Source organism: Acinetobacter haemolyticus, assembly GCF_003323815.1.
GTDB lineage: Bacteria > Pseudomonadota > Gammaproteobacteria > Pseudomonadales > Moraxellaceae > Acinetobacter > Acinetobacter haemolyticus.
Genome location: NZ_CP030880.1, coordinates 2,306,855 through 2,364,525, shown reverse-complemented (window position 1 = coordinate 2,364,525; position 57,671 = coordinate 2,306,855). Strand labels below are relative to the sequence as shown.

Sequence of the window (57,671 nt, the reverse complement as noted above, 5' to 3'; positions counted from 1 at the left end):
TAAAGTGAGTGTTGTTGCTGTAGATCGTGCTGGCAATGTTTCACAAGGTACCTCTGTGACTGGTACGAAAGATACGATTGCACCTGATGCACCAATCGCACAGCTGAATGCAGATGGTACGATCGTAACCGGTAAAACTGAAGCAAATGCCAAAGTATCTATTTTTGATTCTGATGGCAAACTCTTAGGGACAGTTAAAGCAAATAAAGAAGGCTTGTACTCGATACAAGTTACTCCACCACTGACTGATGAAAAAGGCGGGACTGTGATCGCCGAAGATGCTGCTGGTAATAAGTCTGAAGCATCAAAAGTGATTGCCGGTAAAGATACAACGCCTCCAGAACAGCCCTTAGTGGAAGTAAATAAAGAAGGTTCAGTTATCCAAGGTAAGGCTGAGGCCAATGCAAAAGTAGTGATTAAAGACGCCGATGGAAAAGTCATAGGCAGTGGTACGGTTGATGCGCAAGGTAAATTTGAAGTAAATATTTCCCCAGCTTTAACTGATGGAAAAAAAGGTACGATTACTATTGAAGATGCAGCGGGTAATCAGTCTAAACTCGTCGAAATTAATGCAGGTAAAGATACAATTGCACCTGATCAGGCAACTGTACAAATTAATGCGGCTGGAGACACCATAACAGGTACGGCTGAAGCCAATGCAAAAATTGAAATTAGAAGTGCTGACGGAAAAGTGATCGGTACTGGTACAGTCGGCGCTGATGGCAAATTTACGGTTACTGTTTCACCAGCTTTAACAGATAAAAACAGCGGAAAGGTTTATGTAATTGATGCGGCTGGTAACCGTTCAGTTGAAGAAAATGTTATTGGGAATAAAGATACTATAGCGCCAACAAAACCTGTATTAGAAAAAGTTATGGATGATGTTGGGGCGGTGAAAGGTCCAATTAGTACAGGGGGAAGTACGGATGATGCAAGACCAACATTATCTGGAAGAGGGGAAGCCAAAGCTGTATTAACCATTTATGACAATGGGCAGCCGATTGGGACCGTTACTGTTGGTAATGATGGAAAGTGGAGTTTTGAAATTACTCAAGATTTAGCCTTGGGATCTCATAAAATCACCCTAACCCAAACAGATGCGGCGGGAAATACCAGTGAAGTGAGTGATGCATTTAATTTTACAGTAGTTGCTCCTGTAACAACTAACACCTTGGCTCAAACAGAATCATTTGAAACACAGCACGCTGAAATCTCACTTGCGGATTCAGTTGATTTGGAAAAATTACTTGCTAATACTGAGGCGAGTGCACTTTCTTTCAATCAACTTGAAACGATTGCGCTAGATGAGGTCATGATTTCATCGGATCAACATTCTAATCAATTGGATGATGTGCTGGATCAACTCGTTCCAGAGCAAACTCTAGTTCCATCAGATACAACTGTATCGGATACTGGACTGAGTACCGTGTATACAGATTTTTCACAGACGATTAAATCTGATCCTTTTGCATTATTCGATACGGTTCAGCACCCAGTGATTTAAATCATTCGGTGGATTCGACAAAAAGGTATTTATGTTGATGTTTTTGCATGGGTATTTGACGTTTGATAATAATACCCGATGCCCATAAGTAATGCACCGATGGTTGCCAAAAACATATCTTTATGTGCATCCCACATATCGCCTTGTTGCCCATTATAATTTTCTGCATCTTCGGGGGATAGTCCGATGGATAGCCCCCATTCAAGTAGCTCGTAAATCATACTGGATGCCATAACAAATTGGAGAACCAATAAAAATAGGGTGAAGGGTTTTGCTGATGGAATCCAAACTTGAAAACAACGATAAAAAAATGGGTAAAGCAATACACCATAAGCAAAATGAACTAATCGATCATACATGTTACGTGACCATCCCATACTTTGATTTAAATCAAAAGCAAAGAGATCTAGAAGCCACTGATTATATGGAACATAAGAATATAAATAATGTGCTCCAATGATGTGAATAAATAGGAAAGTTAAATATAAAAAAAAGCTAAAAAAGCTGATGCCGATTTTTCTCATTGTAACGATGAGAGCAATCAGCATGATGACCGTGCCTGCTTGGTGTAATAGATAAGACTCAAATTCTAATGGATTGATACTAGCGATGATGATAAAAAGCAGCACCATTGCAAGGGCAATATAATGTTTTAAACTAAATTTTTTTTCGATCATGCCATATCTCAAATGAGGTCTAACACCGAGTTTGGATCTTATTCAGCATCATCTATGCGGATGGTTTGTTTCGCTGAAGAGATACCGCCAAGTGCCTGACACGCTTGTTTATATAATTGATATTTTTGTTGTACAACTTCATCTAAGGGGATGTCAAAGAGATCTTCACCATTTTTATACTGTTCAATATAAGAACTGGCTTTTTCTTTATTTACCGCAAGAGATTGTTGGTGGAAACTAGAAATAGATGATGATGCCAGTTGATTGGTTTCAATATTACTGCATTCAAAATGTTGAAAGATTTTTTCTGCGCGTTGTACTTCATTTGATTTCCCAAACAGACAGCCAGTTAAAGTTAGCATAGCAACAAGTAAGAAAAAAAGTTTCATGTTATTTAAGGTGAAATTCTAAAGACGGTATTATGGTATATAACATTCATTTTATAAAATAATAATTTATGTCTAACATAGTAAAATTTATTTTAGGCGTTATGCTATCTCTATCCTTGATCCCAAATATTTTGAATTAATGATGCAAGTTTTTATCTGTGGGCTACTGTTGCTTCTATCCAGTTATACCTATGCAGAGGATTATAATTTTTTTGCAGAAATCAAAGATGATTCAGAGGAGCTATTTGATTCTGCTTATCCTCAACAAAGCAAAACTGATTATTCTATTTTGCATAATATGTTTTTTCAGGATGAACGTTGGCGTATCTACAATTATACCGCTTATCAAACCAATCAATTCAACCATAAGATGTTGACAGGAGAGACACAGAGCCTCTCCTTAGATGATTTTTCCATTTCATTGGGATATGGGATTGTGTATCAGTTTAACTCGAGCAATCGAATCGGCTATGAGTATCTGTCCAGTTTCCCATTTGATCGAGGGCAATTAATTCGTTTTTTCTGGTTACGCCTATTTTAAATTTTCTTTTGGTATAACGCCGCTCGAACTTGTCCAGCTTTGGTTTCTTTTATTTTTTGCCATGATGCAGGTAACTGGATTTGGGATAATTCGCGGTCTGCCTCAACATAGATATAAGCGTTATCTTTAATCAATCGATCAGCCAACGTTGATAACTCTTGCCATAAATCGAGGCTATAAGGTGGATCGAGAAATACAACATCAAATTGTTCAGTTAATTTGTTTAATGCTTGTTGAGCTGTGCTGATAATGAGGCGACAGTTTTGAGCTTTGAGTAGCTGAAGGTTGTCTTTTAAATAACGTGCTTGTGTGGTATTCGGTTCGATCATGACCACTTGTGCTGCACCACGTGATAGTGCTTCAAAGCCAAGAGCACCTGAACCACTGCACAGATCTAAAACCTGTGCATTTTGGATATCCCACATTAACCAATTAAATAAGGTTTCCCGCACGCGATCTGGGGTAGGGCGTAAACCCTCGATACTGGCAAATGGTAAAACACGTCGTTTCCATTCTCCACCAATAATACGTAGCTGATTCTTCATTATTCTGAAATTCCATCGGCAGATTGAGCTGGTTGATCCGTTGGTGGTGCAGGCGTAGTTGTTGATACATTTCCACTCGGTAACTCACCTGGTTTGATACCTGCGGTCATTAGACCACCGCTGATTTGGTGATTGGCTGGTCTTAGTGGTTCTGTCTTACGTTTAACTAGCCAATAGTCAAAAATTGGGCGTGCAATTTGTGTTGCAGCACCACCACTTCGACCATTTTCCCAAACGACTGCAATGGCAATTTCTGGATTTTCAGCAGGGGCAAAACCTACAAATAGACCATGATCGCGCTGACGTTCAGAGAGTGCAGCTTCGTTATAACGCTTGCCCTGTGCAATACTTTTCACTTGAGCGGTACCTGTTTTACCAGCAATCGAATATTGCAAACCGCTTTTGATTCCTCGGCCAGTCCCTGATTGAATGACATCAACCATTGCTTCACGCATTTTTACCCAGTCATCGAGTGTGCCATTAAATTGAATTTGTCCATCAGGTGCGTTGTGAACATCATGTTTCTTTGTACCTTTGGTCTCACGTAATACATGAGGGGTTACATGTGCACCTTGATTGGCTGTAATTGCTGTTGCCATTGCCAATTGAAGTGGTGTCGCTGTAAAAGCACCTTGTCCAATACTCACAGAAATGGTTTCACCCTTTAACCATTTGGCATTACGGGTTCTCATTTTCCATTCAGGACTTGGATATAGGCCAGTACTTTCACTAGGTAAATCAATTCCTGTTTTCTCACCAAAACCGAATTGGCGCATCCACTCATTCATTTTTTCAATGCCCATACGATAAGACAAGACATAGAAATAGGTATCACAAGAAACGATTTGAGCTTTGTGCATATTGACTAGTCCATGACCGCTTTTCTTATGGTCACGGAAGCGGTGGCTATCTCCAGGTAGTGAGAAATAACCAGGGTCGGAAATCGCTGTGTTCCAATCCACTAAACCATAATGAATGCCGCCAAGGCCAAACATTGGCTTAATCGTTGAACCCGGAGGGTATACACCTTGTACTGCACGGTTAAATAATGGTTGATCAGGGTTGTCACGTAATGACCCATAATCGTTGTAACTAATGCCTGTGACGAACAGATTAGGGTTAAAGCTTGGGCTAGAAACGAGAGCTAAAATTTCACCTGTACGTGGATCCATCGCGACAATTGCGCCACGTCGTCCAGCCAATTGTTCCGATGCAATAGTTTGTAAACCATAATCCAAGGATAAATATAAATCATTGCCACGCGTTGGATCTTTGCGTCCTAGCTTACGAAGCACATTACCGTGTGCATCGGCTTCAACAGATTCATAACCTGGATGTCCATGTAGTAATTCTTCGTAGCTTTTTTCTACACCGATTTTCCCGATTAGGTTTGTTCCTGCATATAAGTCTTTATCAATCGCCCTTAATTCTCGGTCATTAATACGTCCAACATAGCCTATGACGTGTGCAAATAATTCGCCAAATGGATAATAGCGTGTCATTTGCGTTTCAATTTTTACGCCGGGAAATGCATATTTGACCTCACTAAATTTAGCAATATCGGCTTCATTTAAATTGAGTTTGATCGCAATACGTTCAGTTTTTCGGGCAGTTTTGACACGACTTTTAAAACGATCCACGTCTTCTTGTGTCAGGCTTAATACGGGAATGAGACGTTCCAATGTATCATCAATATCACTGACATCAGTGCGGCTAAGCGTGGCAGTAAATACAGGATAGTTATCTGCCAATAAAATGCCATTACGGTCATAAATATAACCACGCGCAGGTGGCAGTGGTTGCAAACGAATCCTGTTCTTATCTGATGCTGTTGTAAAATCATCGTAATGAACAATCTGTAAATATGCATAACGACAGATCAGCAACAGTAAAAAAGTTGCGACAACAAACATTGCAAAGAAAATTCGACCCTTATAAATGCGCTTTTCTTGTTGCATGTTTTTTAAAGGAAAGTGCTGTTTCATAGGGTATCGACTTAATTACAAGATTGAGAGAATACAAAGACTGAATATTTTAACGTAAGTTGCATGATCTTACTGTAGAATTTTCAACGAATCATGCAAATGTTTGATTGACCGTTTTTGACTTTGCAGACATTAAAATTGTACGGTCTTGTATATTAGAAGCAAAATAATTCTGTTAAAGTCACAAACGGCTTGAGATAGGACATACCAATACACACTCTTAGGGAAAATGGAGAAAATAATGAGAAAAATTTATCTTTTACTCGCGGTTACGGCAGTTAGTGGTTTGGCGCATGCTGAAGGAAACTCATTTCTTCCTGAAGCGAAATTGACAGATGCAAAGGTTTCAACATGGAATGTTGGGGCAGGTTTCACTAAAAAACTATTACACGCCAATTTGGAGTGGGTAAACCCTTATGGAATCGCCTATGCTAAAGCAGGTGCATTCATGAATGATGACAATCCTGCGGGTGGGCAACTTGGATTTCGCTATCCGTACCACCTAACAGGTACAGATAAAAATGGTTATTACATCGGAGCGTATGTTGGCCATATTGAAAGTAAGCAAATAGATAATGAAGAAAAAGCGCGCTTAGGCGCGGGTGTCGATCTTGCGTTCGTGTGGTTGAATTCGGAACGTATCAGTACCTTTAGTGTGGGAATTGGAGCAGGTGAGCGTATGAAAAATGCGAATGGTGATCTCATAGAGAAAACAGAACCTACAATTCAATTCTCTTATACCTTAAGTTTTGGCTTATAAGTGTGAACAAGTTGTTTAACGCCGATGAGTCATAATGTATCAATAATTCTGAGAGTCATGCATGTTTGATTACGTCAATGAATTGTGGCAGATTTTTTTAGCTCGTCCAGATTTTTGGGCAGTCCTCAGCATTATCCCCGTCACTGCTTTTGTGACATGGGCGCACGTGTGGATGGCTTTAAAAATGGTGTTCTACCCAATTAAATTTTGGGGATTTCACTTAGGGCCATTGCCCGTAGGATGGCAGGGCATCGTGCCACGCAAAGCAGGGCGTATTTCAGGCATTATTACTGACAATACACTATCAAAATTGGGTTCATTGCGTGAATTTTTGGAGGCGATGGATCCTGAAGACATGGCAATGATCATTGGTGAGCAAGTTGGATTTGAACTTGAGCACTTGATTGATGAGGTGATGATTGATCGAAATGCGGTGCTATGGGAAAACCTACCGTATTCGATTAAACGTCGTATCTATGCCCAAGCACATAAACAGTTACCAAATACACTGAAAGAATTGGTGACTGAACTGACCATGAACGTTGAGTCATTGGTCGATATGCGTGAAATGGTCGTGAGCCAAATGGAAGGTGATCGCCGTTTAATGGTGCGTATGTTCCTTAAAGTTGGCCAAAAAGAAATTAACTTTATTTGGCATATCAGTGCATTGATCGGGATGTTCTTTGGTATTTTCCAAATGATTGTTTGGTTCATTGTACCTTGGCATTGGACAGTTCCATTTTGGGCGGCGATTTGGGGCTTCTTGACCAACTGGATCGCGATCTGGATGGTATTCAATCCGATTGAACCACATCCGATTCGTTATCCTCAGATTTTCCGTTTAACCAAAGACCGTAAATTCCCTTGGATTGTGCCTGTACTTAAGATTGGTACTTACAATGTGCAGGGTGCATTTATGAAACGTCAAGAAGAGGTTTCGGATGTATTTGCCAGTGTCGTAACAGAAGATCTGATTACATTGAAGTCGATTATGACTGAAATGATGTATGGTAGTAAAAAAGATAAAACGCGCCGTATCGTTAAACGTCATATCAATGAAATTATGGAAACACCTTTGGTGCGAACATCATTGCAATTATCTTTAGGGCCAAGAGAGTATGCTAGACTAAAGACCGACTTGATTGATCGTTCGATTGAAATTACCATGGGTCCAGTATGTGATCCAGCCTTGAATGCAAGCCGTGCACAGAAAATCTTTCAAATGTTTAGAGATCGAATTCGTGAACTGACGCCGAAAGAATTCCAGAACTTATTACGCCCTGCATTCCAAGAGGATGAATGGATTTTAATTGTACTGGGTGGTGTAACTGGTTTCTTCGCTGGTTTAATTCACTTATTTGTTGCTTTCTTATAATTAATTTGATGTTGGTTGAGCGATAAATCTGTATGATATTGCTCAATTTAAGATTTATTGTTTTTAGATGAGGATGTTCTTTATGCGCATTATTTTACTCGGACCACCTGGGGCAGGCAAAGGTACCCAAGCTCAGTTGATCTGTAAGCGCTACAATATCCCACAAATTTCAACCGGTGATATGCTCCGTGCTGCAATTCGTGAAGGTACTGAACTTGGCTTAAAAGCGAAAAGCGTTATGGAGTCAGGTGGTTTGGTTTCTGACGAGCTAATTATTGGCTTAGTTAAAGAACGTATTGCTCAGCCTGACTGTGAAAACGGTTGTATTTTTGACGGTTTCCCACGTACCATTCCACAAGCTGAAGCATTAGAAGTGGCTGGTATTAGCATTGATCATGTGATTGAGATTGATGTACCAGACGAAGAGATTGTTCAACGTCTTTCTGGTCGTCGTCAACATCCAGCTTCTGGTCGTGTATATCATATTGTTTACAATCCACCAAAAGTGGAAGGTAAAGATGATGAGACTGGCGAAGACTTGGTACAGCGTCCAGATGATCAAGAGGAAACCATTCGTAAGCGTCTAGGTTCATACCACAGCGAAACTGAGCAATTGGTTGGTTTCTACCAAGGACGTGCTGCTTCAGGCGAAAATGCACCAACTTACAATAAGTTGGATGGTTTACGTGCAATTGAAGACGTTCAAAAAGATTTGTTCGCAATTTTAGACAAGTAATCTAAATTGTTGATGATAAAAGAGCTCTGAATATAGAGCTCTTTTTATTTGGGAGAAAATAATGCTGAAGTTTATCTTGATTATTGCCGTGGTTTTGAGTTTTGCATTATTGCTTTTTTTATTGTATCAAAGCCAAAAAATGCTGCGCCATGTACAACAGCAACAAGCTTTGGAAAATAAAAAAAATGGTAAAGCGCGCCAGCTTCACCCTAAATTACAACAGCAAAAAAAATCTCAAGATTAATTGAGATTTTTAACTGTAATTACTTTGTTTGCCCCAAACTCAAAACGGTCAGGCCAGTGACATACATCTGAAACAATACATTCGCCACATTTGGGTTTACGTGCGATACAACAATAGCGCCCATGCAAGATTAACCAATGGTGTGCATCGATGATAAACTCTTTCGGAATGACTTTAATCAGTCGATCTTCAACTTCTAACACGTTTTTTCCAATCGCTAAGCCTGTACGGTTACCTACTCGGAAAATGTGTGTATCCACCGCCATCGTAGGTTGACCAAATGCGGTATTCAAAACGACGTTTGCAGTCTTGCGTCCTACACCGGGTAGGGCTTCAAGTTCTTTGCGTGTTTCAGGGACTTGTCCTTGATATTGGTTGACCAGAATCTGACAGGTCTTGATCACATTTTCTGCTTTGGCATTATAGAGACCGATCGTCTTAATATATTCTTTTAAGCCATCAACACCGAGATTTAAAATGGCTTGTGCCGTATTTGCAATTGGATAAAGCTTATCGGTCGCTTTATTGACGCTGACATCTGTGGCTTGTGCAGAAAGCATAACTGCGATTAGTAGTTCAAATGGTGAACTATAGTTGAGCTCAGTTTGAGGATTTGGACGTTGCTCTCGTAGACGTTCAAAGAAAATCTGAATTTGCTTTTTGGTCATATTTTTGACAGGCATTTTAGATTCCTTGCAATTCATTTAAACGTTGTTGGAGAGCAATGAGTTGTGTTTGTTTTTGTTCATCCGCACGTACACTGAGTTGCTTTTCTAATTTCTTGATTTGAGTCCGGATCTTGGCAAGTTCAATCGTGGTTTTTGCATCTAGCGATGGCTTTTCTTTTGGTTGTTCAGCGAGTGTAATGACAGGGACATTGTTCACTGTCTGAGAAAATTGAGCAAAAAACTCGACATCAATTTCTGCACGTACAATTGGACCTTTGCGATGAATACGCCGTCTTTCTTCACGTTGGATATGTGCATAGTAACGATGTCTTAAATCGTCTTGTTCTGTTGTGCGTTGTACTTCGGTTGGCAATGGTTTGGTATCTGGGATCAAATCAATACAGTCAACCGGACAAGGAGGAATGCATAATTCACAACCTGTACACAAGTCGGTCAAAATACTATGCATTAATTTACCACTTCCGATAATGGCATCAACAGGGCAAGCACTAATGCATTTGGTGCAGCCAATACATTCATCCTCACGAATGATTGCTTTCATACGTTGTGGACGGCCATCGGCCTGAACCTCCCAGACACTTGGTTCAGCAACCAACCGAGGACGTTGCAGGAGTGTTGCCAAAGCATCTGCAACTGGTTGTCCGCCTGGTACACATTTATTGGCATCTTCACCTTCTGCAATGGCTTTAGCATAAGGTAAACATCCGTCACGATGCCCACACAAACCGCATTGTGTTTGGGGTAAGTGTTGGTCTATTTGAACAATAAGCGAATGTTGTGAGGATGGGGACATGAACATAGGAGCAGCAAAAACAGGATCGATAGTATAGCAATAATCACTGTCTACGACGAGTCATCTCGGTAGAGGAGTTGACTTTTGCGCCAGATCTATAACATTAAATACATAGACGAACTTGTATGTTTCTTATAGAATGCTCTAGATTTTAGGCGATATTTTATAACAAATGTTAAACAACATATTCAAAGCGCTTGACCAATTAGGTCTTACCGCACAAAAACGTGCGATACACATACAATTTGCCAATCCGAGCTTAAATCAACAAGTCTTTCTCCAAAAAATTCAAGGTCAGCATGCCATTAATCAGGGCATGACTGCAGAACTGATCTGCCTATCCACTAACGCCCACATCCCGTTAAAACAATTCATCGGCTGTCAGGCAGCAATCGACCAAGTCACCGATACGGGCACACTATTCAGAACCACAGGGATTATCACAGAAGCCGTACAAGGACAATCTGACGGTAGCCTCACGCTGTATAAACTCAAACTCCAAGATGCAACCGCGCTGTGGCATAAACGCCGAAACAGCCGCGTATTTATGAATAAAAATGTACTCGACATCGTACAAACCCTATTCAAAGAATGGCAACAACGCAGCCCACTATTTGCATCGAGTCTTACACTCGACCTTGGTGGGATCAAACAAGACTACGACATCCGTCCCTTTGTGATGCAAGCCAATGAAAGCGACTACGACTTTATTACCCGCTTACTCAGAAGTGAAGGCATTAACTGGCTGATCGATGAGGCTCAACTGAACGTTGCCAACAGCAACAGTCCAATCCAAGCCCAAAAACTCCGCTTGATCGATGACAACAGCCAATACCAAGCCCTAGAACGAAGAACAATACGCTACCACCGCAGCAGTGCTACCGAACAATACGACAGCATGACCAGCCTCATTGCAGAACGTTCGTTACAACCCACAGCAGTCCATATCCAACGCTGGCAAGCCGATGCCTTAGAACAAGAAGATGGGGCAGGTAGCGTCCAAAGCAAACACCAACATAGCCAACAACACGACAATGCCAGCTTAGGACTCGAAGATGCATGGCACTTCACTCCCGCATGGATGCAAGACCTCAACGGTGAAGATGGTGCAACCGCATCAGGCAACAGCCAAATCGAAAAACTGAACCAACACCTCAGTCACTACCACGATGCCCAAGCCAAACAATTTATTGCCAGTACTACCGTACGAGACACCCAAGTGGGCTACTGGTTTAAACTCAACGAGCACCCAGAGATCGACCAACACAGTGGTGCAGACCAAGAATTTCTAATCACCGCCAAAAGCTACTACAACCAAAACAACCTCCCAAAAGACTTACAACAACAAGTCCAAAGCTTGATCGATCAAAGCCAATGGCAAGATCACCAAAACACAAACCCAGAAGAACGCCAAGGCAACCAACTGACGCTACAACGCCGTAACATCAAAACCGTACCCGAATACCATCCACTGCAACACCGTCCAACTGCTCACCCACAACGTGCAAGAGTGGTGGGGCCCGAAGGCGAAGAAATCCATGTGGATGAATGGGGACGAATCAAAGTTCGCTTCCTGTTTACCCGCAATGACGACCATAGCCACGATGGTGGCGCAGGCAGCAACAACAACGATACTGACTCAGCTTGGGTGGATGTACTGACCCCATGGGCAGGCGAAGGTTATGGCGCACGCTTCCTACCCCGCATTGGTGAAATCGTCGTCATCGACTTCTTTGATGGCAACATCGACCGTCCATTTGTCACCGGACGACTGCACGAAGCACAACGCAGTCCAACAAAATTCGATGACCAAGGCAAATTACCTGATACTAAAAAACTAGCAGGGATCAAATCCAAAGAATATCAAGGTTCAGGCTACAACCAACTGCGCTTTGATGACACTACAGGACAGATCAGTGCCCAACTACAAAGTAGCCATGCAGCCAGCCAACTCAATCTCGGCAAACTGAGCCATCCCAAAGCCCAAGCAGAAAGTGAAGACCGAGGCGAAGGCTTTGAACTCCGCACAGACCAATGGGGTGCGATTCGAGCAGGGGAAGGTTTACTGATCACCACCCATGCACAAGAACAGGCACAAGGCGAACACCTTGAAGCACAAACAGCCAAACAACAGCTGGAAGGCAACCAAAACAATGCCAAAGCCTTGAGTGAAGTGGCAAAGAACCAACAAACGGATGAATTAGAATCGGTAGAGCAACTCAAAAGCTTTGCAGAAGAAATTCAGCAAGATATAGCCAAATTCAACAAAGCCTTACTATTACTCAGTTCACCGAATGGGATTGGACTCAGCACCTCAGAAGACATCCATCTATCCGCAGATGGACAACTGAACCAATTTGCAGGGGATAGCATTAACCTGACCACACAAAAGAACCTGATTGCCCAAGCCAGTCAAAAGATCAGTCTATTTGCAGCACAAAATGGAATTAAACAAGTTGCAGGCAAAGGCAAGGTTGAGATACAGGCACAAGGGGATGGCGCTGATTTTATTGCTCGGAATGCTTTGCAAGTGACTTCAACAGAGGGACGCATTGAAATTACGGCGAAAAAGAAAATTGTGATCTTGGCTGGAGGTTCTCAGCTAGAAATTAATGGTGGTGGAATTTTCCCAACGACAAGTGGAAAGTTTGAGGCAAAGGCTGGCCAGCATAAGTTTGCTGGAGGGCAACAAGTTGTGGCCAAACTTCCTGCCTTACCTATCGTAAACCAACCTTATATCCTTCAATATTTAGTGAAAACGAAAGACAATATTCCATTGGCAAATAAGCCTTATTTTATTATTGATCAAGCAGGTAATTTGCAGAAAGGCGTAACCAATGCCGAAGGTTTAATGAAACTAAAAACAACACCATCCGCTCAAGATCTTGTGACTCATGTGATGGCAAGTGAAATCGAAGAAGCACAAGAAGTCGGTGGAGGAGAAGAATAACATGGCAACGTACTATTCACGATTACAGTTTAAAGTAAATCCACCTTTGCAATATAAAGACTTTTCCTTCCAGTTTTTAGTTGTTAACAGAGAACTAGGCAAGACAATTTTCAAAGACGAAGGAAACTTCGATGAAAAAGGATTTGGTAAATGGTTTCATATCTATCAACCGAATCGAGTGTTGATGTATAAAATCAAATATCGGGGCGAGGTCATTAAAACTCTTACAGCCAAAGCCTATCCTGAACCCAATAAATGGAGTTTTTTTGAGTTTAAAGCGACAGTCAGAAAAACAGAAAACGTTAAAGAAAATATACAAGAAATACGCATCAATGACGGAGAGGTTGCTTGGTATTTAGTTAAAAAGTCTGAACCTGTGATGACTTGGGCACAACGTGTATTTAAAAAGCCGTTGACGGAAAAAGATTGGGGAATTTTAAAAGCGAACAATCCACATTTGACTAATTTGGTCTCAATGGGTGTATTGCAGCCTGGGCAGGTGGTGATTATCTCAAATTCAACCACGGCGAAGGAATTACCCGAATATAAAAAGCAAGCACAGCAGGCACATCAAAATTTAGAGCAAATGAAAAAGGATAAAGATTTTGATGCGGTATTCTTCGCACAAAACTATGAATTTTTCTACGATGCACTACTGCAAGAAAATGCCAAGATTGTTAATAAAAATATCTTTGAAGAAAATGACCATCCCTTAACGATTAAATTTAATAAAGAAGAAGAGGATGGTTTTTTTGAGCAAAAGATGGCGGTTGATGCCTCTTTATCATTGGTTCAAGGACAAGCGCATCGAGTTTATAGATTACATGGTGAACTCGCTCTAAAGTATGCCGAAGAACAAGCCAAAGGCTCAGGACTAGCAAACCCTAAAAACTTCACCCAGTTCAAACAGAAGTATGCAAATTTGTATAGTGAGTTGGATCAAGAAGGAACTAAGAAATTCTTGCGATGGGATCAGTCGATCAAAACCACCAATATGCGCCGTATGTTGAAGCAATCTGCACTTGTTAGGGATAACAATTTCAAAGGCGGACTCAAAGAATACGCCAAAGAAATGGGTAAAATCGGTAAGTTTGCGACACAATTAAAAATAGCTGGTTATGTGTCTATTGGTGCGGATGTTGTGAGTTCAAGCGTAAAAGTGTATGAAGCAGCACCCGAGGATAAAGCAAGAACAACCGTGGTTGAGACAGCTAAAGTTGGTGCTGGAATAGGTTTTGGTGCAATTTCAACAGTACTAGTTATTGGTTTAGCTTCGGGGGGAACAGCATTGGTGGTAGTTGGTATAGTTGCTATTTCTGCCGCACTTGCTACAAAAAGTGCATCCGAAATTGCTGGTAGTATAGCTGGCGGCTCATATGATTTAATTGAAAAAGCTTGGGGGACAAATGATTGATTTTATCATAAAGCTATATAAAGCTGATTCGGTATTATTTATTGGCATGGTTGGGCTTTTTTTCTTAATTTTACTTTGGATTTTTCTTATAAGTCTTTACATTTATAGCAATATTTATCTAAAAGGAATTTGCAGAATTGTATATAAGGATGAGAGAAAATTTAAAAGACTAATGGAGCCATTTGATTTTTTTTATTTGAGTATCTTACCCAGTTCATATTTGAAAGAAATATTAAATATAAAGTTTAATACTTCATTTAAAGCCTACTATGGGAATAATGTATATTACAAAATAGGTGACTCTCAGTTAAAAGAGTTGTTGAGAAATTATCCAATGTTTTTTTATCTTCATTACTCTTTTATGTTGTCAGGTTTTCTAAGTATGTTCCTACTATTTCTTAGTTATTCTATAAAGCAATTTTTTTAAATACTATTGAAAAGGCTGTTTGTTTAGTTGCAGCTTATGGAGCATGGATTCATGCATATCGGTAGTATTCTTGTTTCGGATATTTTGTAAAATTGCTGGTGCATCACTAACTGAATATGCTTGTGAAAGGTTAACAAAAAAAATAATGTTAAATGTTCAAGATGTCTTTGTTATATTAATACTCATTTTCTTTATACTATTATGTATATTTCATCAACTAGCCTCAAGAGGTATCGTGAAATCTAAAGAATTGAGGATTAGATTATATGGTTTTGATTTGTATGAAAATAAAGGAATGGATATTGCAAATATTCAAGCAGTTATTACGGCTTTAATAATCATATCAGGCCAATCATTTTTAAATAGGAATAAAGCAGAAAAGTTTGGAGTGTTCGATAAAAGAAAACACCCTTTATTTCCTGCCTTGGATTCAAAGAATGCTGAATACATAAATAACCACTATAGAAAAATAATTATTAATATATATTGGTCAACTTTTTTTGGGGTTCTAATGGCTATTTTTTAAGTGATTCTGTTGATGATTTAAGTTAATTGGGGGGCTGTTAATGCCTCTTTATCATTGGTTCAAGGACAAGCGCATCGAGTTTATAGATTACATGGTGAACTCGCTCTAAAGTATGTCGAAGAACAAGCCAAAGGCTCAGGACTAGCAAACCCTAAAAACTTCACCCAGTTCAAACAGAAGTATGCAGGTTTGTATAAAGAGCTAGATCAAGAAGGAACTAAGAAATTTTTGCGTTGGGACCAGTCGATTAAAACTACCAATATGCGCCGTATGTTGTAGCAATCAGCGTTGGTTAGAGACAATAACTTTAAAGGCGGACTCAAAGATTATGCCAAAGAAATGGGCAAAATCGGCAAGTTCGCGATGCAGCTTAAAATAGCGGGTTATGTGTCTCTTGCTACGGATGTTGTGAGTTCAAGCGTAAAAGTTTATGAAGCGGCACCCGAAGACAAAGCAAGAACAACGGTTGTTGAGACTGCCAAAGTCGGTACTGGCATTGGTTTTGGAATTTATGCAAGTTATTTAATTGTCGGACTTGCGACAGGTGGAACAGGATTAATCGTTATCGGGATTGTTGCAGTTGGGGCTGCTATGGCCGCTAAGAGTACATCTGAGATTGCTGGATATGGGGCTGGGTACATATATGATAAAGTGGAAAGTATAAATGAATAAAATTATCAATTTATTGATTACAGATCATGTTTTTGCGCTCTTTGTTTTTGGTTTATTATTCTTTATTCTATTGTGGGTATTTTTCATAAGTCTTTATATCTATGCCAATATTTATCTAAAAGGAATTTGCCAAATTTTATATAAGAACGAGAAACGATATAAAAGATTGATGGAGCCATTTGATTTTTTTTATTTGAGTATGTTCCCTAGTGCTTACTGGAGAGAAATATCAAATATAAAGCTTAATACTTCATTTAAAGCCTACTATGGGAAGAATGTATATCAAAAAATAGGTGATTCCCAATTAAAAGAAATGTTGAAAAATTATCCCGTATTTTTTTATCTACATTATTTGATCATTGTGTCAGGTATTTTGGGAACACTTTTGCTGTTATTGGGTTTTATTGCGGATCAGTATTTTTAAAAATTTAGAGTCTTATTGAAAACCGAGCTTAATGTCTCGGTTTTTTTCTTAAAATAGCAGGTTATGTGTCTATAGCTACGGATGTTGTGAGTTCAGGCGTAAATATTTATGAAGCTGCGCCAGAGGATAAAGCAAGAACAACAGTTATTGAAACTGCCAAAGTTGGCGTAGGTATTGTTGGCGGTATTTATACCGCTGGTCTTGTTATTGGTATAGCCTCTGGCGGGGTTGGTTTTATAGTAGTTGGCATTGTAATAATATCTGCAGGAGCTGCAGTAAAGGCTGCTAGTGAAATATCGGGATGGATTGCAGGGGAAACCTATGATTATGTCGAGGGTGTAAGGAAAAAATAATGTTGGAAATTTTATTATCCATGTATGAGGATAGACCAAGTTTGTTCATTGGTCTAATTGGTCTTTTTTTAATAGCAGTAACGATAGTTCTATACTTTGTTTTTTATATTTATATGAATATACATTTGAAGGGTATTTCCAAAATCATTTTTAACAATGAAGATAAGTACAGAAGACCTTTAGAGCCTTTTAATTTTATTTTTCTAAGCTTTCTACCTACAACTTTTTGGAGAGAGATTCTGAATATAAAATATAACAAATCTTTCAGGAAGCTCTATGGGAAAGAATTTTATTACCGTTTGGATGAAAGTCAGCTCAAAAGATTGATGTCAGAGTATAAGGGATATTTTGTTTTCCAGTATGTGATATTCATAATTACAACCTTTGCATTTATTTTTATGATTTATGCTTATGTTATTGGTAATTATTTTAAATAGATAAAATATTTTTCTATATAAACTGTGGTATTAACCTATTTTTTCTTGAAACTTAGTTATTTAGTGGCTACTCTTTGGTACGGAATTAATCGTTATTTGTATTGTTGCTTTATTTGAACTGGTGATTATTGGAACATAAACCAAAAAAATTTGCTGGGGATAATAAGTGGGAAAAGCCCTGAGATCACGTCCTTAACATGGGATCAAACACAAACAAGTTTAAAAGGATTAATTGCTGCATTTGTCAGTGCAGATCAGTTATGGGAACAATGGCTTGCTGATCCAACCAATAAAATCAATGAGTTGAAGTGGTATAATCCAGCACGGACTTTGCCTTGGATCTCTGAGATTACACGCAGCGTCGCCAAGTGGAGTCTGCAATATAATGTCAATCCTTTGATTGCAAAGAAACTTTCGAGGGTTTCTTTTATTGCTTATGCGCATAGTTCTCTGTTAACCGATAAAGTGCCGAAATGGTCATTGCTGTATAACATTGACTTAAAAATGACAAATGCGGGCAGTCAACTGAATGCGACTGAGATCCAAAAACGTTGGAAGAATGCTGGACAAAATACAGCAGCACAAAAGATTCAAGATATTCTAAGCAAATCTCCACAAAGTGTTTCTATCAGGATTTCGGGTATTGTTGCTTTGTTTGAACTCATTAATCTCGGGACACAAACCAATAACTTTGTTGGAGATAAGAACTGGGAAAATGGCTTTAAAGTAACAGCAGGCTTATTAGCATCTACAGCAGTTGTCTTAGATATTGCTGGTGGAGGAATGGATGCATTAAGTTTCCAAGAAAAAGCCAATAAAATTAGGTTATATGGTGCTGGGTTTGCTATTGGTGGTGCAACGTTTAGTTTTATTGTAGATACAACGGCGTTAGGTAAAGAATACTTGGATGATCGAAATGGTTGGTTAATAATCCTATTAGGAGCAAAGGCAGCAGTTTCATTGGGTATGCTTACTGTGGGTATGGGAATGCTGATACAATTACCTATCTTAAAATCTACGATAAGTCGTGTCGCCAGTCAAAATGTTTTGGTGGGTAGATTATTCGCAATGAACGTGATATAGGGTGCAGCACGACTTAATTGGCTCGGTCTTGGTTTAACCGTCTTAGAAATTGTACTCAGAAATTATTATTTTGATGATAAGCTGCAAAACTGGTGTGACAAATCAGTTTTTGGAACAGAAGCTGGGAAATATAAATCTCTTGAAGATGAAGAAGAAGCTTTTAGTAAAGCAATGGTGAGTATTTAAGATGAGTAAAATGTTAGTGGTTGAAGGATGCGTTCGAAACTTAAAAGTTGAGAACTCCAAAATTCATCCATTTAGAAATATCGAAAAACAAGCAGCTGGTACAGCAATGGTTGGGGCTTTAACAGCAAGTAGTAGTTTGGCGACCAATGCTCCTATTATGCTAATGGCAGCACGAGGGGAAGATGCTAAATCTTTCACTTGTGAAGTGGGTGACTATCGATTGATTGGTCAGTTTACAACAGTACAGTTCAAAAATGGAGATGAACTGGTTTGGGTAATTGGTGTGGAAAAAGAACAAGGACGACATTTGGTTTATGCAACCTTAGATCCAAAAACTGGATTATTGCATATGATTAATGAGATGGGGCGTTCTTTAAAATGTGGTTATATTAGTATTATTAAAACAGCTTTAGGCATATCACTCTTTTTTTTAATATTTATTAACCTTATTGTTTTAGTTACATGGTTTATTTCTGAAGATGGTTTAGGTTTTAGTTTAGTTGAGTATATATTTCCACTTGTTTTAGCACCATTTACTTTTACATTTTTATTTGTATTAAGTACATTTTTATTTTCACGTGATCAGAAACAGGCGTGTAGATTATCAGAGCAGGTCTTTGGTGTATTAGGTTTTGAAGATGTTAAAAATCAAGATTTTTTTGGAACTGCAGATCACTTTAAGGAAAATGGAAGTACGTTTAAACGTAGTGTGATGTATTACCGTAGAAGTTTAAAAGGCCCAGATCCCTATCCAGAAGATTATTTTGATAAGAAATGATAAAAATCGAAGGTCGCATTCAAAGATTAGAGATTTATGATGACTCTTTAAGTGCATTTTAAAATTAGATGGTGCAAAAATCACTTAATCAAAAAATTTGAATGGGGTAGCAGAATGTATTTCACTTTCTGCACAAACAGGTTTTTAGTGGTTTGTAATCGTTTGCATGTACAATGTGTCCATCTTAGTAAGAGTTAGAAAGATTTTTTGCCAAAATCCATGATTGTTCAAATATGGTGCATTAATTTTCTTGTTTGGTGCATAAAAACTATGCCTTAAATATTCCTAATTTTATATTTTCTATAAATTGACCTCAAATTCACATGTAATCATCAACATTTTTTATCAAAATAATGAATATTTTTAAAATTAAGTGTTTGAAAATTATATAAATATTTAAAAATTAAAAAGTGTGGTAAAAAAGTGGAATAGTAATCTATATTCATTCTATGAGATATTCTTTATTGGTGCATTTTTCGCACCAATATAAATCATTTACTCGGGGGTGAATGTTGAAATACAATAGCTTAAATGACTTTCTAGCTTATGTGAAAGCCAGAGATCCTGATCAACCTGAATATTTACAAGCTGTTGAAGAAGTAATGCTGAGCTTGTGGCCATTCATTGAGAAGAATCCCAAATATGCGCAATATGGTTTATTGGAGCGTTTGGTTGAACCTGAGAGAGCAATTCAATTCCGAGTTTCTTGGATGGATGATCAAGGCCAAACTCATGTTAATCGCGCTTTCCGTATTCAATACAATTCTGCGATTGGTCCATATAAAGGCGGCATGCGCTTTCACCCATCGGTGAATTTATCGATTCTAAAGTTTTTAGGCTTTGAACAAACTTTTAAAAATGCTTTAACTACTTTACCTATGGGTGGTGGAAAGGGCGGTTCGGATTTTGATCCAAAAGGAAAGTCAGAAGCTGAAATTATGCGCTTTTGCCAAGCCTTAATGATCGAATTATATCGTCATTTAGGTCCGAATACTGATATTCCAGCGGGCGATATTGGCGTTGGGGGACGTGAAGTCGGTTTCATGGCTGGCATGATGAAAAAGCTCAGTAACGATACAGCTTGTGTGTTTACTGGCAAAGGAGTTTCCTTTGGTGGAAGCCTCATGCGCCCAGAAGCCACTGGATATGGTGCTGTATATTTTGCTGAGGAAATGCTTAAAACACGAGGTGATAATTTCACTGGTAAAACAGTTTCTATTTCTGGTTCAGGGAACGTGGCTCAGTTTGCAGCAGAAAAAGCAATGTTTTTAGGGGCAAAAGTCGTAACACCCTCTGATTCAAACGGCACAGTATATTTAAAAAATGGTTTTACCGATGAATTGCTGGCTGAAATTATGGAGCTTAAGAATATTCAGCGTGGTCGTATTTCCGAGTTTGCGTCAAGACATGGTTTTGAATATTTTGAAGGCAAGACACCTTGGCATATTCCCGTAGATATTGCCTTACCATGTGCAACTCAAAACGAATTAGAAGAAAAAGATGCTGAGTCATTACTTGCAAATGGGGTGATCTGTGTTGCAGAAGGTGCAAACATGCCTTGTACATTAGATGCAGTTGAAAAGTTCATTACCGCCAAAATTCTCTATGCTCCAGGTAAGGCATCCAATGCGGGTGGTGTTGCGACTTCTGGTCTTGAAATGTCACAGAATGCTTTGCGTCTAGGTTGGTCGCATGGAGAGGTTGATGAGCGATTACATGCCATCATGAAAGATATTCATGCCAATTGTTTGAAATATGGCACCAAAGAAGATGGTACAGTGAACTATGTGGATGGAGCAAATATTGCAGGATTTGTGAAAGTTGCTGATGCAATTTTGGCTCAAGGTATTTATTAGTATTTCACCGAGCAAATAAAAACTCCGATGTAAAAACATCGGAGTTTTTATTTATAGCAATGTATTAAGGTTTCTTAACAACTTCTTGTTCAACAACCATATCTAATACATCAGCTAGGCTTGATTGGTCTGCTGCTGGGTTTTTAACTTCAAAACGCTTAACACGAACGATTACACGTTGATTTGGATTATGTTCAAATCCTTCAATTTGACCATAATAAAGTGACCAGTCTTTATCAGCATAAGTTTTGATGCCTTTGTCATCATACTTAATTTCACGAACTTGCATACAAGTTTGTGGTGCTACGCCAACACATGATTTTGTTTCTGGCGCAATTTCCAAGAATACGGTTTTTGGTTCAGTTTGGTACTTCGCTTCAGGTGTCATTTTACCAACAAATGTATATGCTTGACCTTTCGTATCACGTACGACAAGCGTCGGTTGATCCAAGTTGCTTACATTCATTTCAAATGGGATTTGACGTTTTTGCAAGAGATCGCCAGCGAACTGTTCTTGTTTCATAAGTGTAGGTTCACACGCCATAAGCGTCGAGGCCATGTCACCTGTAACAATCACATCATTTTCAACTTTCCAAGATGTATTTTGACGGTTACAACCAGTATCTACTGATAAACGATTGTTATCTAAGAAGCTTAAAACGATTGGTTTTTTAGTTTCAGTAGGTTGATAAGACCAAGTATAGTTGGTCAAAAGTTTGCTTTCAGTCATTTTAACACCTGTAAATACGTGTTTTTGACCTTTACTGTCAGTTACAGTCAAAATTGCTTGGTTATCTGATGTGCTGACTTGGAACGGTACTTTTTTCTCGCTAAAGATATCTGCTGATAAGCGTTCTTGCTGCATTAAATCATCAGAGCATGCCATCATCGTTGATACCAATGCTGAAGTTGTAATGATATTGCCGCCTTCAACTTTCCAAGTACCCCCTTGACCATTACAACCCGTTTGGATTGATAATTGTTGGTTACTATTAAAGTTTAATACCAATGGTTTTGAGGCTGTAGATGCTTGATAAGTCCAGCGATAATCAGTGAGTTTTTTTGCAGCAGCCATGTTGACTTCTGTGCTTACATGATCTGCAACATTTTGTACCGTTTGACACGCCATCAAAGAAAAAGGGAGTAAAGCAAGAATTAAGTATTTGATTTTCATTTTCTAAACAACACATAAAAAATAGCAGCTAATAGCTTAAAGTATTCTTAAAAGAAGCGCATGACGGCACTTTATGCATTAAGTTCGTTAAATGTGTCAATTTGTAAAATATAATAAAAATATAGAAGTTTTAGTGGATTAACGTGTGTGAAAATCCATTTTTATAGAGTAATTGTTCAAAAATGGAGGCAAGTAATTCGCCTAGTTAATGGGTTAATCAAAACGATAAATATCCATTCCTAGGGAACCCATGGAGAAACTACTATGGACGATATTAAAACGGTTACCTGTTCCCATCGCAAAAAAGAGTGGTGCAAAATGCTCGAGTGTTGGATGGTTACGCTGTACATAAGGGAGTGAAGGCCAGTCAAGAACTGCATCATAATTTTGATGAGAGAGTTTATGGACAACAGTATTGCGGAAAGTACTTGCCCATAGTGGTACATCTGCATCGGCTTGCCATGAAAGTTCAGCTAAGTTGTGGGTAATACTACCCGAACCAATTAGTAAAATTTGCTGTTCTCGTAATGGGGCAAGGACTTTTCCGATTTTATAAATATCATCGGAACTCATTGAGATTGGAAGTGAAATCTCAATCACAGGAATATCTGCATTGGGATACATATGTAATAAAGGCATCCAGACACCATGATCTCGTGGTCGTGTACTATTTGCATGGGCAGATATGCCGGCTTCTGCAAATAGTGCTAGTATTTTTTCTGCTAAGTCAGGTGCACCAGCAGCAGGGTAACGGATTTGATATAGCTCTGGAGGGAAACCTCTAAAGTCATGCCAAGTTTGTGGTCGCGTTGATGTGCTGACTTCGAGAGCCTGACTTTCCCAGTGTGCAGACATGACAATGATCGCTTCTGGTTTCGGAAGATTATGACTCAAACGATGTAAAGCTGGTCCGACTTGCTCAGGATCAAGTGCAAGCATTGGTGAACCATGAGAAATAAATAACCCCGGTAATGTTTGCAGATTCATAATCAAGCACCTGAATAGAAATACATGCTTATGGTGACAAAGATAAGCACAATTTAAAAGTTGATTGGGTTCAACAGATTGTTCTAAAACCAGAACACTGTTTTAGATTACGCTCGATGATAGGGATGATTGTGATTGATAGTCATCGCTCGATACAATTGTTCAATCAGTAAAATACGTACCATTGGGTGGGGCATAGTGAGTTTTGATAGTGACCAATGCCAAGCTGCTGCTTTGCGTACAGCATCAGAATGTCCATCGGGGCCACCTATGGCTAGCACGACATCATTGCCTTCAAGCATCCATTGTTTCATGGTATCTGCAAGTTTTTCAGTGCTTAATTCACGTCCACCCACTTCTAGCGCGATCAAGATTTCATTGGGTTTCATCGCATTTAAAATACTGTCTCCTTCAATTTGACAGTATTTTAAAATATCCGCTTCAGAATCATTTTTACCTCGCTTCGCCATTGGTAATTCAACGACTTGCGTTTGTACAAAAGGTTGAATTCGTTTGAAATAATCTTCAAAACCAGTAATAACCCATGCAGGCATTTTTTGACCAATCGTCAGAATACGAATTTTCATAGCTTCGTTTCATTTATAGAATTAAATGCATTATAAAGCTTGAAGCTATGTCATGGTGGATATAGCCATTTATCTTGTCATAAAAAAGACAAATTATTGGGTTATCTTGTTCATAAAAAACGCAGCTCAAAACGCGTATGAGCTGCGATCAAAGTATCATCCGTCTGGAGTTCAGATGATACTAAAAAATGAGTTGCACACGAGCCAAGCTTAGCCTTTGTTTTTATGGACTCTATTTTATTATGCAATAAGCAGGTTATTTTTCAACCAAATTATGTAACAAAAAAAGAGAGCCGAAGCTCTCTTTTTAGTCGATAAATGATTAGTGACGTGCGGCTTTTGCATCTTCCACTGGTTTTACAATCGGTGTTTTCGGCAAAGGCTTTGGTGTGTCCGTCAATGCAAGAGGTAAGATTTCATCGATGCTTTTCACCGCTTTGATTTCTAAGCCTTCTTTGACATTGTCTGGAATCTCGTCCAAGTCACGAACATTATCTTGTGGAATAAATACTAACTTAATGCCACCACGATGCGCGGCAAGAAGTTTTTCTTTTAAACCACCAATTCGCATTGCACGGCCACCTAGACTGGTTTCACCTGTCATGGCAATGTCAGGACGAATTGCAATACCTGTAAATGCTGATACAAGGGCAGTGGTCAGAGCTAAACCAGCAGATGGACCATCTTTCGGTGTTGCGCCTTCAGGTAAGTGAACATGCACATCGGTTTCTTCAAAACGAGAAGATTCGATACCTAATTCATCTGCCCGAGTACGTACTAAAGTCATCGCAGTTGTAATAGATTCTTTCATTACATCACCGAGTGAACCCGTCGTAATGAATTTACCTTTACCTTTTACTGCCGCAACTTCAATCGTCAATAACTCACCACCAACCGAAGTCCAAGCCAAGCCATTCACGCGACCGACTTGGGCTTCTTCTTCTGCCATACCAAAGTCAAACTTATGTGGACCTAAGTATTCAGGAAGATTGGCCGATGTTACGTCAAGCTGTAAGTTCTTAGATTTTTTGCTGACCGCTTCTTTAACCACTTTACGTGCAATTTTTGATACTTCACGTTCTAAGTTACGCACACCAGCTTCACGAGTATAGCGTTGTACAATATCACGAATTGCTTCTTCATGAATTGTTAACTCTTTTGTACGTAAACCATTGTTCTTGATTGCCTTAGGCACAAGGTAGCGCTCAGCAATGTTTACTTTCTCATCTTCGGTATAACCCGGTAGACGGATCACTTCCATACGATCTAGTAAAGCTTCAGGAATGTTCATGCTATTCGCTGTACAGATGAACATCACTTCTGAAAGGTCAAGATCAAGATCTAAGTAGTGGTCGTTAAATTTACTGTTTTGTGATGGATCAAGAACTTCAAGCAATGCAGAAGCTGGATCACCACGATAATCTTGTGCCATCTTGTCGATTTCATCGAGTAAGAACAATGGGTTCTTCACACCAACTTTCGTTAAAGACTGTACAATTTTACCTGGCATCGCACCGATGTAAGTACGACGGTGACCACGAATTTCTGCTTCGTCACGAACACCACCGAGTGCCATGCGCACAAACTCACGACCTGTCGCCTTAGCCACGGACTCACCCAGCGAGGTTTTACCTACACCTGGAGGACCCACTAGACATAGAATCGGACCTTTGAGTTTTTTCACGCGAGACTGAACGGCAAGATACTCAACGATACGATCTTTGACGTCATCTAAACCGTAATGATCAGCATCGAGAATTTCTTGTGCTTTTGCCAGATTAATACTGACTTTGCTCGCCTTATTCCACGGTGTATCTAAAATCACTTCGAGATAATTACGTACTACAGCCGCTTCGCTTGAAGCTGGTTGCATCGCTTTCAGTTTGCGAAACTCAGCTTCCGCTTTTTTGCGGACATGCTCAGGTAAATCTGCTTCAGCGAGACGTTTCTCAATTTCAGCAACGTCATCTTCAGCGCCGCCATTCATATCCGAGAGTTCACGCTGAATGACTTTCATCTTCTCGTTGAGAAAGTATTCACGCTGATTCTTTTCCATTTGACGTTTTACGCTGTCATGCAGCGTTTGCTCAATTTGCTGTTCAGCAGATTGATTCATCAAATAGCTCATTAACTCTTGCAAATGCGCTTCAAACTCATCGTGCTCTAAAAATTTTTGTTTCACTTCAATATTTAAAGGCACACGAGTTGCAACGAAGAACATGAGTTGTAATAAGTCTTCGATTTTATTTGCTGCAGCAACCAATTCACGCGCATTACGTAATTTTGCTTCAGCATATTGAGCAAATAGAGTACGTAATTCATTTAAGCGAGTTTCTTGAGCTTCTTGATCCAATGCTACCGTCATTGGACTGAGGTGATGCTCAGCAGTTAAATATTCTTCCCCGTCAATAATCCGTTCTAATTTAGAACGATGTAAGCCTTCAATCAGCACTTTAATACAGTTTTCATCATTCTCATGATTCACAACTTGTACGATCTTAGCCACGGTTCCATATTGATAGAGATTATCGTGATCAATTTCTTCTGTAAGCGAATCTTTTTGCGCAACTACAAATACTAAATTGTCACTGTTACGAGCCACATCCACTGCATTGATCGATTTTTCACGACCCACGAAGAGCGCAATTTGCATGTGTGGATAGACCACAACATCACGTAACGCCAATAGTGGTAATACACTTGGAACCTGCGGCTCTAAGTTAGTTTCATTATTCATAATATATTCAGACATGGGCACTCCTAATGAGTGACAACGGTGTTGCCATGTTTTTATAGTGATGTGCATTTCAAAAATTACAAGGGTTTTTAGTTAGAAAATATAAAAAAAAGACTAAATTGGTTGGGATTTGGGCGAAATTTTATAAAGAAGATGTATTTAGCGTTTGAAAAAATATTTTTGTGTTGGGGTAAATAAAGCATCCAGTGGTTGATCCCATTTTTGACGGACTAAAGGAAAGTCTAAATATTGGAATGTATGTGCTAAACCTAGACGAAAAGGTCGCCGTGGGGCTGTAGCTAAAGTTCGATCATAATAGCCACCTCCCATGCCGATTCTTGTACCGAGATGATCACAAGCAAGTAATGGCATGATGAGTAAATCTAAATTTGAAACCGATTGACCTCGTCCAGCCATGGGTTCTTTCATCCCAAGAGGATGATGGGAAAAACGTTTGTTTTTATATTGGTTGGCGCTGATTTTTACCCAAACTAATTTTTGATTCATATTACAAATCATCGGGAGATAAACTTGTTTTTTGTTCCTGAAACAGAATTCTAAGATTTTATGTGTGTGAATTTCACCAAATGCATGTAAGTACAAACCAATTTTTGCTGCGGATTGAAATGTACTGAATTGCCGAAGCTGGTTTAAAATCTGTTGCTCGGCTTGTTTTTGTTGAAACTGAGAGAGTTGTCTTCTTTTTAAGCGAAGCTGTTTTCTTAGTGTATTTAGTTGATGACTCATGCTGTATAGAAAGTCGTTTTGATGGATAAATCATAACTGATTTGGAATCTCAATTGTTTATCAATATTTTCCTCTTTGGGTATTGAAATGCACTGGAGGCTACCATTATTTGTTTTCTATCTTTTTTGAGTGGTTCTAACTACAACGCAAGCAACGGCTGAGATATTAGTCGTCCTTATAAATACATTGATTGAAAATTACAACTAGTCCGCTTTAAAACTTCATAATTACATACTGGATTCATATTAGGAATGGTTAATCTTTGTAGCCTAAAAAGTTGGACGGCAATTTTCCGATATTGCTAAATGCTGATAATTTCATGGAACTCGATTAAATTGTGTAAATTAATGCATAAAATAAAATTAATGAGAACTGTCCTACAAAAAATGTATAATTGATCGAGAAATGATCTAAAATGCCCAGCAGATTTAACATCTTTAGATGTCAATTTTATGAATGTTATCTAGTTGTGATTGACTTGAAAGACATACACAAAATTTGCAGAACTGTTTTGAAGGGGAAAGCTATGTTGGAATCAAGAAATCTTATTGTCCTAGATCAAACGCTTATCTTAACGAAAGAGGGCAAAAATGATTTAGTATATGAAAATGACACATTACTAAAAGTCAAAATGATCTCAAATCAACATATTGTTGTGGAAGATGATCAACAGATTAGCTTTGTATTAAAACAGCAAGATGAAAATGTGATTTGGTCTTTTGTGTAAAAAGTTAAGCCTACCGGTTCAAATTATAAGATAAGCATCATATCCTTGTGGTGTTTGGGTGCTTATCCTATTTAAGACATCAAATAGATTTTTTCAATTCTATTAAGATAGGACAACATTCATTCTCCGTGGTTTTACATTCATCTAACCATGTTGATAGGCGTTGTTTCAATCCTTGTAACTCTTGAATGCGCTCATCGATCTTATTCAAACGTTGTTCTATAACGTGGCGTACTTTTATGCGGTCCTCTAAATTTAAGGTAAGTAACTCTTTAATTTCGTTGAGTTGTAAGCCAGCATCTTTAGCTTTTTGAATAAAACTCAAGGTTTCTATATCTTGTTGATGATAGTAGCGATAGCTTTGCGTACTTTCAGGTATACGCATTAAGCCAATCCGTTGATAGTATCGGATCGTTTCAACATTTATTTGGCATGCTTTTGCCAGTTTACCGATAGTGAGGTTCATTCACTGTTCCTCAGGAAAGTGATAAAAATTGCTTGACTCTGTACCTAGGTACAGACTTTATCCTAAACCTATCAGAAAATAAAAGATAGGTGTAGCAATGGCGCATCAACAATCTCCATCATGTTGTTCAGGTAACAACTCAAAAATTATTTATGAATATATTGATGCCGTATGTGGGATGCAGGTTGTCGAAACATCTGAGCATTATTTTGACTATCAAGATATTCGATATTTATTTTGTTCGGCTGGTTGCCAACAGAAATTTAGCGTGCACCCAGAAAACTACTTAAATGTGGATAAGGCTGAGCAAAATGCATCATCTTGCTGCTCTGAAGAAAAGCAGCAAAAGCAGTCAAGTTGCTGCGATACTCAGAAAGAAGAACTCACAGTTACAAAAACTTCTTCTTGTTGTGCTCCAAAACCTGATGCATCTAAGGCAAGTACATGTTGTGATCATAAAACTCAATCACAACCAACTAAAGCAGAAGTGAAAAAATCTGCGTGTTGCGGTGGTGGACACGCACATCAAGTTACTGATGGAGAAACAGAGATTGATCCTGTTTGCGGTATGTCAGTGAAGACAACAACCGATTTAAAAACAGATCACCACGGCAAAACATATTACTTCTGTAATCCTTCTTGCTTAGAAAAATTTAAAAATGATCCAGAATTTTATTTGATCCCTGTCGATCAGCGTCCTGTGCCTGAAGGGGCTATGGATATGGATTATACCTGTCCGATGGATCCCGAAATTGTACAAAAAGGACCGGGAACCTGTCCGATTTGTGGTATGGCATTAGAACCAATGCAACCGACTTTGGATGAAGGTCCAAATCCTGAGTTAGTTGATTTTAGCAGGCGTTTTTGGACGACCTTGCCACTTAGTTTATTGGTTGTTGTTTTGGCAATGGGATCGCATATTCATGCTTTTATTTCTCCCCATATTCAACCATGGATTGAATTAATTTTAAGCTTACCTGTCGTACTCTGGGCAGGTTATCCGATTTTACAACGCTGTTGGGCGTCATATAAAACAAGACATCTGAATATGTGGAGTTTGATCGGTGTTGGTGTACTTGCTGCATTTATTTACAGTGTCGTGGCAACGATTTTCCCATCACTGATTCCAGTGGAAGCAAAAACAGGGCATGGTGTTGCCGTATATTATGAAGCCGCCTGTATGATTGTTTCACTGAGTTTATTGGGACAAGTTTTAGAACTGAAAGCGCGTTCGCAAACAGCGAATTCACTAAAAGCTTTATTACGTTTACAACCGAGTAAAGCGAAATTAGTTCAAGTTGATCAGGTGGTTGATGTTGATATTGCCATGATCAAACAAGGCGATGTATTACAAATAGCTTCGGGTGAGCAAATTCCTCTGGATGGTGTGGTGATTGAGGGGAAAACCTACGTTGATGAATCCATGATGACAGGTGAGCCCGTACCTGTGAAAAAGGAAAAGGATGATCAAGTGATCGGTGGAACCATCAATCAACAAGGTTCAATTCGTATCCAAACGACGGCTGTAGGTACCAATACAACTCTGGCAAAAATGATCCAAACTGTCGCTGATGCGCAGCGTTCCAAAGCACCATTACAACGGATTGCTGATGTAGTCGCAAAATATTTTGTGATGGTGGTTCTCGCAATCAGTGTTTTGACATTTATCGTATGGATGGTGTTTGGTAAAGCGCAATTTGATTTAGCGTTAATGTGTGCGGTAGCAGTTTTAATTATCGCATGTCCTTGTGCTTTAGGTTTGGCGACACCGATGTCTGTGATGGCAACAACAGGTCGAGCCGCACAGAAAGGTGTTTTGTTTAAAGATGCTGAAGCGATTGAGGCTTTGAGTAAGGTAAATACCCTAATTATTGATAAAACTGGGACATTAACTGAAGGAAAGCCAAGCTTAAAGAAAATTCAGCCATTGTCTAAGACATATACTCAAGCACAAATTGAATTGTGGATCGCGTCCATTGAACAATATTCAACACATCCGATTGCGCAGACCTTAACCAAATTGGTTGAACCTACGCAATTATTAAATGTTATTGATTTTGAGGATGTTACGGGTTTTGGAGTAAAAGGGCAGATCAATGGTAAGACCTTGTACATTGGTAGCCAAAAACTTGTGGATCAACTGGGTTTAACTTTTAGTGAGAGTCTAACTAAGCAACTTGATCAGATGAGATCACAAGGTGATGTGATTAGTTTTCTGATGTCTGAACAAGAAGTGATTGCTTATGTATCGATCCATGATGCAATTAAACAAAATGCGAAAGCGGTGATTGACCAACTCCATGCAGATGGTATTGATGTCATTATGGCAACAGGCGATCATGAGAAAAATGCGCAGATGGTAGCAGAACAACTTGGGATTAATCAGGTCTATGGAAATTGTGATCCAAAGCAAAAACTTGAGATTGTGAAACAGGTGCAAGCCCAAGGGAAAGTTGTCGTGATGGCAGGTGATGGTATCAATGATGCACCAGCACTTGCACAAGCTAACGTGGGTATTGCGATGGGAACAGGAACCGATATTGCCAAGCAAACCGCTCAAGTGACATTGGTAAAAGGGGATATTCAAGGCGTTGGACATGCGGTTCATATGGCAAAACTAGGCGTGAAAAATATGAAGCAAAACCTTGCTTTCTCATTTGTATATAATGGGTTGGGAGTACCTGTTGCAGCAGGATTATTCTACCCATTAACAGGCTTATTGCTCACACCGATGTTTGCTGCTGTCGCAATGTCGTTAAGTTCCTTATCGGTTGTTGTGAATGCTTTGAGATTAAATCGCTCATAATACAAAGCTAAAATGTAAATAAACTCTAATTTTTTAGAGATAGGAAAAGCTGTCGTGATGGTGATCGACAGCTTTTTTTATACGTTGTTTTGACTATTTTGACGGGATCAAAGCAACTCTGGTCAATTTTATTTGCGAGGGATTTACTTAGTGTAAGAATAATTCACAGGAGTGATAATAATGTTTAAACAACAAAAACAATTTAAATTGGGACATTTATTCAAATCTATATCCCTTACAGCTTCTTTGCTAACGCCGCTATTATTGACTACGATTGTTCAGGCAGCACCAGCCGAGAAGTTGGATCTCACACTATCCCAACACTCTCAAAATAAAATTAAAACGTTGTTAAATGATCCAAAAATTTGGCAGCAAATTCCAAAACAAGTGACCCTATGTGTTTACTCACCCAATGGTGAGCATGGTGAGGCATTCCAACAAGCCACCAGTTATATGAGTGAATTACCACGTATTGTGCGCATTGCAAAACAGTATGGGGTCAATATGAACATCACTCGACCTTCTAATTTACAACTTAAAATTGATATTGATTATCCTAAATTAAAGCAAACTGCTTCGACGATGGTGACGCTCAAAGTGTATACCAACGAAGGCGTATTAACTGAGGATTTTCGTAGCAAGCGTTGTGATGGAGCAGGGATTAGTAATTTAAGGGCGCGCCAGTTCAACTCTTTTGTTGGAAGTATTGATGCGATTGGAGCACTGCAAAACTATAAGCAATTAACTTCAGTAATTCAGTTGTTAGCAGATCCAAAATTTGATGAAAAAATGGTAAATAAAGATTATGAGGTGGTCGGAATTGTACCGCTTGGTGCAGCTTATATTATGGTCAGTGACCGAAATATCAATACGTTGGCAAAGGCTGCTGGGCGAAAAGTTGCGGTGTTTTCCTTTGATCCTACACAGAAAAAATTAGCACAAAATGTCGGTGCGCAGCCTGTATCAGTAGATTTGGCGACAGTTGGCCCTAAATTTAATAACAAAGAAGTTGAGATTATTGCTGGTCCAGCAATTTTATTTGATCCTTTGGAATTGTATAAGGGCATGACCGATAAATCAGGTAAAGTGGCTGGAGGAATCATTCGTTTTCCTGTGGTTCAGGTAACAGGAACCTTAATCATGCATCGAAATAAGTTTCCTGCGGGAATGGGACCGATTGCACGCGAGATTATCTCTAAACAATTACAACCTGCCTTTGATTTTGTAGACAAAATTGAAAAAGATATTCCTGAAAAATACTGGATGGATATCCACGAAAGCGATAAGCCTGGTTATATGCGATTAATGCGTGAAGCGCGTATCCAAATGACCAAAGAGGGGTATTACAATAAAGAAATGATGAGACTACTTAAACAAGTTCGTTGTTCACAGCAACCGACTCATTTTGAATGTTCTTTGAATGATGAGTGATTTGAAATGATGCAAAAATAAAATGCTCCAGAGATGCCGCTGCATGGTCATTACCCTGAACCCGATGAGTTCTCGGGGAGAGTATCATTTTATGCAATATGAAACGATATTAAAGCATATTTAAGCACACGAAAATATAATTTAAGTTTTTGTATTTTATTGATAATATCCGAAACAATATTAAAGCGCCTAGTAGAATACGATAATATACTTTATCTGCCTATTATCTGCCTATTTTTCTAAATTTGCCTATTTTTAGAGGTTTTTTGCCTATTGTTTGCCTACTAAATTTTTGTAATAAAAAGGCGGTTAAACCGCCATTTGTGATGTTGATTGTACGCGCTTCCGCTCAATATAAGCACGCACATCAGATTTTTTATAAACTATTTTTCTGTAATGCACTTTAGCAAATGGGATACCACCACCTACACAACGCATTTTCTGTAACCACGATTTTGAAACGCCTAAAATTGCTTCTAGTGATTCTGGTGAAAATTCTTCATCGTCATCAGCGGCATTGAATTTATCAATCTCTGCTTGTTTATCAATAATTTTCATTCAGTTTTCCTCCGTATCCGCTTTTGCTTCGACCAGCGAAAGCGTCATTATTTGCGTTCCTACCTCATAGCTATAATCACCATTGTTGATATCTTCTTGGGTAACAACATGGTCGATACTGTAAGTAGATTCAGCCAAAATAACGCCGTAGCCTATTTGGTGAAAATTCCCATCACTTGTGGGATCCATCTGCTGATCGGCAAGACGTTCTGAATAATGCTCGATAGCACATTCGGCTTCATGTTTTGCTTGCTCAAGAGTTTCATGGATTTCATAGTTTTCGCCATCATTGCTGAAATAGCGTGCATTTTCTAATGGCACCACCACGCAGCCTTCAAGCTTTTTGGCTTCATGGGCTTTAGCCTTTAACCACATAGACCAACCTGAATTAATCGTGTGATATGCCTCTTCAGCATCTGGCGTTCCTGTTACTGAGTCTTTTAAGAAATACTGTCTATCTTTGGGATCAAATTCGAAGTACTTAAGTTCATGTTGCAATAACCAAGCTTATTCAAAAGCCTCTCTTTCTTTTTCAATATCCATCACTTTCTCCAAACTGCTTCTTTTAACTTTGCATCTGCTACAAATGTGGTTACTTCAGATTCATTCACATTGTCGAAAATATGCGTCATTTTGCTCCCGAACACAGTTAGTGTTCGGGTAATGGTTGAATATGAGAATTTCATGGCAGATCCTCTTCAATAAGAGAGGCTGTTTGTTCAAGCTGAAGGCGGCGAGTTCTTACATAACGCATCATTTCAGGTTGAATAACTGGATCTAAACTTGATACATCTATTTCAAGAGCATTCAGGGCGGTTAAGTCGGGTGCATTCTGAATTCTGACCATCAATGATGGTTGTTCAGCAGCCTTACTTTGTTGAAGAACTTCAAGTCGCTTGTGCATATATTGCAACAGTGGTGCTCGTTGTTCAGCTGACCAAGAATTCGTGTATTTAACAACAGCATTAACCTCTGTTGGTGTTAAAGATTCATCAACTCGCTTTTTAAGTGTGGCCAGTTTTTCTTGGTATTTATCTTCATCCTCTTCAATTAGATTGCGCTCATTGTTTTTCTGCACAGTTTCAGCATCAATTTCTTTTGCCTTACTAACTACAGCAGCTGCAATATCATCAAAGGAATTTGAATTATTCTGTTTATCTGGCAACACAGATATTTTATTCAATGTCCTTTTTTCAACATCATTTGAGGCAGGGCCTTGTGCAGTAACTGGACCAATAATGTCATCAATAGAAGTGTCATCATTAGCAGCTTGAATAGCATCGTGCTGTTTCACTTCATTAACATCATTTTGTTTTTTAGATGTGCGCTTTTTACTGGTTTTAATCTCAGCTTCAATATCTTGAACAGTTTTGACAGGTGCTAACTTAATAGCATTCGGGAGTGGATGAAGGCAAAACTTTACGTGTAACTGGTCCAATGGCGGCTTGGCAATTACCACAGGGTGGGCAATGTGGATACCTTGAGATTCAAGGCGTGGGTATTGAAGCTAAGCGCACTGCAATGCGTGACCAAAAGAATGCAGCATTAGAAGCTGGTGCTCGTGTAATGGACATAGGCGGAGCTGAGTCAGGTGAAGCCCGAAAAGCTCGCCAAGATGACCAATATTCTACTTTGTACGGTATGGTTATCACTGCAGCTGAGGCGATTGAGCAAGTCATAAAATATGGTGCGTTATGGTTAGGTTTGAACGAAAAGGATTACCGATTCAGTGTTAAACCTGATTTTGGCTCACTTGGATTTGATGTGAATCTTGCTAAGCAGCTTTATGAAGCGGCTCTAGGTAATAAAATCTCGATGGAGACTTATTGGGATTATATTCGTACTGGAAAAGTACCTGATATTGAATACTCAAAAGAACTTGAACGTATTGAAAATGAAATGAACAACAGTCCTATGACTGGTTATGTTGCAGGTGTGACAAATGAACACTCAGGTGCCACAACAAGCACTACTTGATGCTTTAATTTCTCATCAAGCTTATCTGTACAGACTTTCATCTACTGAAATTAATAACCTCCTAGCTCAGTTTGATTCAATCACATTTGACATGCTTTCAAAGTTGAGAGACTTATTAGATGAATTATCCGATGTAGAAAAATCAGCTTTGATGTCTGGTCAATACACGACACCAGCTTTAAAAAAAGTTAGAACATTAGTTCAGACTTGGCAGGCAAGTGTAGCATCTGGATTACTTGAGAGTTTCACTGTAAGTGCTACAGCTTTAGCTGTATACGAAGTCACATATCAGGCTAAAACGATCGCTAATCGCAAAATAGAGCCAAATGGCAAGACGCTATTCAACAAGGCAAAGAAAACGCCTTTAAGTGGTGGTGTACTGCTTGATTCTATTTTTTCTAGGATTGCAGATGATACCCGCGTGAGGGTAGAGCAAACTATTCGGGATGGCCTGTCTCAAGGTCAAACGAATCAACAGATCGTGCAGCGAATTAAAGGCAAGAAAGCGCTTAGCTATCAGGATGGGTTGCTTGATCAGAGTAGAAACCACATTTCAACAATGGTCCGTACTGCTCGAAGCCATGTATCCAATGTGGCAATGCTTGAAACCTATAGTGTGATTGGTGTTGATTGGCTTAAAGCTGTAGCAACCTTAGATTCAAAAACTTCTAAGGGGTGTGCTGCACTGGATGGCAATGTTTATGCTGCTGATGATCCTAAAAAGCCCGTTTTCCCAAGACACCCTCACTGTAGAACTATTTATATTCCGGTTCTGGATAGGGATGGTAAGACCATAGGAATGCGACCCTTTAACTCGAAGTTTGGTGAAACAGGTGAAATTAGCACAATTGATTCAAATGTGAAATTTCCAAAGTGGTTTCCAGAACAGTCTGAGGCTTTCCAAAAATCTTGGCTTGGGCCTACAAGATACAAACTATTCAAAGAGGGTAAATACTCACTAGATAAGTTTGTTGATCCTTTAACTGGTCAGCCATTCACACTTGCTGAACTCAAAAAGCTTGATGAAGAAATGTTTAAGAGGTTGGGATTATGAAATTATCACTTAAAAATAGATTAATACTTTGCTGGCAGATCTGGACTACAAGAAGTGGACATAAGCATCCAGCTTCAGAAAAAGATTTAAAGATCTTTCAAAATGGCTATAGAGCAGGTTTTGCAGATGGTAAACAGCACTGAACAGCAAATTATTAATGACCTAATCCTTTGGTCTTGGACAATTCCACGGAAATAACTAAATTCAACCTTAGCACCTTCGGGTGCTTTTTTATTGCCTGAAGCAAAGCCAAAGGCTCCAACAATTAAATCCGCAAGGCGGTGTCTCTAGGAGATTTTAAATGTCTGAATTTTTAAAACGCCAATTAATGTCTTTACAAAATCAAGTTGGTGCAGATGGGAGTGATGGTGGTTCTGGTGGGCAAGGCTCATTACAGATCAACTTTGAAGATCCAGCGATCAAAGCACAGCTAGACCAATATGTTGAGCAACATGTTTCAGGTCTTAAAGCCAAAACAACGAGCTTCTAGGCAAGAACAAAACTTTATCTGATGAGTTGACCAATTTTAAAGGTCAGTTTGAAGGATTGGATATTGGAGCAGTAAAAGGTTTGCTTCAAAAAGCTGGGCAAGATGAGGAAACGAAATTACTTGCTGAGGGCAAGATTGACGAAGTATTCGGAAAACGTACCGAGCGATTAAAAGCTGAACATCAGAAGTTGTTTGATGCTGAAAAGGCTCGAGCTGACAAGGCAGAGGCTTATGCAAATAAGTTTAAGCAGTCAGTTGTTAAAGGCCAAATTGCTCAAGCATTCAGTGCGGCTCAAGGTTTATCGGAAGCTACTGATGACATTACAGCACTCGCATTATCTAAGTTCTCATTAGACGAAAACGGCAATGCAGTTGCGATTGATGCAAATGGCGACGTAATTATTGGTAAAGACGGCAAAAGCCCGCTGACACCAAAAGAATGGATTGAAGATATTCGAGAATCAAAACCTTATTTCTTTCCCAAACCTAATGGTGCAGGAGGTCAAGGTGGAAGCAATTCAGGCAGCAAAAACACAATTAAACGTAGCGAGTTCGATGCAATGAACCCTACAGAAAAATCAAATTACATCCGAAAGGGTGGGCAAGTAATCGATTAATGGAGAGCTAATACATGGCTAACACTTTAACAGGCCTAACGGTCACAATTTATAATGCGCTTGATGTTGTTTCTCGTGAATTAACTGGCTTTATTCCAGCAGTTTCATCTGATTTGACTTACAACCGCGCAGCTAAAGGGCAGACAGTAACTTCACCTGTGGCGCCTGCTGCAACGGCATCAGATATCGTTGCTGGTGTGACACCTCCAAACGATGGCGATCAAGTTATTGGTAAGGTTGATATGACCATTACTAAGGCTCGTCGAGTTCCAGTTCGCTGGAATGGGGAAGAAAAGCTCGCACTTGATAACAATGGTGCTTCTTACAACACTATCGTACACAACAAATATCGAAACAGAGCATTACACCTATCTTGCATTTATTGAGAATGAAGGTAAGCGATATAATGTTATTAACCATGATGTTGCTAATAAAAAAATAACCACAGAGTTAATACCAGAAAGCGCTACAAGAATTGCTATTTATGGAGCTTTTGAATATTGTGAGTTCAACTCTAGAATTGATTCTGGCTCTAATACGAATCAACGATCAAACTTGACTTTAAGCAAGGAAATTGATTTTGATGCTGATTTTGTACGATCTGCATGTGTAATTGTTGATACGTTAGTTTATCGAGTGATGTCGTATAACTCATCAACAAATACAATTTCTGTTTTTCCTGTTCTTAAAGATATTAATAAAACATCAGGAACTTGCGCTTTCTTGATTGGGGGTGGGCTGCGTGTGAATGGTTCCGATGCAAACGTTATTAATGTTCATAAATTTGGCGGTACAGGTAATGCCATTGCATGCCACATGAATAATTTCTATTCGCTCAATTTTGCAGGGTGGAATGCAGAAAATAACGGTATTGCAATGCTAACTGGATCGTCTTCTACGGGAATTACTTACGGTAGTACTATCAATAGTCCATATTTTGAAAATAACGGGTATGACATTATTGATCATAGTACAGAAAATAGTCAAATTAATTTAAAAAGTTGTGTAGCTCTTAACTGGGGAAAAGTTTACAAATTAACTCCCCAAACTGCATCCGGTGCGAAAGATACAACTTATTCAAGGACGGGTATTACTATTGAAGAGGGAGGTAAGAAGTGGACAAAGCAAGATAATATTTTTTCGGGGGTTACTGGGACAACAAAAACCCTGACTATTGGAAATCAGGAGCATGCCGTTGTCCGTGCAACCTCACCAATTATAATATTGAAGGACGATGTAAAAAAGCGTGAATTATTCGGGTACGTAGATTTATTTTTTAGCTGTATGGGCATTAGAAATAATTCATCTAGCTCAGATAAAATCATCTTACGTTCAGATGATGGTTATACAATCAATGGCACCTCGGGTGATTATATTATCGACAAGCCGCGTGCTTCAGTGATGTTACACGCTCGCTTAATTGGTAGCAATTGGCAAGTAAATTCATATAAAGCAGAAATGTCGGTTACTTCAAAATCTATTGATTTTCCTAATATTCCTGCAAACTCAAGTTATTCAATGAATACGTCAATTACCAATGCTGAGGTGGGTGATTTTGTATCATTAAGCTTTAATATTGATACTCAGGGATTGATTATTACTTCTTCAGTTGTAGCTGTGACAGATCCAGAAACTCAGGTAGTTACAAATATGATTAAAATTTCAGCTTTCAACCCAACGACAACAGCAATAAATTTACCTGCTGCGATTGTGAAAATTAAGTTGTCTTAGTTGTTTTTTTCAGCTCATAGTAGATAATTGAACAAAATATTTACTATGAGCTTCAAATGAGATTAGCTTTATTAGACTACGCACGTTTTTTCGCTGCGCTATCAGTTGTTTTCTTTCATTATTTTTATAATGGAATTACCAATGGTAAAGTAACTTCTATAGAAAAAACATGGGTAGCGGATGCTGCTAGTTATGGCCATTTTGGCGTTCAATTTTTCTTTATAATTAGTGGTTATGTCATATTTTTTTCAATCAAAAATAAAAGCGCGACTTCGTTTATGAAGTCGCGCTTGAAGCGACTGTACCCGACATACTGGTTTGCAGTTCTCTTTACATCGTTTTTCGCGTTTATGTGGGCACAGGGCACAGATTTAGCTGTGACTATCAAACAAGTTTTAATTAATTTAACTATGTTGCATAAGTTTGTGGGCGTTCCAAGTGTAGACGGGGTGTATTGGACATTAGTTTATGAAATAGTTTTCTACGCGATAGTTTTTCTAACTCTGCTTTTTGGTAATTTAAAAAAGGTCTTAGGCTTCCTTATCGCATGGCCTCTCTTAATCATAATTGCCAATTATTTTGGGAAAACATTCTTTATTTTTGATATGTATTTTCTTTATTTTGTAATTGGTGCAATGTTTGCGTTATTGAAAAATAAAGGTATTAAGACTTCAGTTGCATTAAGTGTATTAGCTTTATCTGTTGTTGCAGCATATTTTCAAATGTATGAAGCGGGCATACAAAAAGGAAATAATATTTTAATAGTCAGTGGAATCTATCTCGCCATGTTAGGTTTTTTCACTCTTCTAAATATTGATAAGTTCAGAACTATCTCACTACCCCGTGCACAAGATTTGGGCGGTATGACATACCCTCTATATTTAATTCATGCACATTTTGGATACATGTTTCTTAATCGATTCGCTACAAATGAGAATCAAACACTTGTATATGCGTTGCTCTTAATCATCGTAATGAGTTTGTCGTGGATATTATGGTATGTGATAGAAGTTAAACAAGCAAATTTCTGGCATAAATTCTTTTCTTTTGCCATAAAACCGGTGAAAAAAATAGAAGCTAAATTAAATTAATCATCAATTACTTAGCTAAAGCCCCAATCGGGGCTTTTTTATTATCTGGAGAAACAAAAATGTCTGAAAACTCTGCACTCGGGGTTAGTGCAGCAACAATATCGCAAAAAGTAACAGCGACTACTGGTGTGGGTTCATTTTTGGGCTTTATCGCAAAAATTGATGTTATCGCTTGGGGCGGTTTAATCATTGCAGCTGTTGGCTTGGCAATTCAGTTTTATTTTGCAATTGCACGTAATCGACGCGAAAAAGTCGAGCATGAAATGCGAAAAGCTGAATATCAATTACGTATCGAAAAATTGAAAGGGGATTGTAATGCAGAATAAAACAAAGTTTTATGCAGTATGTTTAGCAGCTTCGGCTGCTTTTTTTACGTCTTTAATAGGGTATGAAGGTGAAAGATTAAAACCCTATCGAGATAGTATCGGTAAGCCAACTATTGCTGTTGGTGCGACCGTGTATGAAGATGGCACGCCCGTAAAGATGGCTGATCCGCCGATTACAAAAGAGCGATCAAGACAAATTATGAAGCATCACGTATCTAAAGATGAAGTTGCATTTCGAAACAGCATCAAAAATGCACGTTTATCACAAGCTGAATACGACTTGTATCTAGATTTTGTCTACAACTTCGGTCAATCAAACTGGAATAATTCATCAATGCGAACACTGCTCAACCAGGGGCGCAATCGAGAAGCGTGTGAGCGTTTATTGTTATGGCGCAATGCTGGTGGGCGAGACTGTCGTATTCGGTCTAATAATTGTTATGGGGTCTGGGCACGTCAACTTGATCGGCATTCTAAATGCTTGGCGGTGAACTAATGGCTTGGATTCTATTAAATAAGCGATGGTCCCTGATCATCGTTTTGTCAATTTTATACCTGGTGCAAATTGCTTACACAAATCACTTGGCTGGGAAGTTAAAAGAAGCAGATCAGAAATGCTTTGCACAGATACAAGAGATCGAGCGCAAGCAAGTCAAAGCACTTGCTGAAGCACAAAATAAAGTTAATGAAGTGAGCGCAGACTATGAAAAACTCAAATCAGAACAACGAGTCAAAGTCGAACGTGTTACACGTGAAGTGCAAAAGATCGTTGAGCGTCCTAGCTATCAGCGTGATTGTTTTGATGCTGATGGGCTGTCAGAAATCAACAGTCTTATTAAAGCCGACAGTACCCGCAAATCTAATTCAACCATGTCCGGCTTTGAATCAAATTGAAAGCGGGACTGGTAAAGATGCTCTATTGTGGGCAGTTGATACTGTTGCTAAATACAATGAGTGTGATGCACGTCATGCTGCATTAGCAGAATCACTCAATCAAAACAAACGTTAGCATTAGCGTTTGTTTGCAGTGTTTGAAGTAGCGTTCAATTAAGTATTATTTGCGCCAAAGATCCACAAGTTTCTCAATCTCAATATAGATATTTTGGTTGTTACGCTTATTTCTAATTTCCATAATGTATGGTTTCAGAGAGTCAAAATCGCGTATAACAGATGACTTCATCATTCTTTTGTAAAGCTCACCATCAATGGCCTCTTCGAAAATTCCACAAGCTAGGAATTCGTAGTGATTCAGAAATCCCATTATTGCATCATTGTCAGATTTATGAGCAGCTTCATCACTACAGGCTATAGATGTTAATTTATTTTGATCGCGCAATTCAGCAAATTTCTTGCGGCACTCTAGAAACTTTACATCTATTCTCTCATGCAAGGCTAAATCAATTGTGGCGCGTTGGCGAGCTTTCTTCTCATTCTGGGTGTTTTGAGTTTTCAATGCTTTTACTTGCAAAGCATTGAAAATCAGTGCGCCAGCTGCCACTATAACACTCGCAGATTGAATCCAATTCCCTAAGGCTACTCCAAGAAAGATGATTTCTTGTGATGCTAATTCAGCAGCCATAACTGTTACCCCAAACAAAAGATAATTAAAAAGCCCTCTAGAGAGGGCTTCTTGAAACCTATCGGTTTTATGTGTTAAATATTACAACCCTCGAAGCATTCGACAGTTGCATATACCAACTTAGCATCTTTCATAATAAACTCCTTGGGTTTGTGGCTACATAGATATATTATAATTGAAATTATTTGCTTGGTGTAAAAAATCCTACTAAACTTCTTTAAACCTTTAGCATGAGGAAATATTATGCTAAATAGAATAATTGAACAAGTGATTTAGTATTTCTTTTTGTTATGATAGTTATACTAATTAATTAATATCATAGTACTTTTACTTCTATAATTTAATAAATTTTGCCTGTATTGTGACTCTGGTCACTCTCTAACAGCATTTGCGCTATCCAACGTCATCTTGCCTCAAAACATACTGCTGTGAATACATTGAACTTATATCGCTGTAATCTTGATATTCTTCATGTTCATTTTGGACTATGTGAAGATATTTCCCATCTTTTTTTAAGTAAATATATTTCATTCTGCACCCAGCTATTCACAATACTTACTTATAATATTGTTGTTATGTTCAACCCACTTTTCTTGAATATTACGCATTGATTTATTTTGTTCAAAGTAAATTCTATTTTTGATTAAAGCTTTGGAAATATCAGACAGCACAACATTTTCAATCATATTCATAGCTTTGCGAAGATCATCCAAAGTTACCTGGACATATCCATCGGTCACATCATTATCATCATCTTCAGTAGTGTGATTAATGAGTTTCTTAATAGTGTAACTACCAATTGCTAGGCTGTTTGCGATCGTTCCGAAGGTGCGACGCAAGTCGTGAAATGTAAATTGAATGCCAGTTGTTTCCGTTATTGTATAACGAGCTTCTCGCTTATCAACGATATGCGAATCGATCGTGTCACCAGCAAAAACATATTTATTCTTGCCCGCAAGCTTTTTCCGTTCCCTCATGATATACCAAAGCATGTCACCCATTGGCAATAGAAGATCTTCGTGATTCTTTGGATCCTGAATCTTGATAGTTCCATACTTTAAGTCAACATTTGGCCACTCAAGTGTTTCACCTTCCTCTCGGCGAAAACCAGTTAAAATCAAAAGTAGTAAAAAGTCCTGATTTGTATATCCTCGATGATTTGCATTTTGATTGCCTGCCCACCAAGTAGTGCACACTGCAAGAGACCAGTCGTGTATCTGGTCAGATCGAATGTAACCTTTGCGGCGTTTGATCTTATTCCATTTCTTCTCTTTGTAAATAACCCCTACAGGGCTTTTATCAGTAATAATTTTTTCATCATTATCGTTATAAAGTATTGATGCATTGAAGTTATAGACCGCTGATAAAAACTTCATTGCCAGATTTGCCTGAGCTAAACTTCGCACAGATAAATCCATATGTTTGTTTAAAGTCATTTTCTGAGAAATTTCAGTAATCTTAATATCTTTCCAGTCTTTAAAATAATCATTCGCGCATCGATCATATGCATCTATTGTATTAGCACTTAACTTTTTTTTACTTTTATAGACTTCATAAGCTTTTTCTAGTGTTGGGATTAACTCATTAGATTCTTTTTCAGTTTTAAAATCTGCTTTTAATTGGCGTTTCTGGGCAACAGGATCAATACCTTGATGCATCATTAACAATATTTTCTTCGCTTCAGTACGAGCCTGCTCAAGAGTGTACACGCCGTGCTTACCAATAGACTTACGTTTATTGCGTCCATCAGGCATTCTCGTTTCAACAAAATATGTTTTCGACTTGGTCGCAATTAAGCCAAAGCCGATTGTTACTGAGTCGCGATAAAATTTGCTTCCAGATTCTTCAAGAGGGATGCTGTCGATAAATGTTTTTGTAAGTTTGTATCTTTGGCTCATGGCGATTTAGAAAGTACGAAACGATATGCGGCAATATAACACAATATTTTTGAAGCCTACTATAAGCCTATTTTTGAGGAAATTAAATTGATATAGAAAGGAATGAAAACAAGTATCTAATTATAAGTTATTGTTTTTATATTAAAAATAATGCTCCAGAGATGCCGCTGCATGGTCGTTACCCTGAACCCGATGAGTTCAAGGTGGAGGTGACGCATATTTAATGGGTTTCCTACTCGGAGGTAGGCATACACTCAAAATATACAGAACACATCCATAAATTTAAGTATCGGCAGGGGACTAGACGTACTGGCGAACACCCTAGAGACAGTATTAAGTATAACTGATCTTTATACGATGACAATCCTTGTGGATCACATATCTGTAACGATACTTACTAATTGATGGGACTTTGTGCAATTTTACTCAACAGTTTGTTCAACATCTTCTAAAATAGTTTGCAGCAAACGTTCGCAGTGCGCATATTGCTGTAAAGACTTGTTTAAACTAAAAACTTCCTGTGCCATTTGTAGAGCCACCATAATTACCAATTTATTATGTTCGACTCTCGGAGCACTACGACGCATATCATGAAATTTCTGATTCAATAGTTCCGCTGCACGCTCTAACTCTTCACGTTTATCCTCAGTCGTATTGAGGCGAAAAGTCTGCTCAATTAAACGGAGTTCAACGACAATAGTTTCACTCATGATTGTGACTCCTCTTGAGGTTCAGCAATAGGGTGGGCGAGCTGTTGGATTTCTTGTGCATTTTGATCTTGGGCCGTACCAAGAATCGCTAGACGCTGAATAATGGCTTCAACTTTCGATTTAGCCAGTTCATTCTTCTGCAATAGTCGATCACGATCTTGTTGTAGATCCTGAATCTCTTGCATGTTGTTACGCTGTTGGGCTTGTAACTTTTCTTTGATTACGCGTAAATCATTTCGCTCAGCCAAGATTTCTTGGAAACGATTTTTCAGATCAGTGGTACTTTTTTCCAAACGACTATAGCGCTCGGCTAAAGTTGTTGCATCATTATTCAGTTGTTTGAATTGATCTTGTAACTGAGTGAGTTGTTCAGTTAAGTTATCAACTTCATCCTGTTTTTGCGTGATGATGCTATTTTTTTGCACAATTTGTGCATGGTGATCAGTTGCAGCTAATTGTTTAGCTTCAGAAAGCGAGTTATTTTCTCGCTCTAAATGACTTAAGCGTGTTTTTAAAACACCAATATGCGCTTGTAGACGCTGTAATTGTTCTAACATAACGAAGGTCGCACAGAGTTGCAATCAAAGGTAATATATACAGCAGTATAGAGATTGGATAAACGAATGCAAGACGATATTTCAGGTTGGAACGAATGGAATGCTCATTTTGAGGGGATTGAAGAAATTTCAAGTCCAAGTGAGTTACATGGTTTGCTAACAGGTATAGTTTGTGTGACACAAGCACCAACTTCAGATGAATGGTCACAAATCTTAAACACCCTCAATGTACCTCCACTTTCACCCGAAGCCCTCAGAAGTTTGACTGATGAGGCCGAAGATGTAGCACATGCTTTATCCGATGATGAATTAGATTATTTACCAATGTTGCCAGATGACAGTCATGTATTGGCTGATCGAGTTCAAGCATTGGCAGATTGGTGTGCAGGAGTTGTACTTGGTTTTGGTTTAGCTTCGGGGCATATTCGAGGCGAAGAGCAAGAACTGATTGAACATTTACAAGATGTTGCAGCTGTTGAATTTGAAGATTCAGACAATGATGAAGAAGGCGAAGAAAGTTATCAGGAGCTGTATGAGTTCGTGCGCTTAATTCCTGTTAGTCTTTCGATTGGACGAACAAAAGTTCCTGTTGCTGAAAGTTCATTATTGAGAAACTTCCATGCAAAAAGCCGTAATCAAGATGAGACGGTTTCAGATCCACAAACGATCGTTGAAATGTTTACGCCACATCGCCCAAGTTAATTGCATTAATTTTATAGATCCCTCTTCGGAGGGACTTTTTAGTCGTAGGATAATATGAAACTAACTCAAGCAGATTTTAAACAACGTCGAGATCGCCTTGCGGAACAAATGGGCAGTAATAGTATTGCGGTAATTGCGACACGAGCGGAAATGTACCGTAATCGTGATGCAGATTATAAATATCGTGCAGACAGTAGTTTTTATTATCTTACTGGATTTGCTGAACCTGAAGCTGTTGCAGTGATCGAGACTTTTGCTCAGGGTGAGGCATATCGTTATACGCTATTTTGTCGTGAACGTAACCGTGAAATGGAAATTTGGAATGGTTACCGAGCAGGACTAGAAGGTGCAGTCGAACAATATCAAGCAGATCAATCATTTGCCATCCATGAGTTGGATCAGAAAATTGTTCCTTTACTTTTAAATAAATCGAAACTCTTTGTTCGACTAGGACAAACGAAAAAGTTTGATGCTGAAGTGGGTGGGTGGTTACACAAAGCAAAAGCAATGCAACGTCAGGGTGGCGATGCACCTCAGCAAATTATTCAAATTGATTCGATTATTGATGAAATGCGTTTGAAAAAATCGGCGCAAGAAATTGAACTGATGCAGATCGCATCCAATATCAGTGCAGAAGCACATACGCGCGCGATGCAAACTGTAAAGCCAGATATGATGGAGTATGCACTTGAAGCAGAGCTCAATTATATCTTCGGTAAAAATGGTTGTGTGCCTGCTTACAATAGTATTGTAGGCGGTGGTGAAAATGCCTGTATTTTGCATTACGTTGAAAATAATAAGCCGTTAAAAGATGGTGATCTGGTTTTAATTGATGCGGCTTGTGAGTATGAATGCTATGCCTCAGACATTACCCGTACATTCCCTGTAAATGGTAAATTTAGTCCAGAACAAAAAGCACTTTACAATATTGTTTTAGATGCTCAGCTTGCTGCGATTGACGCTACGCGTATTGGCAATAATTATAAATATCCGCATGAAGTTGCTGTAAAGATTTTAACTCAAGGTTTGGTTGATCTTGGTTTACTGCAAGGTGCTGTAGATGAGCTGATAGAGAGTGAAGCATTCCGTCAATTCTTTATGCATGGTACAGGGCATTGGTTAGGCATGGATGTGCATGATGTCGGTTCTTACAAAATTGATGAAGATTGGCGTGCTTATGAAGCTGGCATGGTGGTTACCGTTGAGCCAGGTTTATACGTCGCACCCGATGATGAAACCGTTGATGCGAAATGGCGTGGTATTGGGATTCGTATCGAAGACGATATTGTAGTCACTGAAAATGGACCGTTGGTTTTGACTAGGAATGTAGTGAAAACTGTTGAAGAGATTGAAAGCTTGATGGGTCAGGTGAAAGCATAATCATAAAAATGGGCTAATCGATTAAGCCCATTTTTATATTTAAGAGAATAATAATGAGTGAATATGCACCACAATATACCTTTAAAGAAAGAATCAAAATTATTACTTTACATTGTTTATGGGCAATACCTCTATATCTGATTTTAGATCAACTCTTTTTTCCATGGCTGAAAGAAAGCAATTGGATTCTATGCAATCCATATGGTTGGCATACGCTTTGGTATGGAATGGGGGTATTTGCCCCTCTATTAATGCTTTTGATGGTTGTTTTGCTACAAGGGAGGGATATGTTAAAAATTTATAGATTAAAACAATATCCTTTACCTAATAAAAAAGTAATGAATAAAACAAAATATGTGTATGGTTTTCGGGCAACTTGGCGTTGTTATTTCTTTTTAATTTGGTGTGTGGGTGTACTTGCTTTTACTGTATTTGGTTATTTTACAGCAGTAAAACAGATCAGTCTTGTTGATCAAAAAAGGTTAGAACAAATTCAACAGAAAGAATGTAATGTTTCCAAAATGTAGGGTAATTTTAAAAACACAGACCAAACAAAGTACAAATTCCCTTCCTGATTTGAGTTAGAGTAAGATAGTCCCGAAACTTAAGTCATGAAAAACTGATAAGGAATAATATTATGCAGCAACAAGTCATCATTGTCGGTGGGGGTATGGTTGGACTCAGCCTTGCTTTAATGTTGGCAAAATCTAATATCGAGGTAAAGCTATTAGAAGCTGTGAAATATCCAAATTATGATGATGAAAACCTTGCGCCTTATCACTCAAGTTTTGATGCGCGTAACACCGCTTTGTCACGCCGTAGTGTGCAGATTTACCAAAAATTAGGTTTATGGGATGCATTACAACAACATGCTACTCCGATTTTACAAGTGCATATTACCGAGCAGGGCAGCTTTGGCAAGGCTCGCTTAGTGGCTGAACAAGAGAAAGTAGAAAGCTTTGGGCAGGTGATTGAGAATGCGTGGTTAGGTCGAGTATTACTCACCCAAGTTCGTCAGCAGCCACTGATCGAATTGATTGATGGTGTACAAGTGACTTCACTGACGCAAGATGCAGATCAGGTACAGATCGAAGCGATGCGCAATGGTGAATATATTCATTCGCTCAAATCCAAGTTGGTGATCGCAGCAGATGGTCGAGATTCGTTCTGTCGTCAAGCGATTGGCGTCGGTGTAGATGAACATGATTATGACCAAGTGGCGATTGTCACCACTGTGCAAACTTCTAAACCACATCAACAAGTTGGCTTTGAACGTTTTAGCGCATTAGGGCCATTGGCACTTTTACCGTTACCGGGTGAATACCGCCGTTCAGTGGTTTGGCCTGTGAAGAAGGGTACGGAAGCTGAATGGTTAGGTGAAGAAAATGATCAACATTTCCTTGATGCTTTACAAGAAACCTATGGTGATCGTGCGGGTAAATTTGAAAAAACCGGTAAGCGTTTTAGTTATCCATTGTCTCAAGTCTTGGCACATAAACAAGCCGTTGGGCGTGTAGTGTTGATGGGCAATGCAGCACACACCATTCACCCTGTTGCAGGACAAGGTTTTAATCTGTGCTTGCGTGATGCAGATGTGCTGGTTCGTTTCTTAATGGAACAATTGGCGAAGTCTGATGATATTGGTCAGCCAGATAATTTACTCGCTTATGAACAAGCACGTTTAAAAGATCAGCAGCGTGTGATTAAGTTCTGTGATTCCGTGGTGCGTGGTTTTAGTAATCAAAATCCAATTTTAAAATTAATACGTAATACAGGATTGGTTGCCTTTGACGTGATTCCGGGCATTAAGCCGTTGGTTGCCAATTATGCAATGGGGCTAAAAGCATGAGTGAAATGTTAGATGTTGTCATTGTAGGAGGTGGCTTGGTTGGTGGCTTAACCGCCTTGCTATTGGCACAAGGTGGTGTGCAAGCAACAGTATTGGACGCTGCTCCTGTACTGGATCAAGAGAAAACACTTGCGGTGATGAATCCACGCGTGTTGGCTCTCAGTCAGGCAACCATTCATCTATTAAAGACTGTGGATGTTTGGGAGGATTTAGCCCGTCAGATGCCATATTCAGGCATGCAGGTCTGGAATAAAAATGGCTATGGCGAAATCAATTTTGGGCATGCATCGGAACAGCGACCACATGCAGATCAAGCATTGGGTTCAATGGTGGAGCCGAGTGTCCTGAATGTTGCGATTCAACAAAAAATGTTGCAACAGCTTAAAGATTACCGCACTCAGGTGAAAGTGATTCGTATCGAACAAATTCCATTGGGTTGGTCGATTCAGCTAGCAGATGGTACTACGCTGAAAACCAAACTGTTGATCGGTGCTGATGGGGCAAACTCGTTTGTACGTGAACAAGCTTATATTGATTTGGATGTCTTAGATTACAAACAAGCTGCAATCAGTTGTGCGATTAAAACCACTCAGCCGAATCAATATGTGGCACGCCAAATTTTCCTACCAACAGGACCGTTGGCTTATTTACCAATGGCGAGTTTGGACGCGCAAGACAATGGTTATTGGCAATCGATTGTATGGACATTACCAGATGATTATGCTGATGAATATTCAGCACTCAGTGATCAAGAGTTTATGCAATTGCTGACTCAAGAAAGTCTACAAATGCTTGGTGAAGTGGTTGAAGTACGTTCAAGAGCGCAGTTCCCATTGAAAGCTCGCGCTGCGCAACGGTATATCAAATCAGGTCTAGCATTGATTGGAGATGCAGCACATGTGATTCATCCTTTAGCTGGACAAGGTGTCAATATTGGTTGCTTAGATGCAGCGGTGCTTTGTGATGTTTTGCTGCACGATCTAAAACGTGGTGTGTGGGCAAATGAGCAGACTTTGTTACGTTACGAACATCAACGTAAAGGGCAGAACGACGCCATGATGCACAGCATGTCAGCGATAGGTTGGTTAGAAAGTTCGGAGTTATTTCCTTTTGTTTGGGCGAGAAATTTCGGTCTGAAACAGGTCGAACAACTGGATTGGCTCAAAGATAATTTCATGCAGCAAGCCAATGGTTTGGGGGCGTTGAAAGAGACACGTTATGCATGCTAAAAAACAGTAGATATTTTTTAGACAATCATTTATAAATCAGAGTGAATTTGGTTAAAAAAAGCACAAATTGATAAATATTTTGCTTTGATAAATGAGAAGAGCTTGTTAAATTTCATCAAGTTCTGATGACCAAATAACGATGATGAAGATTTAGTCATTGTGGGGAGAGTAATATGACGGAAATGAATGATTACGACGAAAACACCGAAGATGCTGCTGTAGATGATGAGGAGGCGAAAGCTGCCGAAAGTGGTGCAGACAGTAGCGAAGAATCCATTGCAAATGATGCTGATCTCGCAGAAGCTGAAAGCCTCACTGTTACTGCTAAACAGAAACAACGCCAAGCTTTAGAAGATGAAGTTGCTGCGTTTCTAGCGCGTGGCGGACGTATTACTGAAGTTCCACCAGGCGAAACCCACGAATAAATAAAAGATTAAAAAAACACCACGATTGTGGTGTTTTTTGTTATGTCTTGAAAACAACTAGAGGAGCAATGAAATTGCGATGCTCCACATCATACAACCAATCATAAAATCTAAGACCTTCCATGCCTTTGGGTTAGTAAATAATGGTTTTAACAGTCTAGAACCATATCCCAGACTAAAAAAGAAAATCCATGATGCAACAATACTACCGAGGGCAAAACTGATCTTGTCCTCAAACTGTGTTGCTACAGATCCAATTAAAACAATTGTGTCTACATAGACATGTGGATTCAACCAAGTGAAAGCAAGACCTGTTAAAAGCACTTGAGTTAAGGTCTGCTTTTGATGGCTCATAAGTTCTATGCTTTGAGTGTTTTTAAAAGCTGCATGAAATGCTTTAGCGCCATAGACCAGTAAAAATGTCGCACCTAAATATTTAGCAATTGTTATTAACAGTGGTGACGTAGCCATGATCTCGGCAAAACCCAATACACCTAATGCAATTAAAATGGAGTCAGAAAGTGCACACAATAAGCATAGCCAAAATACATATTGTTGCTTTAAACCTTGTTTGAGAACGAAAGCATTTTGAGCACCAATAGCCACAATAAGACCGCTACCAATACCAAAACCTTTCATAAAGACGCTAAGAGAGAACATAACAAATAAAACGGAAAATCTAGATGTGAGAATTATCTGACTTTTAAAGGTAAAATAAGTAATATTAAGAATAATTAGGTTTGGCTAAAAATAATTTAGGTGGGTGAGTGTTAGATAGTAAACAATGTGAAGCATTTCTTGCTTTAGCTGAAGCAGGAAGTTTTGATGCTGCAGGAGAACACTTATACATTACACCTTCTGCAGTATCGTTACGTGTACAAGCTTTAGAAAAGTATTTAGGACAAGTTTTAATTATTCGCGGACGACCATGTGTGCTTACTCAGGCTGGGCAAACTTTGTTGCAACATTTGCGTCATACTCGGTTAATGGAACAAAATCTTTTACAAGGTTTGATGGGAAAATCCTCTGAATCGGAATTTTATAAGATTGCTTTGGCATCCAATGCGGATTCATTGGCAACATGGTTGTTGCCGAGTATTCAGTCCACATTGTTTAGAGAAAAAATTGTGTTAGAGCTTAAAATTGATGATCAATCGCATACCCATACATTATTAGAAACAGGACAGGTGAATGCCTGTATCACTGCCGAAGAGCAGGTTATGTCAGGTTGTTTAGCACAACCCCTAGGCAAAATGCGTTATAAAATGCTGGCTTCTGCCGACTTTGCAGCTCATTGGTTTAGGACGGGTGTAAATAGAGAAAGTTTAAGAAAAACACCAGCAGTTATTTTTAATCATAAAGACTTAATGCATTCAGAGATTTTATTAAAGGGGTATGGCTTACCGATGCAAAGTTATCCCTATAGTTTTATTCCAGCAACAGATGCTTTCGTCAAAGCAATTCAATTAGGTTTGGGTTATGGCATGGTGCCTGAGTTGCAGGTTCAACCGCTACTCGAAAATGGAACGCTTGTTGATATTATGCCTGATGCCCAACTTGATATTCCATTATATTGGCATCATTGGAAACGACAGTCTAAACAACTGGATGTATTGACAGAATGTATTGTTCAAGCGGCTAAGCAAGCGCTGAAATGATGGAAATTTTTGATAATAGAGCAAGGTAATATCTCGTGATAATTACCTTGCATCCATGTTTAGAACTAAGCTTGAGTCAACTCTAAAGCTCGTTGATATGCTACTTTCTTTTTAATTCCAGTTAAATCTGCGGCAAGTTGAGATGCTGCTTTTACGGATAAATCTTGCAGTAAGCGTTTTAATAGCTCATCCAATTTATCTTGTGCCATATCTTTTTCAGTGGTTGCACCACCAACAACAAGGACAATTTCGCCTTTCTCTTGGTTGTGATCATTTTGAATGAAATTAAGTAACTCTTTTAAAGTCATTTTCTTGATGGTTTCAAAGGTTTTGGTGATTTCACGGGCAAAACCTACTGGACGATCTTCACCAAAAACTTGGACCATATCTTGAATACACGCCAAAATACGATGTGGAGCTTCATAAAAAATGAGTGTTTGTGTTTCATCTTTGAGTTTCTCAAGTTGGCTAATTCGTTGAGACGCCTTTGATGGTAAAAAACCTTCAAAACTAAAGCGATCACTCGGTAAACCAACTGCACTTAATGCGGCAATTGCGGCACATGCACCCGGGACTGGAATCACACGAATACCATGTTCTTGAGCTGCACGAACAAGTTTAAACCCTGGATCACTAATTAAAGGTGTTCCAGCATCGCTGATTAAGGCAACTGTTTCTCCATTTAACATTCTTTGGAGAAGTTGATCAATTTTGTTACTTTCGTTGTGATCATGGCACGCAGTGAGCGGAGTTGAGATATTATAGTGTTTGAATAATTGAGCAGATTGTCTAGTATCTTCTGCTGCAACCACCGAGACTGATTTTAAAATATCGATTGCACGAAACGTCATGTCATCCAAGTGCCCAATCGGGGTTGCTACAACAAATAATTGAGCACTCATAAAAGGTAACTCCATAATGTATTCAAAAAAATATTGGCTGCTACTGAGTTTGGCAGCATTGATTAGTCCAGCTTATGCGGACGTGTTGGTCATTCTACCTGAATCAGGTCCTATGGCGCGAGCTGGTGAAAGTATTAAACGCGGTTTCATGAGTGCTTATACAGCATCGGGAAGTAAAGAAAAAATTATTTTCGTGGATTCTGCAAAAAGTAACGTAAATCAAATTTTTAAAACTAGGGTTAATAAAAATACGAAATTGGTTGTTGGGCCATTAGGCCGATCTGATATTGAGGCGGTGATTAAACTAAAACCGAAAGTTCCTGTGTTAGCACTAAACGATGTGAATACACAAACTGAAAATGTATGGCAATTTAGTTTGGCTAAACAGCATGACGCTGAAGCTTTAAATAAATTACTCATCAAGGATCAAATCCAAACTTTATTGGTATTGCGTGAAGCTGGGACTGAGTCTGCGACAGAACTATTTATGATGTCACTCATGTCTCAGTCACATGCTGCGATTGAAGTGATTCATGAATTACCTAAAAAACTACCTAAAAAAACAGGATTGTTACTATTAGGGGATCATGAGTGGATGATGGAGCTTGGTTCATTACCAAAACAGAATATTTATGCAACTCCGATGAGTATCGAAGAGGGGAAATCTATTCCCATCGGATTACGTTTCTGTGATACCCCCGCTTTATATAATGGACAATGGGCTGACCTAATTGAGGCTTACAAAGAACAACCAGAGAATATGGCATTTCAACGTTTGTTGGCATTTGGTGGTGATGCATGGACGCTTAGCCAGCAGTTCCTAGCCGGTGCTGATAACCAACAATTTTCTTTTGTTGGACGAACGGGGGCTATTGAGGTGAATGCGGGCAAGATCAATCGACAGCCTTATTGCTTTGAACAGCAGAAAAAACACATCCAAATTTTAAAATAAGATATCTCACGCATGGAACAGCAAACAAATTCTATGGGGCAATGGGCTGAGGAAGCAGCAAAGACATTGCTCCATTCTCATGGGTATCAATGTATCAGTCAAAATTATCATTCACGTTTTGGTGAAATTGATTTAATCGTTAGGCGTGGTCAAGAACTTGTTTTTGTTGAAGTAAAAGCCAGATCCTCTGGGAGTTATGCTCATGCTTATGAGGTGATTACCCAAGCGCAAAAGCGTAAAATTATTAAAACAGCCAAATTCTTTTTACAACGTTATCCTAGTTATTATGACTTTGATTGTCGTTTTGATGTGATTTGTTTTGATTTTCCACAGAAAATTGCAAAAACAGTACAACCAGATTTTTCAAAATTGAAGTATGATCAGCAATGGATTGAACATGCATTTACTTTAGACTAATTCTGGCAATATGATCTAAAAGTAGGTGTGGAAGATTGAGCAAATGTGTGAATAGGGAGTCTTGCCAAGTGTTAAAACGTTTATCGATCACGTTACTTTGCGCTGCAAGTTTATCGGGTTGTGCGAGCTTTATTTCTGGCGGAACAGGGACTGCACCTGTTGGCACAAATAGTGGTGATCGTAGTCTAGGACAAGTTTTTATTGATTCTTCAATCAAACGTACTGCAAATGTTAATTTATACAAATTAGATCATCGTTTTAGACAGTCCCGCATCAATATTGAAAGTTTTCACAGCAACGTGCTTTTGACAGGTCAAGTGCCTGATCCATATTTAAAGCAACTTGCTGAGGATAATGTACGTGCAATGAGTGATGTCAAAGCGGTACATAACTATATTACAGTAGGCGATAAAGTTGGTTATAGCACGATCATGCAAGATGGTACGGTCACTGCAAATACACGTGGCTTGTTGATGAGAGCGCCTGTCGTATCGGACAGTAAGGTTTTAGTTCATACTGAAAATGGCGTGTTGTATGTGATGGGGCGGTTAAATACGGCTGAGATTAGAGATTTAGATGATGTCTTACAAAAAGTCGGCAATGTGAGTAGAATTGTGACTTTGGTTGATAATATCGACCAAACAGCAGGGACTTCAACGGCTCGAGTAGGGACAGCAACAACACAGTCTCTGGTTGAAACACCAGTAGCGATTGATCCTGATCAAGCTGAGCCTGTGACTATTACCCCAACTAATCCCTAATTTATGAAACAACTTATTCAACAAGTTCAAGAAAATGTTATACGGGCGAAAGACTTTTATAAAGAATTTCGTCTGTATGATTTTGCAAGTTATTCGATTAACTATTTAACGCCTAAAGATACTTTCGAAAAGGAAGAACACCTTGCTTATGGATTAAAAGCACGCCAACGTTTAGATCTATATCGAAGTAAAAATGCCAAGCCGCAAAAACCGCTGATTGTCTTTGTGCATGGGGGATCATGGCAGCATGGCAATAAGCGAGATTATTTGTTTATCGGTGAAACATTTGCCCGTGAAGGCTATGATGTCGCTGTGATCAATTATCATCTTGCACCTGAGCATATTTTTCCTGCTTTTATTGATGATATTGCACAAGCTATCCATTATCTGAATCAGAATCAAACGAAGTTAAAGATATCAACAGAAAATCTGATTTTGATGGGGCATTCCGCTGGTGCATTTAATGTGATGTCTGTGGTTTATTCTGCTCAAGCGAAGAACTTTAAATATAAAGATCAAATCAAAGCGATTGTTGGATTGGCAGGTCCTTATCATTTTGATTATAAAGGTGATCCACTTGCAGAACATGCCTTTGATCTGAATATTTCTTATCAACAAGTTATGCCATATTATTTTATTGAGCCTAATCAAATTAAGCATTATTTGTTAATAGCTGAACAAGATCAATTGGTAGAAAGAAGAAATACGCTTGATTTGGATATTGCACTCAGGGAAAAGGGTAATCATAGCCATATTTCGATTATTCCCAAGACTGGGCATATTACCATTGTTGCCACATTGGCAAGTTTGATGAGCCATTATTTCAAGACGAAGCGGACTATTTTACATTTCTTGGACGAAGCATTGAATCCATGAAGTCATAAGAAAAGCATCGATTAGGATGCTTTTCTTTTTTCAGTCATCTGCATAATCATGCTATGAGCAATACTTCCTTTAAATGGGATCTGTGGTAACTGATCGAATTTAAAAAACTGAGCATCACTGATCTCTTCAAATTGTAATTGGATCTCTCCAGACTCATATTCAGCATGAAAGGCAATCATCAAATTGCTCGGGAATGGCCACGGTTGGCTAGACATATAACTTATATTTTTAAGCTTTAGGCCAACTTCTTCCATTGTTTCACGTTGTACTGCTTCTTCTAAAGTTTCACCAACTTCTACAAAACCAGCGATTAAACCATACATATTGCCTTTGTTATGGGCTGATTTAGCAAGTAATACTTCATTGCTACCGCGTGTGATAATCGTGATTATACAAGGCTGAACACGTGGATATTGATGATAACCACAAGCTGGACAAATCATGGCATATTCTTTGGCATGAATTTCAGTACGATGACCGCAGTGACTACAGAACTTATGATTACGACGCCATTCAAGCAGTTGTACCGCACGGCTGGCCTGTAGGAAATCTGATGTTGACCAAGTCTGAATCAAATCACGGATAGGAACAAGTTGAAAGCCTTCAGGGATGATTTCGCCTTCTAACAGGTCACGTGCAATGACATGATCATTTGGATGTATGGGAAGATCACTTGCTAACTTTTCAACTTTAGGCAGTTGAAAATTTTCATCGACTAACAGTTTTTGGTGTTGGAAAATATAAGCAAGTGATCGTTGAGACATTAGGCTGCTATCGTTTGTAATTGCTGACTATTTGATAATGCCACATCAAACATAGATTGCAATACAGGTTGTTTATTCCTTAAGTTATCCACCAACAAATCTAAACCTGCTACGACATTGAGTAGACAATTGATTTGTTCAGCATCTAATGCT

At 38.9% G+C, this 57,671-nt stretch carries 63 protein-coding genes, 1 other RNA gene and 2 pseudogenes (2 of these 66 running past the window's edge); 41 read left to right on the top strand and 25 right to left on the bottom strand.

Annotation, left to right across the window (positions count from 1 at the left end):
- Positions 1-1,504, top strand: partial view of an Ig-like repeat protein Blp2 gene (blp2, locus tag DS737_RS10885; RefSeq protein ID WP_113997517.1) — the 3' portion only. Its footprint begins 929 nt before the window's first position; the window shows 1,504 of its 2,433 coding nt (coding positions 930-2,433); its start codon lies beyond the left edge, outside the window; the stop codon is at positions 1,502-1,504.
- Between the two features lie 29 nt (positions 1,505-1,533).
- Here the strand turns inward: blp2 and DS737_RS10880 are convergent, their stop codons facing one another.
- Together DS737_RS10880 and DS737_RS10875 are read right to left on the bottom strand one after the other, a co-directional pair.
- On the bottom strand, positions 1,534-2,181 hold the full coding sequence (locus tag DS737_RS10880) for a DUF2238 domain-containing protein (RefSeq protein WP_113997516.1): 648 nt from the start codon (positions 2,179-2,181) through the stop codon (positions 1,534-1,536).
- Positions 2,182-2,219: 38 nt separating this feature from the next.
- Positions 2,220-2,570, bottom strand: coding sequence for a hypothetical protein (locus DS737_RS10875; protein ID WP_004638391.1), 351 nt, complete (start codon positions 2,568-2,570; stop codon positions 2,220-2,222).
- A 142-nt stretch (positions 2,571-2,712) separates the two neighbouring features.
- Here DS737_RS10875 and DS737_RS10870 point away from each other — a divergent pair, with 142 nt between their 5' ends.
- Entirely contained in the window at positions 2,713-3,111 is a 399-nt protein-coding gene (locus DS737_RS10870) for a hypothetical protein (protein ID WP_005091087.1), read from the top strand.
- Here the strand turns inward: DS737_RS10870 and rsmD are convergent.
- Both rsmD and mrdA read right to left on the bottom strand, forming a co-directional pair.
- Positions 3,108-3,656, bottom strand: coding sequence for a 16S rRNA (guanine(966)-N(2))-methyltransferase RsmD (gene rsmD, locus DS737_RS10865; RefSeq protein ID WP_005081910.1), 549 nt, complete (start codon positions 3,654-3,656; stop codon positions 3,108-3,110). The two genes, DS737_RS10870 and rsmD, sit on opposite strands and share 4 nt — an antisense overlap.
- Positions 3,656-5,641, bottom strand: a complete 1,986-nt coding sequence (gene mrdA / locus DS737_RS10860; RefSeq protein ID WP_113997515.1) for a penicillin-binding protein 2 — start codon at positions 5,639-5,641, stop codon at positions 3,656-3,658. The genes rsmD and mrdA overlap by 1 nt, the downstream gene beginning before the upstream one ends.
- A gap of 241 nt (positions 5,642-5,882) precedes the next feature.
- Here mrdA and DS737_RS10855 point away from each other — a divergent pair, with 241 nt between their 5' ends.
- From DS737_RS10855 to DS737_RS10840, 4 genes are all read left to right on the top strand, one after another.
- Complete coding sequence (locus DS737_RS10855) at positions 5,883-6,401, top strand: hypothetical protein (protein ID WP_005081912.1); 519 nt, start codon at positions 5,883-5,885, stop codon at positions 6,399-6,401.
- Positions 6,402-6,462: 61 nt separating this feature from the next.
- The gene (locus DS737_RS10850) at positions 6,463-7,776 is read left to right on the top strand and encodes a hypothetical protein (protein ID WP_004638396.1); all 1,314 of its coding nucleotides are present in this window, start codon (positions 6,463-6,465) and stop codon (positions 7,774-7,776) included.
- Positions 7,777-7,858: 82 nt separating this feature from the next.
- Positions 7,859-8,512, top strand: a complete 654-nt coding sequence (adk, locus tag DS737_RS10845; RefSeq protein WP_005081914.1) for an adenylate kinase — start codon at positions 7,859-7,861, stop codon at positions 8,510-8,512.
- A 61-nt stretch (positions 8,513-8,573) separates the two neighbouring features.
- Positions 8,574-8,756 carry a hypothetical protein gene (locus tag DS737_RS10840; RefSeq protein ID WP_004638398.1) on the top strand — a complete coding sequence of 61 codons (183 nt, stop codon included), beginning with the start codon at positions 8,574-8,576 and terminating at the stop codon, positions 8,754-8,756.
- Here DS737_RS10840 and nth read toward each other — a convergent pair.
- Positions 8,753-9,439 (bottom strand): endonuclease III, encoded by a 687-nt coding sequence (gene nth, locus DS737_RS10835; protein WP_042874219.1) that lies wholly within the window; start codon positions 9,437-9,439, stop codon positions 8,753-8,755. The two genes, DS737_RS10840 and nth, sit on opposite strands and share 4 nt — an antisense overlap.
- 1 nt (position 9,440) lies before the next feature.
- Positions 9,441-10,238 (bottom strand): RnfABCDGE type electron transport complex subunit B, encoded by a 798-nt coding sequence (locus tag DS737_RS10830; RefSeq protein ID WP_113997993.1) that lies wholly within the window; start codon positions 10,236-10,238, stop codon positions 9,441-9,443.
- Between the two features lie 172 nt (positions 10,239-10,410).
- Here DS737_RS10830 and DS737_RS10825 point away from each other — a divergent pair, with 172 nt between their 5' ends.
- The 11 genes and pseudogenes from DS737_RS10825 (at position 10,411) to gdhA (ending at position 21,344) form a co-directional block, all read left to right on the top strand.
- A complete protein-coding gene (locus tag DS737_RS10825) occupies positions 10,411-13,188 on the top strand; it encodes a type VI secretion system Vgr family protein (RefSeq protein WP_113997514.1) in 2,778 nt (925 codons plus the stop codon).
- Between the two features lies 1 nt (position 13,189).
- Positions 13,190-14,602: a hypothetical protein gene (locus DS737_RS10820; RefSeq protein WP_113997513.1), complete on the top strand. Its 1,413-nt coding sequence runs from the start codon at positions 13,190-13,192 to the stop codon at positions 14,600-14,602.
- A 662-nt stretch (positions 14,603-15,264) separates the two neighbouring features.
- Positions 15,265-15,555, top strand: a complete 291-nt coding sequence (locus DS737_RS16000; protein ID WP_162784528.1) for a hypothetical protein — start codon at positions 15,265-15,267, stop codon at positions 15,553-15,555.
- A gap of 54 nt (positions 15,556-15,609) precedes the next feature.
- Positions 15,610-15,834, top strand: coding sequence for a hypothetical protein (locus DS737_RS10805; RefSeq protein ID WP_113997510.1), 225 nt, complete (start codon positions 15,610-15,612; stop codon positions 15,832-15,834).
- Between the two features lie 9 nt (positions 15,835-15,843).
- Positions 15,844-16,227 (top strand): hypothetical protein, encoded by a 384-nt coding sequence (locus DS737_RS10800; protein ID WP_228206826.1) that lies wholly within the window; start codon positions 15,844-15,846, stop codon positions 16,225-16,227.
- Positions 16,220-16,651, top strand: a complete 432-nt coding sequence (locus tag DS737_RS10795) for a hypothetical protein (protein ID WP_113997509.1) — start codon at positions 16,220-16,222, stop codon at positions 16,649-16,651. Before DS737_RS10800 ends, DS737_RS10795 begins: the two co-directional genes overlap by 8 nt.
- 65 nt (positions 16,652-16,716) lie before the next feature.
- Positions 16,717-17,004 carry a hypothetical protein gene (locus tag DS737_RS10790; RefSeq protein ID WP_228206825.1) on the top strand — a complete coding sequence of 96 codons (288 nt, stop codon included), beginning with the start codon at positions 16,717-16,719 and terminating at the stop codon, positions 17,002-17,004.
- The gene (locus DS737_RS10785; protein WP_113997508.1) at positions 17,004-17,441 is read left to right on the top strand and encodes a hypothetical protein; all 438 of its coding nucleotides are present in this window, start codon (positions 17,004-17,006) and stop codon (positions 17,439-17,441) included. The genes DS737_RS10790 and DS737_RS10785 overlap by 1 nt, the downstream gene beginning before the upstream one ends.
- A 168-nt stretch (positions 17,442-17,609) precedes the next feature.
- Positions 17,610-18,710: pseudogene (locus DS737_RS10780) on the top strand (T6SS effector BTH_I2691 family protein); the annotation flags it as partial.
- Between the two features lie 10 nt (positions 18,711-18,720).
- The gene (locus DS737_RS10775) at positions 18,721-19,488 is read left to right on the top strand and encodes a putative type VI secretion system effector (protein ID WP_113997990.1); all 768 of its coding nucleotides are present in this window, start codon (positions 18,721-18,723) and stop codon (positions 19,486-19,488) included.
- Positions 19,489-19,997: 509 nt separating this feature from the next.
- On the top strand, positions 19,998-21,344 hold the full coding sequence (gene gdhA / locus DS737_RS10770) for an NADP-specific glutamate dehydrogenase (protein ID WP_113997507.1): 1,347 nt from the start codon (positions 19,998-20,000) through the stop codon (positions 21,342-21,344).
- 64 nt (positions 21,345-21,408) lie between these two features.
- On the opposite strand, the gene DS737_RS10765 is transcribed toward gdhA, so the two are convergent.
- From DS737_RS10765 to DS737_RS10745, 5 genes are all read right to left on the bottom strand, one after another.
- Complete coding sequence (locus DS737_RS10765) at positions 21,409-22,518, bottom strand: META and DUF4377 domain-containing protein (RefSeq protein WP_005091069.1); 1,110 nt, start codon at positions 22,516-22,518, stop codon at positions 21,409-21,411.
- A 213-nt stretch (positions 22,519-22,731) separates the two neighbouring features.
- Entirely contained in the window at positions 22,732-23,505 is a 774-nt protein-coding gene (locus tag DS737_RS10760; RefSeq protein ID WP_005081933.1) for a DODA-type extradiol aromatic ring-opening family dioxygenase, read from the bottom strand.
- A 107-nt stretch (positions 23,506-23,612) separates the two neighbouring features.
- A complete protein-coding gene (gene rlmH, locus DS737_RS10755; RefSeq protein WP_005081935.1) occupies positions 23,613-24,092 on the bottom strand; it encodes a 23S rRNA (pseudouridine(1915)-N(3))-methyltransferase RlmH in 480 nt (159 codons plus the stop codon).
- Positions 24,093-24,414: 322 nt separating this feature from the next.
- Entirely contained in the window at positions 24,415-26,844 is a 2,430-nt protein-coding gene (gene lon / locus DS737_RS10750; RefSeq protein WP_113997506.1) for an endopeptidase La, read from the bottom strand.
- A gap of 144 nt (positions 26,845-26,988) precedes the next feature.
- Complete coding sequence (locus DS737_RS10745) at positions 26,989-27,576, bottom strand: 5-formyltetrahydrofolate cyclo-ligase (RefSeq protein ID WP_005081940.1); 588 nt, start codon at positions 27,574-27,576, stop codon at positions 26,989-26,991.
- Positions 27,577-28,102: 526 nt separating this feature from the next.
- Between DS737_RS10745 and DS737_RS10740 the strand changes: the two genes are divergently transcribed.
- Positions 28,103-28,303 (top strand): hypothetical protein, encoded by a 201-nt coding sequence (locus DS737_RS10740; protein WP_005081942.1) that lies wholly within the window; start codon positions 28,103-28,105, stop codon positions 28,301-28,303.
- Between the two features lie 79 nt (positions 28,304-28,382).
- Here the strand turns inward: DS737_RS10740 and DS737_RS10735 are convergent, their stop codons facing one another.
- Complete coding sequence (locus DS737_RS10735) at positions 28,383-28,769, bottom strand: MerR family transcriptional regulator (protein WP_113997505.1); 387 nt, start codon at positions 28,767-28,769, stop codon at positions 28,383-28,385.
- Positions 28,770-28,866: 97 nt separating this feature from the next.
- Here DS737_RS10735 and DS737_RS10730 point away from each other — a divergent pair, with 97 nt between their 5' ends.
- Together DS737_RS10730 and DS737_RS10725 are read left to right on the top strand one after the other, a co-directional pair.
- Positions 28,867-31,575 (top strand): heavy metal translocating P-type ATPase, encoded by a 2,709-nt coding sequence (locus tag DS737_RS10730; protein ID WP_113997504.1) that lies wholly within the window; start codon positions 28,867-28,869, stop codon positions 31,573-31,575.
- 180 nt (positions 31,576-31,755) lie between these two features.
- A complete protein-coding gene (locus tag DS737_RS10725) occupies positions 31,756-33,006 on the top strand; it encodes a putative solute-binding protein (RefSeq protein ID WP_171287587.1) in 1,251 nt (416 codons plus the stop codon).
- A 309-nt stretch (positions 33,007-33,315) separates the two neighbouring features.
- Here DS737_RS10725 and DS737_RS10720 read toward each other — a convergent pair whose 3' ends face one another.
- Genes DS737_RS10720 through DS737_RS16385 form a run of 4 tightly spaced genes read right to left on the bottom strand, consistent with a single transcriptional unit; the run spans position 33,316 to position 35,002 of the window.
- Positions 33,316-33,564: a helix-turn-helix domain-containing protein gene (locus DS737_RS10720; protein ID WP_113997503.1), complete on the bottom strand. Its 249-nt coding sequence runs from the start codon at positions 33,562-33,564 to the stop codon at positions 33,316-33,318.
- Positions 33,565-34,062 (bottom strand): hypothetical protein, encoded by a 498-nt coding sequence (locus tag DS737_RS10715; protein ID WP_113997502.1) that lies wholly within the window; start codon positions 34,060-34,062, stop codon positions 33,565-33,567.
- A gap of 44 nt (positions 34,063-34,106) precedes the next feature.
- The gene (locus DS737_RS16190; RefSeq protein ID WP_171287586.1) at positions 34,107-34,250 is read right to left on the bottom strand and encodes a hypothetical protein; all 144 of its coding nucleotides are present in this window, start codon (positions 34,248-34,250) and stop codon (positions 34,107-34,109) included.
- Positions 34,247-35,002, bottom strand: a complete 756-nt coding sequence (locus DS737_RS16385) for a hypothetical protein (protein ID WP_407641390.1) — start codon at positions 35,000-35,002, stop codon at positions 34,247-34,249. The genes DS737_RS16190 and DS737_RS16385 overlap by 4 nt, the downstream gene beginning before the upstream one ends.
- Between DS737_RS16385 and DS737_RS10705 the strand changes: the two genes are divergently transcribed.
- The 10 genes and pseudogenes from DS737_RS10705 to lysC all read left to right on the top strand — a co-directional run bounded on the left by DS737_RS10705 (position 34,966) and on the right by lysC (position 41,859).
- Positions 34,966-35,541, top strand: coding sequence for a DUF4055 domain-containing protein (locus DS737_RS10705; protein WP_228206824.1), 576 nt, complete (start codon positions 34,966-34,968; stop codon positions 35,539-35,541). The genes DS737_RS16385 and DS737_RS10705 overlap by 37 nt on opposite strands.
- Positions 35,507-36,595 (top strand): minor capsid protein, encoded by a 1,089-nt coding sequence (locus DS737_RS10700; RefSeq protein WP_113997501.1) that lies wholly within the window; start codon positions 35,507-35,509, stop codon positions 36,593-36,595. Before DS737_RS10705 ends, DS737_RS10700 begins: the two co-directional genes overlap by 35 nt.
- A gap of 301 nt (positions 36,596-36,896) precedes the next feature.
- A pseudogene (locus DS737_RS10695) lies at positions 36,897-37,702 on the top strand (hypothetical protein).
- A gap of 14 nt (positions 37,703-37,716) precedes the next feature.
- Complete coding sequence (locus tag DS737_RS10690) at positions 37,717-38,088, top strand: hypothetical protein (protein ID WP_228206822.1); 372 nt, start codon at positions 37,717-37,719, stop codon at positions 38,086-38,088.
- Positions 38,015-39,433 carry a hypothetical protein gene (locus tag DS737_RS10685; RefSeq protein ID WP_162784527.1) on the top strand — a complete coding sequence of 473 codons (1,419 nt, stop codon included), beginning with the start codon at positions 38,015-38,017 and terminating at the stop codon, positions 39,431-39,433. Before DS737_RS10690 ends, DS737_RS10685 begins: the two co-directional genes overlap by 74 nt.
- Before the next feature lie 56 nt (positions 39,434-39,489).
- On the top strand, positions 39,490-40,524 hold the full coding sequence (locus DS737_RS10680) for an acyltransferase family protein (RefSeq protein WP_113997499.1): 1,035 nt from the start codon (positions 39,490-39,492) through the stop codon (positions 40,522-40,524).
- Positions 40,525-40,583: 59 nt separating this feature from the next.
- Positions 40,584-40,850 (top strand): holin, encoded by a 267-nt coding sequence (locus tag DS737_RS10675; protein ID WP_113997498.1) that lies wholly within the window; start codon positions 40,584-40,586, stop codon positions 40,848-40,850.
- A complete protein-coding gene (locus DS737_RS10670) occupies positions 40,840-41,346 on the top strand; it encodes a glycoside hydrolase family protein (RefSeq protein WP_113997497.1) in 507 nt (168 codons plus the stop codon). Before DS737_RS10675 ends, DS737_RS10670 begins: the two co-directional genes overlap by 11 nt.
- Positions 41,346-41,744 (top strand): hypothetical protein, encoded by a 399-nt coding sequence (locus DS737_RS10665; RefSeq protein WP_113997496.1) that lies wholly within the window; start codon positions 41,346-41,348, stop codon positions 41,742-41,744. Before DS737_RS10670 ends, DS737_RS10665 begins: the two co-directional genes overlap by 1 nt.
- On the top strand, positions 41,653-41,859 hold the full coding sequence (gene lysC / locus DS737_RS16410; RefSeq protein ID WP_430383837.1) for an Rz1-like lysis system protein LysC: 207 nt from the start codon (positions 41,653-41,655) through the stop codon (positions 41,857-41,859). The genes DS737_RS10665 and lysC overlap by 92 nt, the downstream gene beginning before the upstream one ends.
- A 45-nt stretch (positions 41,860-41,904) precedes the next feature.
- Here the strand turns inward: lysC and DS737_RS10655 are convergent, their stop codons facing one another.
- From DS737_RS10655 to DS737_RS10635, 5 genes are all read right to left on the bottom strand, one after another.
- Entirely contained in the window at positions 41,905-42,429 is a 525-nt protein-coding gene (locus DS737_RS10655; protein WP_113997494.1) for a DUF4760 domain-containing protein, read from the bottom strand.
- Positions 42,430-42,971: 542 nt separating this feature from the next.
- Entirely contained in the window at positions 42,972-44,327 is a 1,356-nt protein-coding gene (locus DS737_RS10650; protein ID WP_113997493.1) for a tyrosine-type recombinase/integrase, read from the bottom strand.
- A gap of 148 nt (positions 44,328-44,475) precedes the next feature.
- A non-coding RNA gene (ssrS, locus tag DS737_RS10645) (6S RNA) lies at positions 44,476-44,658 on the bottom strand.
- Positions 44,659-44,749: 91 nt separating this feature from the next.
- The gene (locus DS737_RS10640) at positions 44,750-45,037 is read right to left on the bottom strand and encodes a cell division protein ZapA (protein ID WP_004638418.1); all 288 of its coding nucleotides are present in this window, start codon (positions 45,035-45,037) and stop codon (positions 44,750-44,752) included.
- The gene (locus DS737_RS10635; RefSeq protein ID WP_004638419.1) at positions 45,034-45,594 is read right to left on the bottom strand and encodes a hypothetical protein; all 561 of its coding nucleotides are present in this window, start codon (positions 45,592-45,594) and stop codon (positions 45,034-45,036) included. The genes DS737_RS10640 and DS737_RS10635 overlap by 4 nt, the downstream gene beginning before the upstream one ends.
- Before the next feature lie 66 nt (positions 45,595-45,660).
- Here DS737_RS10635 and DS737_RS10630 point away from each other — a divergent pair, with 66 nt between their 5' ends.
- The 6 genes from DS737_RS10630 to DS737_RS10605 all read left to right on the top strand — a co-directional run bounded on the left by DS737_RS10630 (position 45,661) and on the right by DS737_RS10605 (position 51,179).
- The gene (locus DS737_RS10630; protein WP_005081949.1) at positions 45,661-46,296 is read left to right on the top strand and encodes a UPF0149 family protein; all 636 of its coding nucleotides are present in this window, start codon (positions 45,661-45,663) and stop codon (positions 46,294-46,296) included.
- A 54-nt stretch (positions 46,297-46,350) separates the two neighbouring features.
- Entirely contained in the window at positions 46,351-47,676 is a 1,326-nt protein-coding gene (gene pepP, locus DS737_RS10625; protein WP_113997492.1) for a Xaa-Pro aminopeptidase, read from the top strand.
- Positions 47,677-47,729: 53 nt separating this feature from the next.
- A complete protein-coding gene (locus DS737_RS10620; protein ID WP_113997491.1) occupies positions 47,730-48,203 on the top strand; it encodes a hypothetical protein in 474 nt (157 codons plus the stop codon).
- 110 nt (positions 48,204-48,313) lie between these two features.
- Entirely contained in the window at positions 48,314-49,525 is a 1,212-nt protein-coding gene (gene ubiH / locus DS737_RS10615; RefSeq protein WP_004638422.1) for a 2-octaprenyl-6-methoxyphenyl hydroxylase, read from the top strand.
- The gene (locus tag DS737_RS10610) at positions 49,522-50,754 is read left to right on the top strand and encodes an FAD-dependent monooxygenase (RefSeq protein ID WP_113997490.1); all 1,233 of its coding nucleotides are present in this window, start codon (positions 49,522-49,524) and stop codon (positions 50,752-50,754) included. Before ubiH ends, DS737_RS10610 begins: the two co-directional genes overlap by 4 nt.
- A 173-nt stretch (positions 50,755-50,927) precedes the next feature.
- Entirely contained in the window at positions 50,928-51,179 is a 252-nt protein-coding gene (locus DS737_RS10605; RefSeq protein ID WP_004638425.1) for a hypothetical protein, read from the top strand.
- A 57-nt stretch (positions 51,180-51,236) separates the two neighbouring features.
- On the opposite strand, the gene DS737_RS10600 is transcribed toward DS737_RS10605, so the two are convergent.
- Positions 51,237-51,839 (bottom strand): LysE/ArgO family amino acid transporter, encoded by a 603-nt coding sequence (locus tag DS737_RS10600; protein ID WP_005091056.1) that lies wholly within the window; start codon positions 51,837-51,839, stop codon positions 51,237-51,239.
- 107 nt (positions 51,840-51,946) lie between these two features.
- Here DS737_RS10600 and DS737_RS10595 point away from each other — a divergent pair, with 107 nt between their 5' ends.
- A complete protein-coding gene (locus tag DS737_RS10595; RefSeq protein ID WP_113997489.1) occupies positions 51,947-52,837 on the top strand; it encodes a LysR family transcriptional regulator ArgP in 891 nt (296 codons plus the stop codon).
- Between the two features lie 65 nt (positions 52,838-52,902).
- Here the strand turns inward: DS737_RS10595 and rsmI are convergent, their stop codons facing one another.
- Complete coding sequence (gene rsmI / locus DS737_RS10590) at positions 52,903-53,739, bottom strand: 16S rRNA (cytidine(1402)-2'-O)-methyltransferase (protein ID WP_005081962.1); 837 nt, start codon at positions 53,737-53,739, stop codon at positions 52,903-52,905.
- Between the two features lie 16 nt (positions 53,740-53,755).
- Here rsmI and DS737_RS10585 point away from each other — a divergent pair, with 16 nt between their 5' ends.
- The 4 genes from DS737_RS10585 to DS737_RS10570 all read left to right on the top strand — a co-directional run bounded on the left by DS737_RS10585 (position 53,756) and on the right by DS737_RS10570 (position 56,745).
- Entirely contained in the window at positions 53,756-54,691 is a 936-nt protein-coding gene (locus DS737_RS10585) for a penicillin-binding protein activator (RefSeq protein ID WP_113997488.1), read from the top strand.
- A gap of 12 nt (positions 54,692-54,703) precedes the next feature.
- A complete protein-coding gene (locus DS737_RS10580; protein ID WP_005081968.1) occupies positions 54,704-55,108 on the top strand; it encodes a YraN family protein in 405 nt (134 codons plus the stop codon).
- A 68-nt stretch (positions 55,109-55,176) separates the two neighbouring features.
- On the top strand, positions 55,177-55,869 hold the full coding sequence (locus tag DS737_RS10575) for a BON domain-containing protein (RefSeq protein ID WP_004638431.1): 693 nt from the start codon (positions 55,177-55,179) through the stop codon (positions 55,867-55,869).
- Between the two features lie 3 nt (positions 55,870-55,872).
- Positions 55,873-56,745 (top strand): alpha/beta hydrolase, encoded by an 873-nt coding sequence (locus DS737_RS10570; protein WP_004638432.1) that lies wholly within the window; start codon positions 55,873-55,875, stop codon positions 56,743-56,745.
- 20 nt (positions 56,746-56,765) lie between these two features.
- Here DS737_RS10570 and nudC read toward each other — a convergent pair whose 3' ends face one another.
- Both nudC and DS737_RS10560 read right to left on the bottom strand, forming a co-directional pair.
- On the bottom strand, positions 56,766-57,518 hold the full coding sequence (gene nudC, locus DS737_RS10565; protein ID WP_113997487.1) for an NAD(+) diphosphatase: 753 nt from the start codon (positions 57,516-57,518) through the stop codon (positions 56,766-56,768).
- A protein-coding gene (locus DS737_RS10560) for a chemotaxis protein (protein WP_113997486.1) crosses the window boundary here: on the bottom strand, positions 57,518-57,671 show its 3' portion. 1,493 nt of this gene lie beyond the right edge of the window; 154 of the gene's 1,647 nt are visible here — the last part of the coding sequence; its start codon lies beyond the right edge, outside the window; it ends in the stop codon at positions 57,518-57,520. Before DS737_RS10560 ends, nudC begins: the two co-directional genes overlap by 1 nt.

Coding starts and splice junctions, on each gene's coding strand:
- DS737_RS10600 (WP_005091056.1), bottom strand. CDS start 51,839: ATGTTCTCTCTTAGCGTCTTTATGAAAGGTTTTGGTATTGGTAGCGGT.
- DS737_RS10630 (WP_005081949.1), top strand. CDS start 45,661: ATGCAAGACGATATTTCAGGTTGGAACGAATGGAATGCTCATTTTGAG.
- DS737_RS10665 (WP_113997496.1), top strand. CDS start 41,346: ATGGCTTGGATTCTATTAAATAAGCGATGGTCCCTGATCATCGTTTTG.
- DS737_RS10870 (WP_005091087.1), top strand. CDS start 2,713: ATGCAAGTTTTTATCTGTGGGCTACTGTTGCTTCTATCCAGTTATACC.
- DS737_RS10640 (WP_004638418.1), bottom strand. CDS start 45,037: ATGAGTGAAACTATTGTCGTTGAACTCCGTTTAATTGAGCAGACTTTT.
- DS737_RS10855 (WP_005081912.1), top strand. CDS start 5,883: ATGAGAAAAATTTATCTTTTACTCGCGGTTACGGCAGTTAGTGGTTTG.
- DS737_RS10880 (WP_113997516.1), bottom strand. CDS start 2,181: ATGATCGAAAAAAAATTTAGTTTAAAACATTATATTGCCCTTGCAATG.
- DS737_RS10650 (WP_113997493.1), bottom strand. CDS start 44,327: ATGAGCCAAAGATACAAACTTACAAAAACATTTATCGACAGCATCCCT.
- DS737_RS10700 (WP_113997501.1), top strand. CDS start 35,507: ATGAACACTCAGGTGCCACAACAAGCACTACTTGATGCTTTAATTTCT.
- DS737_RS10830 (WP_113997993.1), bottom strand. CDS start 10,238: ATGTCCCCATCCTCACAACATTCGCTTATTGTTCAAATAGACCAACAC.
- pepP (WP_113997492.1), top strand. CDS start 46,351: ATGAAACTAACTCAAGCAGATTTTAAACAACGTCGAGATCGCCTTGCG.
- DS737_RS10605 (WP_004638425.1), top strand. CDS start 50,928: ATGACGGAAATGAATGATTACGACGAAAACACCGAAGATGCTGCTGTA.
- DS737_RS10735 (WP_113997505.1), bottom strand. CDS start 28,769: ATGAACCTCACTATCGGTAAACTGGCAAAAGCATGCCAAATAAATGTT.
- DS737_RS10840 (WP_004638398.1), top strand. CDS start 8,574: ATGCTGAAGTTTATCTTGATTATTGCCGTGGTTTTGAGTTTTGCATTA.
- rsmD (WP_005081910.1), bottom strand. CDS start 3,656: ATGAAGAATCAGCTACGTATTATTGGTGGAGAATGGAAACGACGTGTT.
- rsmI (WP_005081962.1), bottom strand. CDS start 53,739: ATGAGTGCTCAATTATTTGTTGTAGCAACCCCGATTGGGCACTTGGAT.
- DS737_RS10850 (WP_004638396.1), top strand. CDS start 6,463: ATGTTTGATTACGTCAATGAATTGTGGCAGATTTTTTTAGCTCGTCCA.
- lysC (WP_430383837.1), top strand. CDS start 41,653: ATGCTGATGGGCTGTCAGAAATCAACAGTCTTATTAAAGCCGACAGTA.
- DS737_RS10875 (WP_004638391.1), bottom strand. CDS start 2,570: ATGAAACTTTTTTTCTTACTTGTTGCTATGCTAACTTTAACTGGCTGT.
- DS737_RS10635 (WP_004638419.1), bottom strand. CDS start 45,594: ATGTTAGAACAATTACAGCGTCTACAAGCGCATATTGGTGTTTTAAAA.
- DS737_RS10570 (WP_004638432.1), top strand. CDS start 55,873: ATGAAACAACTTATTCAACAAGTTCAAGAAAATGTTATACGGGCGAAA.
- DS737_RS10725 (WP_171287587.1), top strand. CDS start 31,756: ATGTTTAAACAACAAAAACAATTTAAATTGGGACATTTATTCAAATCT.
- DS737_RS10745 (WP_005081940.1), bottom strand. CDS start 27,576: ATGAGTCATCAACTAAATACACTAAGAAAACAGCTTCGCTTAAAAAGA.
- DS737_RS10765 (WP_005091069.1), bottom strand. CDS start 22,518: ATGAAAATCAAATACTTAATTCTTGCTTTACTCCCTTTTTCTTTGATG.
- DS737_RS10585 (WP_113997488.1), top strand. CDS start 53,756: ATGTATTCAAAAAAATATTGGCTGCTACTGAGTTTGGCAGCATTGATT.
- nudC (WP_113997487.1), bottom strand. CDS start 57,518: ATGTCTCAACGATCACTTGCTTATATTTTCCAACACCAAAAACTGTTA.
- DS737_RS10720 (WP_113997503.1), bottom strand. CDS start 33,564: ATGAAAATTATTGATAAACAAGCAGAGATTGATAAATTCAATGCCGCT.
- lon (WP_113997506.1), bottom strand. CDS start 26,844: ATGTCTGAATATATTATGAATAATGAAACTAACTTAGAGCCGCAGGTT.
- rlmH (WP_005081935.1), bottom strand. CDS start 24,092: ATGAAAATTCGTATTCTGACGATTGGTCAAAAAATGCCTGCATGGGTT.
- DS737_RS16190 (WP_171287586.1), bottom strand. CDS start 34,250: ATGAAATTCTCATATTCAACCATTACCCGAACACTAACTGTGTTCGGG.
- DS737_RS10620 (WP_113997491.1), top strand. CDS start 47,730: ATGAGTGAATATGCACCACAATATACCTTTAAAGAAAGAATCAAAATT.
- adk (WP_005081914.1), top strand. CDS start 7,859: ATGCGCATTATTTTACTCGGACCACCTGGGGCAGGCAAAGGTACCCAA.
- nth (WP_042874219.1), bottom strand. CDS start 9,439: ATGCCTGTCAAAAATATGACCAAAAAGCAAATTCAGATTTTCTTTGAA.
- ubiH (WP_004638422.1), top strand. CDS start 48,314: ATGCAGCAACAAGTCATCATTGTCGGTGGGGGTATGGTTGGACTCAGC.
- DS737_RS10820 (WP_113997513.1), top strand. CDS start 13,190: ATGGCAACGTACTATTCACGATTACAGTTTAAAGTAAATCCACCTTTG.
- DS737_RS10775 (WP_113997990.1), top strand. CDS start 18,721: ATGTTAGTGGTTGAAGGATGCGTTCGAAACTTAAAAGTTGAGAACTCC.
- DS737_RS10675 (WP_113997498.1), top strand. CDS start 40,584: ATGTCTGAAAACTCTGCACTCGGGGTTAGTGCAGCAACAATATCGCAA.
- DS737_RS10670 (WP_113997497.1), top strand. CDS start 40,840: ATGCAGAATAAAACAAAGTTTTATGCAGTATGTTTAGCAGCTTCGGCT.
- DS737_RS10730 (WP_113997504.1), top strand. CDS start 28,867: ATGGCGCATCAACAATCTCCATCATGTTGTTCAGGTAACAACTCAAAA.
- DS737_RS10610 (WP_113997490.1), top strand. CDS start 49,522: ATGAGTGAAATGTTAGATGTTGTCATTGTAGGAGGTGGCTTGGTTGGT.
- DS737_RS10680 (WP_113997499.1), top strand. CDS start 39,490: ATGAGATTAGCTTTATTAGACTACGCACGTTTTTTCGCTGCGCTATCA.
- mrdA (WP_113997515.1), bottom strand. CDS start 5,641: ATGAAACAGCACTTTCCTTTAAAAAACATGCAACAAGAAAAGCGCATT.
- DS737_RS10685 (WP_162784527.1), top strand. CDS start 38,015: ATGGTGCTTCTTACAACACTATCGTACACAACAAATATCGAAACAGAG.
- DS737_RS10760 (WP_005081933.1), bottom strand. CDS start 23,505: ATGAATCTGCAAACATTACCGGGGTTATTTATTTCTCATGGTTCACCA.
- DS737_RS10785 (WP_113997508.1), top strand. CDS start 17,004: ATGTTGGAAATTTTATTATCCATGTATGAGGATAGACCAAGTTTGTTC.
- DS737_RS10740 (WP_005081942.1), top strand. CDS start 28,103: ATGTTGGAATCAAGAAATCTTATTGTCCTAGATCAAACGCTTATCTTA.
- DS737_RS10795 (WP_113997509.1), top strand. CDS start 16,220: ATGAATAAAATTATCAATTTATTGATTACAGATCATGTTTTTGCGCTC.
- gdhA (WP_113997507.1), top strand. CDS start 19,998: ATGTTGAAATACAATAGCTTAAATGACTTTCTAGCTTATGTGAAAGCC.
- DS737_RS10580 (WP_005081968.1), top strand. CDS start 54,704: ATGGAACAGCAAACAAATTCTATGGGGCAATGGGCTGAGGAAGCAGCA.
- DS737_RS10825 (WP_113997514.1), top strand. CDS start 10,411: ATGTTAAACAACATATTCAAAGCGCTTGACCAATTAGGTCTTACCGCA.
- DS737_RS10690 (WP_228206822.1), top strand. CDS start 37,717: ATGGCTAACACTTTAACAGGCCTAACGGTCACAATTTATAATGCGCTT.
- DS737_RS10655 (WP_113997494.1), bottom strand. CDS start 42,429: ATGGCTGCTGAATTAGCATCACAAGAAATCATCTTTCTTGGAGTAGCC.